At 44.6% G+C, this 44,930-nt stretch carries 32 protein-coding genes, 5 tRNA genes and 3 pseudogenes; 24 read left to right on the top strand and 16 right to left on the bottom strand.

Features of this window, described 5'->3' with window-relative positions:
* Positions 1-170: 170 nt before the first annotated feature.
* The gene (gene ilvY, locus ACED46_RS14930; RefSeq protein WP_017061966.1) at positions 171-1,061 is read right to left on the bottom strand and encodes an HTH-type transcriptional activator IlvY; all 891 of its coding nucleotides are present in this window, start codon (positions 1,059-1,061) and stop codon (positions 171-173) included.
* 146 nt (positions 1,062-1,207) lie between these two features.
* Here ilvY and ilvC point away from each other — a divergent pair, with 146 nt between their 5' ends.
* Positions 1,208-2,692: a ketol-acid reductoisomerase gene (gene ilvC / locus ACED46_RS14925; RefSeq protein ID WP_017061965.1), complete on the top strand. Its 1,485-nt coding sequence runs from the start codon at positions 1,208-1,210 to the stop codon at positions 2,690-2,692.
* A gap of 161 nt (positions 2,693-2,853) precedes the next feature.
* On the opposite strand, the gene ACED46_RS14920 is transcribed toward ilvC, so the two are convergent.
* From ACED46_RS14920 to ACED46_RS14905, 4 genes are all read right to left on the bottom strand, one after another.
* Complete coding sequence (locus tag ACED46_RS14920) at positions 2,854-3,105, bottom strand: accessory factor UbiK family protein (RefSeq protein WP_017061964.1); 252 nt, start codon at positions 3,103-3,105, stop codon at positions 2,854-2,856.
* Between the two features lie 119 nt (positions 3,106-3,224).
* Entirely contained in the window at positions 3,225-6,347 is a 3,123-nt protein-coding gene (locus ACED46_RS14915) for a multidrug efflux RND transporter permease subunit (protein ID WP_371721782.1), read from the bottom strand.
* A gap of 11 nt (positions 6,348-6,358) precedes the next feature.
* Positions 6,359-7,465 (bottom strand): efflux RND transporter periplasmic adaptor subunit, encoded by a 1,107-nt coding sequence (locus ACED46_RS14910; protein ID WP_017066594.1) that lies wholly within the window; start codon positions 7,463-7,465, stop codon positions 6,359-6,361.
* Between the two features lie 18 nt (positions 7,466-7,483).
* Entirely contained in the window at positions 7,484-8,065 is a 582-nt protein-coding gene (locus ACED46_RS14905) for a TetR/AcrR family transcriptional regulator (RefSeq protein WP_017061961.1), read from the bottom strand.
* 180 nt (positions 8,066-8,245) lie between these two features.
* Between ACED46_RS14905 and rep the strand changes: the two genes are divergently transcribed.
* Entirely contained in the window at positions 8,246-10,264 is a 2,019-nt protein-coding gene (gene rep / locus ACED46_RS14900; protein WP_017061960.1) for a DNA helicase Rep, read from the top strand.
* Between the two features lie 81 nt (positions 10,265-10,345).
* Here the strand turns inward: rep and ACED46_RS14895 are convergent, their stop codons facing one another.
* Positions 10,346-10,759, bottom strand: coding sequence for a cytochrome c5 family protein (locus ACED46_RS14895; RefSeq protein WP_017063036.1), 414 nt, complete (start codon positions 10,757-10,759; stop codon positions 10,346-10,348).
* Positions 10,760-11,057: 298 nt separating this feature from the next.
* Between ACED46_RS14895 and ACED46_RS14890 the strand changes: the two genes are divergently transcribed.
* The 11 genes from ACED46_RS14890 to ACED46_RS14840 all read left to right on the top strand — a co-directional run bounded on the left by ACED46_RS14890 (position 11,058) and on the right by ACED46_RS14840 (position 20,617).
* Positions 11,058-11,134: transfer RNA gene (locus tag ACED46_RS14890), tRNA-Arg, on the top strand.
* Positions 11,135-11,182: 48 nt separating this feature from the next.
* Positions 11,183-11,258, top strand: a tRNA-His gene (locus tag ACED46_RS14885).
* A 77-nt stretch (positions 11,259-11,335) separates the two neighbouring features.
* A tRNA-Pro gene (locus ACED46_RS14880) sits at positions 11,336-11,412 on the top strand.
* Between the two features lie 44 nt (positions 11,413-11,456).
* Positions 11,457-11,532 (top strand) — tRNA-His (locus ACED46_RS14875).
* Between the two features lie 55 nt (positions 11,533-11,587).
* Positions 11,588-11,664, top strand: a tRNA-Pro gene (locus ACED46_RS14870).
* Positions 11,665-12,554: 890 nt separating this feature from the next.
* Entirely contained in the window at positions 12,555-14,282 is a 1,728-nt protein-coding gene (locus tag ACED46_RS14865) for an ABC transporter ATP-binding protein (RefSeq protein WP_017060132.1), read from the top strand.
* 94 nt (positions 14,283-14,376) lie between these two features.
* Positions 14,377-15,930 carry an ABC transporter substrate-binding protein gene (locus ACED46_RS14860; RefSeq protein ID WP_017060133.1) on the top strand — a complete coding sequence of 518 codons (1,554 nt, stop codon included), beginning with the start codon at positions 14,377-14,379 and terminating at the stop codon, positions 15,928-15,930.
* A 178-nt stretch (positions 15,931-16,108) separates the two neighbouring features.
* Positions 16,109-17,086 carry an ABC transporter permease gene (locus ACED46_RS14855; protein ID WP_017060134.1) on the top strand — a complete coding sequence of 326 codons (978 nt, stop codon included), beginning with the start codon at positions 16,109-16,111 and terminating at the stop codon, positions 17,084-17,086.
* 2 nt (positions 17,087-17,088) lie between these two features.
* Positions 17,089-18,027, top strand: coding sequence for an ABC transporter permease (locus ACED46_RS14850; RefSeq protein WP_017060135.1), 939 nt, complete (start codon positions 17,089-17,091; stop codon positions 18,025-18,027).
* Between the two features lie 187 nt (positions 18,028-18,214).
* On the top strand, positions 18,215-19,177 hold the full coding sequence (locus ACED46_RS14845) for an SPOR domain-containing protein (RefSeq protein WP_029235875.1): 963 nt from the start codon (positions 18,215-18,217) through the stop codon (positions 19,175-19,177).
* A gap of 198 nt (positions 19,178-19,375) precedes the next feature.
* Positions 19,376-20,617 (top strand): NADH:ubiquinone reductase (Na(+)-transporting) subunit B, encoded by a 1,242-nt coding sequence (locus tag ACED46_RS14840; protein WP_371721780.1) that lies wholly within the window; start codon positions 19,376-19,378, stop codon positions 20,615-20,617.
* 92 nt (positions 20,618-20,709) lie between these two features.
* Here ACED46_RS14840 and ACED46_RS14835 read toward each other — a convergent pair whose 3' ends face one another.
* Complete coding sequence (locus ACED46_RS14835; RefSeq protein ID WP_102332574.1) at positions 20,710-20,961, bottom strand: DUF6482 family protein; 252 nt, start codon at positions 20,959-20,961, stop codon at positions 20,710-20,712.
* A 435-nt stretch (positions 20,962-21,396) separates the two neighbouring features.
* Here ACED46_RS14835 and ACED46_RS14830 point away from each other — a divergent pair, with 435 nt between their 5' ends.
* From ACED46_RS14830 to ACED46_RS14820, 3 genes are read left to right on the top strand one after another with little or no spacing between them, the layout of a single operon-like run.
* Positions 21,397-22,182, top strand: coding sequence for a TIGR04255 family protein (locus tag ACED46_RS14830; RefSeq protein ID WP_017821124.1), 786 nt, complete (start codon positions 21,397-21,399; stop codon positions 22,180-22,182).
* Entirely contained in the window at positions 22,173-22,766 is a 594-nt protein-coding gene (locus ACED46_RS14825) for a helix-turn-helix transcriptional regulator (protein ID WP_017821123.1), read from the top strand. The genes ACED46_RS14830 and ACED46_RS14825 overlap by 10 nt, the downstream gene beginning before the upstream one ends.
* 9 nt (positions 22,767-22,775) lie before the next feature.
* Positions 22,776-23,612 carry a hypothetical protein gene (locus tag ACED46_RS14820; protein WP_371721779.1) on the top strand — a complete coding sequence of 279 codons (837 nt, stop codon included), beginning with the start codon at positions 22,776-22,778 and terminating at the stop codon, positions 23,610-23,612.
* 75 nt (positions 23,613-23,687) lie between these two features.
* Here ACED46_RS14820 and ACED46_RS14815 read toward each other — a convergent pair whose 3' ends face one another.
* The 6 genes and pseudogenes from ACED46_RS14815 to ACED46_RS14790 all read right to left on the bottom strand — a co-directional run bounded on the left by ACED46_RS14815 (position 23,688) and on the right by ACED46_RS14790 (position 31,733).
* Positions 23,688-24,146 carry a hypothetical protein gene (locus ACED46_RS14815; protein ID WP_283514045.1) on the bottom strand — a complete coding sequence of 153 codons (459 nt, stop codon included), beginning with the start codon at positions 24,144-24,146 and terminating at the stop codon, positions 23,688-23,690.
* Entirely contained in the window at positions 24,143-26,188 is a 2,046-nt protein-coding gene (locus ACED46_RS14810) for a hypothetical protein (RefSeq protein ID WP_371721778.1), read from the bottom strand. The genes ACED46_RS14815 and ACED46_RS14810 overlap by 4 nt, the downstream gene beginning before the upstream one ends.
* Positions 26,188-27,932: pseudogene (locus ACED46_RS14805) on the bottom strand (hypothetical protein). The gene ACED46_RS14810 and the pseudogene ACED46_RS14805 overlap by 1 nt, the downstream one beginning before the upstream one ends.
* Positions 27,925-29,250 (bottom strand): tyrosine-type recombinase/integrase, encoded by a 1,326-nt coding sequence (locus tag ACED46_RS14800; RefSeq protein WP_371721777.1) that lies wholly within the window; start codon positions 29,248-29,250, stop codon positions 27,925-27,927. Before ACED46_RS14800 ends, ACED46_RS14805 begins: the two are co-directional and overlap by 8 nt.
* Before the next feature lie 97 nt (positions 29,251-29,347).
* Positions 29,348-30,706, bottom strand: coding sequence for a glutathione-disulfide reductase (gorA, locus tag ACED46_RS14795; RefSeq protein ID WP_371721776.1), 1,359 nt, complete (start codon positions 30,704-30,706; stop codon positions 29,348-29,350).
* 187 nt (positions 30,707-30,893) lie between these two features.
* A complete protein-coding gene (locus ACED46_RS14790; RefSeq protein ID WP_017060143.1) occupies positions 30,894-31,733 on the bottom strand; it encodes a 23S rRNA (adenine(2030)-N(6))-methyltransferase RlmJ in 840 nt (279 codons plus the stop codon).
* A gap of 280 nt (positions 31,734-32,013) precedes the next feature.
* Here ACED46_RS14790 and prlC point away from each other — a divergent pair, with 280 nt between their 5' ends.
* Positions 32,014-34,056 carry an oligopeptidase A gene (gene prlC / locus ACED46_RS14785; RefSeq protein ID WP_136977233.1) on the top strand — a complete coding sequence of 681 codons (2,043 nt, stop codon included), beginning with the start codon at positions 32,014-32,016 and terminating at the stop codon, positions 34,054-34,056.
* A gap of 91 nt (positions 34,057-34,147) precedes the next feature.
* On the opposite strand, the gene asnC is transcribed toward prlC, so the two are convergent.
* Positions 34,148-34,612: a transcriptional regulator AsnC gene (gene asnC / locus ACED46_RS14780; RefSeq protein ID WP_008218581.1), complete on the bottom strand. Its 465-nt coding sequence runs from the start codon at positions 34,610-34,612 to the stop codon at positions 34,148-34,150.
* A gap of 126 nt (positions 34,613-34,738) precedes the next feature.
* Between asnC and ACED46_RS14775 the strand changes: the two are divergent.
* From ACED46_RS14775 to ACED46_RS14765, 3 genes and pseudogenes are all read left to right on the top strand, one after another.
* Positions 34,739-37,849, top strand: a pseudogene (locus ACED46_RS14775) (EAL domain-containing protein).
* Between the two features lie 112 nt (positions 37,850-37,961).
* Positions 37,962-38,741, top strand: coding sequence for a class I SAM-dependent methyltransferase (locus tag ACED46_RS14770; protein WP_371721775.1), 780 nt, complete (start codon positions 37,962-37,964; stop codon positions 38,739-38,741).
* A 141-nt stretch (positions 38,742-38,882) separates the two neighbouring features.
* The gene (locus ACED46_RS14765; protein WP_017060147.1) at positions 38,883-39,473 is read left to right on the top strand and encodes a hypothetical protein; all 591 of its coding nucleotides are present in this window, start codon (positions 38,883-38,885) and stop codon (positions 39,471-39,473) included.
* Between the two features lie 112 nt (positions 39,474-39,585).
* Here ACED46_RS14765 and ACED46_RS14760 read toward each other — a convergent pair whose 3' ends face one another.
* Both ACED46_RS14760 and uspA read right to left on the bottom strand, forming a co-directional pair.
* Complete coding sequence (locus ACED46_RS14760; protein WP_017060148.1) at positions 39,586-40,464, bottom strand: carboxylate/amino acid/amine transporter; 879 nt, start codon at positions 40,462-40,464, stop codon at positions 39,586-39,588.
* A gap of 52 nt (positions 40,465-40,516) precedes the next feature.
* Positions 40,517-40,951, bottom strand: a complete 435-nt coding sequence (uspA, locus tag ACED46_RS14755) for a universal stress protein UspA (protein WP_004735555.1) — start codon at positions 40,949-40,951, stop codon at positions 40,517-40,519.
* Positions 40,952-41,140: 189 nt separating this feature from the next.
* On the opposite strand from uspA, the gene ftnA reads away from it, so the two are divergent.
* The 4 genes and pseudogenes from ftnA (at position 41,141) to ACED46_RS14735 (ending at position 44,913) form a co-directional block, all read left to right on the top strand.
* Positions 41,141-41,668, top strand: coding sequence for a non-heme ferritin (gene ftnA / locus ACED46_RS14750; RefSeq protein WP_017070096.1), 528 nt, complete (start codon positions 41,141-41,143; stop codon positions 41,666-41,668).
* A gap of 68 nt (positions 41,669-41,736) precedes the next feature.
* On the top strand, positions 41,737-42,060 hold the full coding sequence (gene uspB, locus ACED46_RS14745; RefSeq protein ID WP_009848060.1) for a universal stress protein UspB: 324 nt from the start codon (positions 41,737-41,739) through the stop codon (positions 42,058-42,060).
* A 249-nt stretch (positions 42,061-42,309) separates the two neighbouring features.
* Positions 42,310-43,326, top strand: a pseudogene (locus ACED46_RS14740) (NAD(P)/FAD-dependent oxidoreductase); the annotation flags it as partial.
* Positions 43,327-43,455: 129 nt separating this feature from the next.
* Positions 43,456-44,913: a hypothetical protein gene (locus ACED46_RS14735; protein ID WP_371721774.1), complete on the top strand. Its 1,458-nt coding sequence runs from the start codon at positions 43,456-43,458 to the stop codon at positions 44,911-44,913.
* Positions 44,914-44,930: the final 17 nt, after the last annotated feature.

Below are 44,930 nucleotides of genomic sequence, written 5' to 3'. Positions count from 1 at the left end.
AAACCGGCAACCGTTAATAGCGGTTCTAGGGTTCAAATCCCTATCCCTCCACCACCATTAGAAAGCCCGCTGAGAAATCAGCGGGCTTTTTTCTTATCTGCGATATACATAAATAAAAGGGGAAGGGCACTGACGTGCTCTTCCCTTTTTTGTATTTAAAACAATGACGACTAGTCCGCTAAATATTTCCCTTCTGCAACTTGCCAGAACGCTCGAATTAGAGGGTTATCTAGCTGTGCTCGCTTACAACATACGCCTAACTCAAATGGCTTGATAGGTTCTATCTTTAAGCGGCTAACTTTATCTCTTACTGGACTGTTGTTTATGACCACATCAGGTGCGATGCCAACTCCACATCCTAGTGCCACCATACTTACAATCGCCTCATGGCCAGAAACTTGCGCGTATATGTTGGGTTTTATCTTCATCTTTTTAAACCATGCATTGGCTCGTTCACGCGCTGTTCCTGCTTCTGGGATGATAAAGGGCACTTCATTCCAGTTTGGCTTATCGGATTGCAGTTGTTGGCTAAAGCTACTCACACCAGATGGAATGATGACTGACAGTGGAATATCGCTGATGGTTTCGAATTCTAACCTTGAAGGAAGGATGTCTGGCTTTGCTGAAATCGCGATATCCGCTTCATCGTTTAAGATCTTGTCGATGGATTGAGCTGGATCACCAGTAGAGAGCTTAAATTCAATATACGGATGAATAGCCCTAAATTCGGTTATGAGTTCAGGTAGGTGACTGTAGCTAGCCGTTACTGAACAAAATATACGGATCTCACCTTTAAGTTCTTGCTCTCCGCCCTTCAGGTGAAGGTTATATTGCTGCCACTCTCCCACGATGCTCAATGCTACAGGCAATAGGTGTTTTCCTGCTGGGGTAAGATCAACACTGCGGTTGTCTCTGATTAGCAGTTCTTGTCCTGTTTCCTCTTCAAGCTTTTGTATCTGACGGCTCAGCGCTGAAGGACTGACGTGCATAGCAGCAGCGGTTTTGCTGAAACTCTTGCTGTCGCATAAATGTATAAATAATTGTAGAGATTTTATGTTCATGTTCTGCGATCGTTTCCATGTTGCATTTATTGCAATAACTAATTGTGAATATATCACTTTCAGCAACGGAGTGTCTGTTTTAGTATGAAGTCATTCGATAGAGAGATATCGACCTTACGGACTTATTTTTAAAGGAGTGCCCTAGAATGGCTAACTATTTCAATACATTAAACCTTCGTGAACAACTAGACCAATTAGGTCGTTGCCGCTTTATGGATCGTGAAGAATTCGCGACAGAAGCTGAATACCTTGAAGGTAAGAAAATCGTAATTGTTGGTTGTGGTGCTCAAGGCCTAAACCAAGGTCTAAATATGCGTGATTCTGGTCTAGACGTATCTTACGCTCTACGCCAAGCGGCAATTGATGAAAAGCGTCAATCATTCAAAAATGCTGATGAAAACGGCTTTGTTGTGGGTAGCTACGAAACGCTAATCCCTCAAGCAGACCTAGTAATCAACCTTACTCCTGATAAGCAACACACAAACGTTGTTGAAACAGTAATGCCTCTAATGAAGCAAGGCGCTGCTCTTGGTTACTCTCACGGCTTCAACGTTGTGGAAGAAGGTATGCAATTACGTGCTGACCTTACTGTAGTAATGGTTGCACCTAAGTGTCCAGGCTCTGAAGTTCGCGAAGAGTACAAACGTGGCTTCGGTGTACCAACACTTATCGCTGTTCACCCAGAAAACGACCCTAAAGGCGAAGGTTGGGATATCGCTAAAGCTTGGGCTGCAGGTACTGGTGGTCATCGTGCAGGTTGCCTAGAGTCTTCTTTCGTAGCAGAAGTTAAATCTGACCTGATGGGTGAGCAAACTATCCTTTGTGGCATGCTACAAGCGGGTTCTATCGTATCTTACGAGAAGATGATTGCTGATGGCATCGAACCTGGCTACGCAGGCAAGCTTCTACAATACGGTTGGGAAACGATTACTGAAGCACTTAAGTTTGGTGGCGTAACTCACATGATGGATCGCCTATCTAACCCGGCTAAAGTTAAAGCGTTTGAGCTTTCTGAAGAGCTTAAAGACCTAATGCGTCCGCTTTACAACAAGCACATGGATGACATCATCTCTGGTCACTTCTCTAGCACAATGATGGCTGACTGGGCGAACGATGACGTGAACCTACTAGGCTGGCGTGAAGAGACAGGCGAAACTGCATTCGAAAACTACCCAGCTTCTGACGTAGAAATCTCAGAGCAAGAGTACTTCGACAACGGTATCCTAATGGTTGCTATGGTTCGTGCCGGTGTTGAGCTAGCATTCGAAGCTATGACGGCATCAGGCATCATTGATGAGTCTGCTTACTACGAATCTCTACATGAGCTTCCACTAATCGCAAACACAGTTGCTCGTAAGCGTCTTTACGAAATGAACGTTGTAATCTCTGATACTGCTGAGTACGGTAACTACCTATTCGCTAACGTAGCAACACCGCTACTACGTGAGAAGTTCATGCCTTCAGTAGCAACGGACGTCATCGGCCGTGGTCTAGGTGAGACATCTAACCAAGTTGATAACGCTAAGCTAATTGAAGTAAACGAAGCTATCCGTAACCACCCTGTAGAATACATTGGTGAAGAGCTACGTAGCTACATGAGCGACATGAAGCGTATCGCTGTTGGCGGTTAATCTTCCAGTTCATCACTGAATAAAAATAGCCCTGAACATTTGTTCGGGGCTTTTTTATGCTTGCAACTATTTTACCGGTGAAGGCTTGATAGATTGAGGAAAAAATAAAGGCTTACCCGAAGGTAAGCCTTTATTCGAACTTGAACTGATTGAAAAAATGACTATTTGTCTGAAAGCTTTGCTTCTAGTTCAGCCAGTTTTTGTTCCATTTCAGTGAGCTTCTGACGAGTGCGCAGTAGTACTTGAGTCTGAACATCAAACTCTTCACGGCTTACAACATCTAGTTTGTTTAGCTGGCCTTGGATAACTTGGCGAACTTTCTGGTCTACGTCTGAACCCAGTTCTTTTACTGGCTGAGGCATAGAGTCGTGGATCTGCTTAGCAATTTGCTCTAGTTTTTTTGGATCAAACATATCGATTAAAACTCCTGACTATTTATCACTATTCTATTTAATCACACTTGAGATGTCGCCTATCGCGTATAAAAAAAGGCCACCGAAGTAGCCTTTTTGATTGTTTTACGACTTAGCGATTACTTGTTATCTGCTAATTCTCTGTGTGCTGCTTTTGCTTCATCGACGCGAGCTAGTTTTTCTAGATCTTTGTCTTCCACAAATACAGGAAGAGGTTTGTGTTTTTCAGCTAGGTAGCTGTAAATCACTGGCAGTACAAATAGCGTAAAGATAGTACCAATCGCTAGACCAGCAACGATTACGATACCGATACTAAAGCGCTGAGCTGCACCTGCACCACTTGCGTACATCAGTGGGATTAGACCCGCGATCATCGCAGCTGTTGTCATCAGAATTGGACGAAGACGAACTTTTGCTGCTTCCATCACCGCTTCAATACGAGTCTTGTGGTGATGCAGTTGTTCTTCTTTTGCAACCTCACAGATTAATATACCGTGCTTGGTAATCAGGCCGACCAGCGTGATTAAACCTACTTGTGAGTAGATGTTCATCGTTGCCGCACCCCAAGCTAGAGCAATTAGGGCACCACAGATCGCCAGTGGTACAGATACCATGATAACCAGTGGATCTTTTAGAGATTCGAACTGAATCGCCAGTACCAAGAAGATGATTGCTAGCGCCAGACCAAAGGTTGCGTAAAGTGCGCTACCTTCTGTTACGTATTGACGAGCTTCACCCATGTAATCGTGGTTGTAGCCACTTGGTAGCTTGTTCGTTGCCGTATCTTCAAACCATGCAATCGCATCACCCATCGCCGCGCCAGGAGCTGGTACTGCACCAATCGTTGCTGAGTTCAATTGGTTGAAGTGAGGAAGAGAGCGAGGCTCTGCCACAACATCAATCGTAATTAAACTGCCCAGTGGCACCGCTTTACCATCCGCAGCACGTACATAGTAGTTATTCATCGATTCAGGGTTCAAACGGAACTTACGCTCTACTTGAGGGATAACCTCATAAGAACGACCGTTTAAGTCGATACGGTTTACGTAGCCATCAGACATCATGGTACCAAGGGTGATACCGATATCTTGCATGGTCACACCGTATGCGCCTGCTTTGTCTTTATCGATGTGTACTTTCATCGTTGCTGAGTCGTAGTTCAGATCAAGATCTGAGTAAACGAACAGCGGGTTCGATGCTACATCCGCTAAAATGTCAGTAGTGATTTGGAACAAGCTCTCAAAACTGTTTGGTGTTGTAATAACAAACTGAATTGGAAGACCTGAACCTGCACCTGGTAGTTCTGGCATTTGGAATGCAGTTACCGCCATTCCCGGAACATCTTTAACTAAACCACCAACGCGGTTTGCTACGTCTGATTGGCTCGCCTCACGCTCACTCCATGGAACCATAGATGCGATACCAAACGCTTGGTTTGCATTAGGTACACCAGTAAACACCTGTGCGTAAGCGACTTCTGGCTGATCCGACAGAATCTTGTTTACGTCGTTCATGGTATTTTGCATGAAGTCTAAGTTCGCATTCGAAGGTGCCGTACCCATTAGCATGATTACACCCTTATCTTCTGAAGGTGCTAATTCACTAGGGATGAACTTGAATAACATCGGCAAACTTGCAAATACGATGATAGCAAAGCCAATGAATACTGGACGATGCTGCATTACCGCGCCAAGCATACGCTCGTAACGGTTAGTCATACCATCCAGTACACCATGAACTTTCTGTTCAAACTTGCTTGGCTCAGCGTGAGCTTTCAGCATTTTTGAACACATCATTGGCGATAGCGTAAGTGCCACAATACCTGACACGAAAACCGAACCTGCTAGGGTTAACGCAAACTCTTTAAATAGCGAGCCTGTGATACCACCCATCATTGCGATTGGAGCATATACCGCGCCTAGTGTTAATGTCATTGCAATAACTGGCACCGCGATTTCACGAGTACCGATGATTGCAGCACGGAAAGGGGACTCCCCGAGCTTGATATGTCGGTCGACGTTTTCTAGTACTACGATCGCATCATCTACTACCAGGCCGATGGCGAGTACCATTGCCAGTAGCGTCATCAGGTTCCAAGAGAAGCCCATCGCCTGCATTACCATTGCCACACCAATCAAAGACAGTGGGATAGTAACGATAGGAATAAGAACCGCACGGAAAGAACCCAGGAACAAGGTAATTACAACCAGTACGATTAATGCTGCTTCAAGGATGGTCTTGATTACCTCTTGAATCGATTCGTTAATCGCAATTGTTGAGTCATACATTACGTTCATTGAGATGTTGCTTGGTAGGTTCTTCTCTAGCTGAGGAAGAAGCTCAAGAACATCGGCTGCAATGTTGATCGGGTTAGCACTTGGTGCCGCGTTAATCGCTGCAACAACCGCTTCCTGACCGTTCGCACTTGCACGGTACACATCGTGGCTTTTCTCTAGCGAAACCTTAGCAATGTCAGATAGACGGATTATTTCGCCTGCACCGCTTCGTACTACAAGATTCTCTAGCTCTTCAACGTTAGATACTTGGGTATCAGCACTGCCGTTGTAGAGAACGAACTCACCCGTTGCCTGACCGGTTGCCGATTGGTAGTTGTTGGCATTCAGTACCGACATCACATCGCTAGCGGTTAAATTAACTGCAGCCATTTTTGACGGGTCTAGCCATACGCGTAGTGCGTATTTCATACCACCATATAGGTCAACTTTAGATACGCCATTTACCGTAAATAGTTGCGGGTTGATTACTCGCTCTAGATAGTCGGTAATTTGGCTCGACACCAACTCATCACTGGTAAAACCAATGTAGAGTACCGCCGTTGTTGAACCGGTAGACATAGTTACGGTTGGATCTTCGGCTTCTTTAGGAAGCTGAGAACGTACCGAGTTAGTCTTGGCCAGTATGTCAGACAGCGCCGCATTCGGGTCTGTGTTCAACTTCATGTTCACGGTAATCGTCGAGCTACCGAGTACAGAAGAAGAAGTCATATAGTCGATGTTATCCGCTTGGGCCACAGCCTGCTCGAGGGGCTGGGTGATAAAGCCTTGGATAAGATCGGCACTTGCACCGTAGTAACTCGTGGTGACGGTTACTACGGTATTCGTCATTTCAGGGTATTCACGCACCTGCATTTTGAAGATTGCTTGTAAGCCAAGCAGCGCAATCAAAAAGCTGATGGATACCGCTAGAACTGGACGTTTAATAAAAACATCAGTAAAGCGCATTGTGCCTCCGGTTACAGCATAGGTGTTTCAGATGGTGGTGTGATTGCATCACTTTCCACAACCTTAACTTTGGCACCGTTACTTAGACGTACTTGGCCAGAAGTCACAACGGTATCGCCCGCTTTCACACCCTCAAGGATGTGTGCGATATCAGCAGTACGTTCACCTACTTTTACAACATGTTGAGTAACGCGTTGAACGCCGTCTTCTTCAGTTAGGATATAAACATTGTCGCCGTATAGAGTGAAAGTAATCGCTGTTTGAGGCAGAGTTACTTGGTTCTCTAATTTAGGCAGAATGATGTTAGCGCGAGCGAACATACCGCTACGAAGCTTGCCATCATTGTTTGGAATGTCTGCTTGAACTTGAATAAGACCACTTTGCACGCTTACTGCAGGTTCAATTGCGCTGATAGAGCCCTCAAATGGGATTTCAGGGTAAGCGTCAACGAAGATATCAACTGCTTGACCCACACTGATGCGAGAGATGTCAGTCTGAGAAACCGTGAAGCGTAGGCGCATAACACTGGTGTCTTCCAGGCGAACAATATCAGTACCTGATTGTAGGTATTGGCCTAGGTAAACATTGCGGATACCAACGGTACCATCGAATGGTGCGCGAATTTCGCGACGATCGATAGACGCTTTTAGACTTTCAATATCAGCTGAAAGAGAGAAGTAGTTAGCTTCTGCTTCATCGTACGCTTCTTTAGAAATAGAGCCTTTCTTGAATAGACCTTGGTAACGCTTGTATTTTGCTTTCGCAGCAGGCAAACGAGCTTCAGAACTCTTAAGGTTGGCTTTCTCTACGTCAGAATCAAGACGTACCAGTTGCTGACCACTCTTAACATCAGTACCCGATTCGAAAGAAATTTGGTCAATAACACCGCTGGTTTCGTTCGCTAGTGTCACACCTTGATTTGGTTCGATGAAGCCGATAGCTTCAATTACGGGAACCCAGTCGATCGGCTGAACTTCAGTTACCGTTACGGGAAACTCGGGTTCAGGGCGGTTGGCCATATACTCAGCAATTTTTTGTTGTTTGAACATGTTAAACCCAATAACGCTGCCGAAAAGTAGTACAGCGATGAGTAACATGAAGAAAGTCCACTTTTTCATTATGGTCAAAACTCCGATCTAGTGTTTAATTATTGCGTCCCAACTGGCTTCGATTGCAGATTCTAGTTCTGCCTCATCAAGTTGGTAAAATCCTAAAGAATGCTTGCGTGCTAGAGAAACACTAGCCGCCAAGCTCAATCCACCTAATACTTCATTGTTAAGTGGTTTAAACAATCCTTGTTCTTTCCCCTCATTAAATAGCAGCTCAACTTGGGCAAACATTTTACGTTCTAGTTCCCTGAAGTTTAGGCTATTTGTGATGGGTAGAGAGTCATACTGAACCCGATTTTTTATTGCGGCTAAATTCGTTCCTGCTAAGTTCCATATGTTCAACCACATAGTACGGTAGCGTTGTTTAATTGGATCCGAATCATTAACCCCTTGTTGAACAGCATCAGCTACTCTTTGAGTCACGAGCATTCGAACATCTTCTATCAAATGCTCTTTATCATCGAAGTAGCGATAGATAGTGCCTGCAGCCACTCCCGCTTCTTTGGCTAATTTTTGCATTGAAAGGCCTTGGAAACCGACCTCTGCAATTAGCTTTTCAGCTGCAGAAAGTATTTGCTGGCGTTTATCCCGAGGTGCATGAGTTGTCATATTTCAACCACCAATGAATGAACGTTCATTCATTATAGCCTAATAACCACACACATGTGCAACAAAGTTTTACATAATCAGCGTAAAAATCTTGTATAAGAGAACGTAGCATTCGTGCTGTTGCAGCATTATTATAGGCGCGCAATTGAATTCGCCCCTCTAGACCAAACTGAGAATCAAATGAAACTGAACCCAAGACAAGATGAAGCCGTGAAATATGTTTCGGGCCCCTGCTTAGTATTAGCGGGCGCTGGATCCGGTAAAACACGTGTTATCACCAATAAAATTGCTTATCTGGTTCAGGAATGTGGCTATAAGGCGCGTAATATTGCGGCGGTGACCTTTACTAATAAAGCGGCACGCGAGATGAAAGAGCGTGTTGGGCAAACTCTAGGTAAGGGCGAATCGAAAGGGCTGATTGTTTCGACTTTTCATACCATGGGCTTAACCATCATTCGCCGTGAATACAAAGCGCTGGGTTTGAAAGCGGGTTTCTCTCTGTTTGATGACCAAGACCAGTTAGCTTTGTTAAAAGAGTTAACAGAGAGACAGATCGATGGTGATAAGGATTTGCTACGCGCTTTAATGAGCACCATTTCGAATTGGAAAAATGACATGCTGACGCCAGATCAGGCGAAAGCACGTGCTCAAGGCGAACAAGAGCAGTTGTTTGCATTCTGTTTTGAGATGTACCAGAAACAGATGAAGGCATACAACGCACTCGATTTTGATGATCTGATCGCGATGCCTGTATTACTACTGAAAACCAATCAAGAGGTGCGTGAGCGCTGGCAGTCGCGTATCCGCTATTTACTGGTCGATGAATACCAAGATACCAACACCAGCCAATATGAGTTGGTTCGTTTACTGGTGGGAGAGCGTGGTCGCTTGACGGTAGTAGGTGACGATGACCAATCTATCTATTCATGGCGTGGTGCAAAACCGCAAAACTTGGTGTTGCTGGGTGAGGACTATCCAAATCTTCGCTTGATCAAACTCGAGCAAAACTATCGCTCAACCAGCCGAATATTACGTGCGGCGAACATCTTGATCGCCAACAACCCACACGTTTATGAAAAGTCACTATTCTCAGAGATCCCAGACGGTGAAAAGCTCAAGGTACTGAATGCTAAGAATGAAGAGCATGAAGCAGAGCGTATTACCGGCGAGATCATCGCCCACAAGTTTTTGAACCGTACTGAATACAAAGATTACGCAGTGCTTTACCGTGGTAACCACCAATCACGCTTGATTGAAAAAGCGCTGATGCAGAACCGTGTGCCTTACAAGATCTCTGGCGGTACCTCTTTCTTCGCGAGAGCCGAGATTAAAGACATCATGGCTTACCTGCGTGTGTTGGTGAACCCTGATGATGACAACGCCTTCCTACGTATTGTAAACACACCGCGCCGAGAGATTGGTCCGGTGACGCTTGAGAAGTTAGGCAGCTACGCCAATATGCGTGGCAAGAGCTTGTTTGAAGCCAGCTTTGAGATGGGCTTAGAGCAGACACTGACGGGGCGTGGTTTAGAAAATTTGCGCCGCTTCGGTGACTGGATTGTTCGTATCTCAGACAATGCCGAGCGTGGTAATACGGTTGAAGCCGTTCGTTCTTTGGTTCGTGACATCAACTACGAAGATTGGTTGTACGAAACCTCAGCGAGCCCGAAAGCCGCTGAAATGCGAATGAAGAACGTCTCTGATCTGTATAGCTGGATTGTGGCCGATCTTGAGGGTGACAACTACGATAAAGAAGAGAAAACCCTGCGCGAGGTGGTTCAACGTTTAACGCTGCGCGATATGATGGAGCGTGGTGAGGATGATGACGATGCAGATCAAGTCCAATTAATGACATTGCATGCATCGAAAGGTCTAGAGTTCCCATATGTATTCCTGATGGGTGCAGAAGAGGGCATCTTGCCGCACCAAACCAGTGTCGATGAAGGCAACGTAGAAGAAGAACGTCGTCTTATGTATGTGGGGATTACTCGAGCGCAGAAAGAGCTGACTTTTACTAAGTGTCGTGAACGTCGTCAATATGGTGAATTAATAAAGCCAACACAAAGCCGCTTCCTCGATGAGCTGCCGCACGATGATGTGGAGTGGGAAAGCGTTAAGAAGCCTCAATCCGCTGAAGAAAGAATGGAAAAAGGGCAGGCGCACATTGCGAATATTCGAGCGATGTTCAACAAGAAGTAATGCCCTACTTTAATCGCACTATATAGAAGCCAATAAAAAAGGTGACCATGAGGTCACCTTTTCTGAATCTGGCATTTTTAATTACAGACCGGCAATCATGTGCTCGATAGCATCTTTGATTTCGTCGTCTGAACAATCCATACATGAACCTTTCGCTGGCATCGCATTGAAGCCGTTGATTGCGTGGTCAGCTAGAATGTCGCGACCTTGAGCAATGCGAGGACCCCAGTCACCAGCATCACCTGTTTTAGGTGCGCCACTTACGCCAGATGCGTGACAAGCGATACAAAAGGTACCGTAAACTGCTGCGCCATCACGAGGGCCTGTTGGTTCTGCGGCTACTGGCTCGCTGCCGACTAGGTAAACTTGGCCAACTGGTTTGATGCGTTCAGCAATTGCATCGTGCTCCGCTTCGCTTAGGCCTGCAGCCATTGCGCCAGTTGAAAAGGTTAAAACTGCGATGACAACGCTTAAAATTCGACGAGACATATCCATTAAACTCACTTTACATTCCCAAGGTAAGTACATGCTTACCAATTTATAGTGTTGGAAGGGTGTTTTGGCTTTAACCAGCAAAGAGCAACTGTTAAACCAATGTAAATAATGGGTGATTATATCCCGATAAGTTGTTGCAATAAACAACAACTTATAAGCTGTGGCGGGTTGTAGTACTCAAATAAGGGGTTTATCACATATTAACTGTCGAAAAAGAGACCAAACAGAAAAAAAAGTTAAAAAAGTACTAGACGGCATTGGGTGATATACGTATTATTCCACTCCGCCGACAGGGCATGCGCCTGTAGCTCAGCTGGATAGAGCGTTGGCCTCCGGAGCCAAAGGCCGAAGGTTCGAATCCTTTCAGGCGCGCCATCCGGTCTCTTACTTCGGTAAGTGAGAAATTGGCAAAAAGAAATAATGGTGGCTATAGCTCAGTTGGTAGAGCCCTGGATTGTGATTCCGGTGGTCGCGAGTTCGAATCTCGTTAGCCACCCCATTCTTTCTTTACAAAATATCGGTAGCTTCGGCTTCCAGTGTTGATTCATTATTCCCAAGAGTCGATACAAAACTAGTCGGTGAATAGCGCAGCTTGGTAGCGCATCTGGTTTGGGACCAGAGGGTCGGGGGTTCGAATCCCTCTTCACCGACCACTATTTCAATAATCGCTTTTAAGCGGTTATATAAAAAATTAGTGGTGGCTATAGCTCAGTTGGTAGAGCCCTGGATTGTGATTCCGGTGGTCGCGAGTTCGAATCTCGTTAGCCACCCCATTAATTTTGGTAGCTTCTTTGAAGTTCCCAGTTTGAGAAATCAAACGAAACGTCTCGGTGAATAGCGCAGCTTGGTAGCGCATCTGGTTTGGGACCAGAGGGTCGGGGGTTCGAATCCCTCTTCACCGACCACCTTAAGAAGCCCTAGTCGAAAGACTAGGGCTTTTTTACATCTGAAACTTAGATAACTTGAACAGAGTGGGGTTCGCCTGATGTTCAAAGAATGTCTCTTCACTGATCACTTAAGAAGCCTCAACTAGCCGTCCGCGTCAGAAATGACGGGGCTTCTTACATCTATCTCCCCTTCTTATATAAGACAGATTCCTAACGATCTGCTTGATAATGGTGCTGCTACAGAGTTGCTTTCTTTATCAAATGTACAGTTCTATATCTAATTTTATATAAATGGAGTGCTCAATAATTCGACATATTAATGGGTTTGGTCTAAAGACTTTTATGAAAAGTGAAACCTGACCCTAAATTTGCTCACTAAGGCCTGAATTTGACAGCTTTGTACGCATTTGGTCGTTCAAAAACTCCTCTGATTTATTAGGCCTTTCGTTTGTCTGTTTTGTATTTACCAAAATAATACAGATGGTTAAATGTATGGCTAATTAACGTTTATCTGGTTGTTTTATTTGTTTAAATTAACAAAATTAGCGTTTGTTTCTATAGTGTTAATTGTTTTTTGGAATAATTATTTGTTTTTAGTGACTGGTAGTGAGATCTGCTTTGAAGCACGGCTTTAACTCTACAAGTAAGTAGTGGTAAGGAGTTTGTGAGTATTTCTTGCCGATAATATAATGTTGATTTTTCTTACTATATGCTCTTTTGGTGAATAGTTATGTGGCACTTTTGCTTGCTAAGCGTTTAATATCGACTTTTTATCCTATTTTTGTTGCTTTTCTGTGAATTATTTGCCAAATTGTCAACCGTATAAAATATCAGAACAATATTCTGGTAAGAATGGATTCAATTTTGCAGACAGGGCAGAAAGCTGCCAAAGCAGTAGAGGTCTGGTAATGTCACTTTTAGAAGTAAAAAATCTTCGTATCGAATACCCATCTCGTCATGGAGTTCACGCCGCAGTTAAATCACTTTCGTTCAACATTGAACGTGGTGAGATTGTTGGTGTTGTAGGCGAGTCTGGTGCAGGTAAATCAACAGTAGGTAATGCTGTGATCGATTTGCTGAGCCCTCCTGGCCGCATTGCTAGCGGCGAGGTATTTCTGGATGGCGAAAAAGTCTCTGGTTTATCTCCTGAACAGATGCGTTCTGTTCGCGGCTCAAAGATTGGTTTTATCTTCCAAGACCCAATGACTTCTCTTAACCCTCTATTCACAGTAGAACAGCAGTTAAAAGAGACGATTCATGCCAACATGAAGGTTTCGGATCAAGAAGCCTACCAGCGCTCATTAGACTTGATGAACCAAGTGGGTATCCCACAACCAGAAAACCGTTTAAAGCAGTACCCTCACCAATTCTCTGGCGGTATGCGTCAGCGTGTGGTTATCGCGATCGCATTGGCAGGTGAACCTGACCTAATCATCGCAGATGAACCAACAACAGCACTGGATGTTTCTATCCAAGACCAGATCTTGGGTTTGATTCGCGACCTATGTATTAAGAAGAACGTAGGTTGCATGTTGGTCACGCACGACATGGGCGTGGTATCTAACGTTACCGACCGCGTAGCCGTTATGTATCGTGGTGACTTAGTTGAGTTTGGCCCAACAGCGAAAGTTCTGGGTACTCCTGAGCACCCATATACACACAGTCTTATCTCTGCGGTTCCTCGTTCGGATCGCAAACTCGATCGTTTCCCTCTTGTTAGCTACATCGAAGAAGCACAAGAGATGGAACCATTGGATGTGAAGAACCACTGGTTAGGTCAAAGCCAAGATCACCGTGATTACACTGGCCCTCTGTTGAACGTTGAGAACGTAAACTTACGCTTTACTACCAAAGATTCTTTCTTTGAGAGCCGTCGTGAGTACGTTCAAGCATCAAACAACGTGAGCTTTGAAGTGCATGAAGGTGAGACGTTTGGTTTAGTAGGTGAATCAGGTTCAGGTAAATCAACGATTGCTCGTGTGATTGCTGGCTTGTACGCACCAAACTCAGGCAAGGTAACGTTTGAAGGCGTTGATCTTACTGGTCTGAAATCTGAAAAAGAACGTCGCCCTATGCGTCGTCAAATGCAGATGGTTTTCCAAAACCCTTACACATCAATGAACCCTCGAATGAAGATATTCGACATCATTGCTGAACCTATCCGATTCCATAAGCTTACTCGCAACGAAAATGAAACTCGTCAGATCGTGAACGACCTGCTAGAGCACGTGGGTTTAGGCAAAATGGCTGGGGTGAAGTACCCACACGAATTCTCAGGTGGTCAACGTCAGCGTATTTCTATCGCTCGCGCTTTGGCGACTCGCCCACGTCTTTTGATTTGTGATGAACCAACATCGGCACTGGACGTGTCGGTACAGGCTCAGATTCTTAACCTACTAAAAGACTTACAAGACGAGCTAAACCTAACCATGCTGTTCATCAGTCACGATCTACCGGTTATTCGCCAAATGTGTGACCGTGTTGGTGTGATGCAGATGGGGACATTATTGGAGGTTGCGCCAACGGAGCAGCTGTTCCAATCACCTCAGCATGAATACAGCAAACAACTGATTTCTTTAATGCCTGAATTTACAGGCTTAAGAGAAGAAAAAGCAGTGGCACAAGCCGCGGTATAAAAATCAGCAGGCTGGAGTTTAGCTTGCTAACAACAATAAACAGACGCAAATACAACAACTAGGGATCTGGATTCCCGCATGAAGGAGTTATGCAATGAAAACCATGAAAAGCAAATTAGCAGTAGCTTTAATGGCAGCTGGCCTAAGCTTTAGTGCAGCAGCAGCAGATATTACCGTTGGCTACGCAGCTGACCCAGTATCACTTGACCCGCACGAGCAGCTGTCTGGTGGCACACTGCAAATGTCTCACATGGTGTTTGACCCTCTAGTACGTTTCACTCAAGAGATGGATTTTGAAGGCCGCCTAGCATCTAGCTGGGAGCGTGTTGATGAAACGACTTTCCGCTTCAACCTACGTAAAGGTGTGAAATTCCACTCTGGTAACGAACTGACTGCTGATGATGTTGTGTGGACTTTTGAACGTCTACAAGCTTCTCCAGACTTTAAGTCTATCTTCACGCCATACGAAAAAATGGTAAAAGTGGATGACTACACAGTTGAGCTAGTATCAAAAGCGGCTTACCCACTAGTACTACAAACAGCAACTTACATCTTCCCAATGGACAGCAAGTTCTACTCTGGCCAAACAGCGGAAGGTAAAGACAAGTCTGAGCTAGTTAAGCACGGTAACTCGTTTGCTTCGACTAACGTTTCAGGTACTGGTCCATTTATCGTAACGCAGCGTGAGCAAGGCGTTAAAGTAACGTTCGAGCGTTTCAACGATTACTGGGACACAGAAACTGAAGGCAACGTAGACAAGCTAACACTTGTGCCAATCAAAGAAGACGCGACACGTGTTGCAGCACTTCTTTCTGGCGACGTTGATATGATTCACCCAGTAGCACCAAACGATCACAAGCGTGTTAAAAACGCTAAGAACATCGATCTAGTGACGCTACCTGGTACTCGTATCATCACGTTCCAAATGAACCAAAACAGCAACGAAGCACTTAAAGATGTTCGCGTTCGTCAGGCGATTGTTCACGCAATCAACAACGAAGGTATCGTTAAGAAGATCATGAAAGGCTTCGCAACAGCAGCTGGTCAGCAAAGCCCAACAGGCTACGCGGGTCACAACGAAGACCTAGTTCCTCGTTACGATCTGAAAAAAGCGAAAGAGCTGATGAAAGAAGCGGGCTACGAAGATGGCTTTACGCTAACTATGATGGCTCCAAACAACCGTTACGTGAACGATGCGAAAGTAGCGCAAGCGTCTGCGGCAATGCTGTCTAAGATTGGTATCAAAGTTGATCTTAAAACTATGCCTAAAGCACAGTACTGGCCTGAGTTTGACCTATGTTCAGCAGACATGATGATGATCGGCTGGCACTCAGATACAGAAGATTCAGCTAACTTCAACGAGTTCCTAACTATGACTCGTAACGAAGAGACTGGCCGTGGTCAATACAACTGTTCTGGCTACTCAAACCCAGAAATGGATGCGATCGTAGAAGCTTCTAACACTGAAACTGACCCAGTTAAGCGTGCTGAAATGCTGAAAGGCGTTGAAGCAACACTTTACAACGACGCAGCATTCGTACCGCTACACTGGCAAAGTGAAGCGTGGGGCGCGAAGTCTAACGTAGGTGCAGCAGACGTAGTAAACCCAATGGTTATGCCTTACTTCGGCGACCTAGTTGTAAAATAATCTAGCTTGCTAGAATCGAGAGCCTGAAGCTTTTCAGGCTCTCAAATTATTAAGATATAGATTTAAGTTTCGGTATTTGGTCTTCCTTCAGTCTGGCTAAATACCTTTTTTAAGACTGAATTTTGTTATCTAGTCGCGGATTTCGACTAGATAGTCATGGATAGATAAGGGGCAAGGAATGGTTACGTTTCTGGTCAAGCGCCTGTTTCAGGCACTGATAGTGATGTTTGTGATCAGTTTGGTGGCGTTTGCCATTCAGGATAACCTGGGCGACCCGTTGCGTGAGTTAGTCGGTCAATCTGTTTCAGAATCGGAGCGTCAAGCGCTGCGTGATGAACTCGGCTTAAATGATCCCTTCATTACAAAATACACTCGCTTTGTGGGCGCAGCTCTACAAGGTGATCTTGGTACTTCATATTTCTTTAAACGCCCAGCTGTGGACGTAATCTTAGATAAACTAGTCGCAACGCTTGAGCTTGTGTTCGGCGCTTCTCTGATCATTGTTTGTCTGTCGATTCCACTTGGCGTTTATTCTGCAATACACCCAAAAAGCTTCTTCACTAAACTGGTGATGGCGGGCAGTAGTATCGGCATTTCTGTGCCTGTTTTCTTAACCGCAATCATGTTGATGTATGTATTCTCTATTGAGTTAGGTTGGCTGCCGTCGTTTGGACGTGGTGAGACCGCAAACTGGTTTGGCTGGGAGTCTGGTTTCTTAACGCTCGATGGCCTTGCACACTTAGTGCTGCCGAGTATTGCTCTAGCATCTATCATGCTGCCTCTGTTCATTCGTCTAGTACGCTCTGAAATGCTAGAGGTTCTTAGCTCTGAATATATCAAGTTTGGTAAAGCAAAAGGCCTAGCGCTGAACAAGATTTACTACCAACACGCTTTGAAAAACACAATGCTGCCAGTACTAACGGTAGGCGGTGTTCAAATCGGTACTATGGTGGCTTACACCATTCTTACTGAAACTGTATTCCAGTGGCCGGGTACCGGCTTCCTATTCCTTGAAGCGATTAACCGAGTGGATACACCACTGATTACCGCATACGTTATCTTCGTTGGCCTGATCTTCGTAGTAACTAACACCATTGTTGACCTGCTATACGGCATCATTAACCCAACAGTGAACATCACAGGGAAAGGAGCATAATCATGGAACAAACAACAACAGCTCCATCTCGTTGGGAGCGATTCAAGCAGTCAGACATTCTGTACTACTTCTTACGTGACAAAGTGGCAATGGTGAGCTTCGCTATCTTTGCAGCTTTCCTTGTTATGGCATTAGCGGCACCTATTCTAGCGCCAACAGACCCGTATGACGTGACGTCTATCGACATCATGGATTCTGAGTTGCCACCATCTTGGATGGAAGACGGCGAAGAACGCTTCCTACTGGGTACTGATGAGCAGGGTCGTGACATCTTATCTACGATGCTTTACGGCTCGCGTCTGTCATTGACGATCGGTTTCCTAGCGGTAGGTCTTCAGCTGACTCTCGGTATCATCATTGGCTTGTCTGCAGGTTACTTCGGTGGTCGTATTGATAGCTTCCTGATGCGTTTTGCCGATGTTCAGCTTTCGTTCTCAACCATGATGGTTGCGATCATTGTCTCGGCCATCTTCAAGGCGAGTTTCGGTAGTGACTTCTACGCGCAATATGCGGTTGTTATGCTGGTGGTGATCATCGGTATTGCTGAATGGCCGCAGTATGCTCGTACGATTCGTGCATCGGTATTGGCAGAGAAGAAGAAAGAGTACGTAGAAGCGGCACGTGTGATGGGCTTTAGAGCGCCTCGCATCATGTTCCGCCATATTCTGCCTAACTGTTTATCACCGATTTTGGTTATCTCTACGGTACAGGTGGCAAATGCCATCATGTCAGAAGCGGCACTTTCTTTCCTCGGTTTAGGTCTTCCGGTAGACCAACCGTCACTCGGTGCCCTGATCAGTACTGGTTTTAACTACATTTTCTCAGGAGCATGGTGGATCACAGCATTCCCAGGTGTGCTTTTGGTAACATTGGTTCTCGTTATTAACCTATTAGGCGACTGGTTACGTGACGTGTTTAACCCGAAAATTTATAAAGGGTGATAGCCCGGTTTGATTTTTAGTAAAAAAAGTCACTAAATTAAGAGCCGTAAGCAATTACGGCTCTTTTTTTGCTTAATGGATCTGGAACTTAGTGTTATTGACAGTGTCAATAATAGTTAAAATGGAATTCATGTTTTATCGACATAGATTCGGTAATAATTAGCCCGCAAGGGTTTAAGTGGTGGTTATGAAATTGACAATGAATGCTGTATGTCGTGCTGTGACGAGAAATTATCGTATGGGACTTATCGCTGCATCTCTTTTGGTATCGAGCCAAGTGAATGCAGAGTCGGTTCTATGTGATGCAACTCAGGCAAGCACCAACCAATTACCACAGCTAGAGCAATCATGTCCGATCGGTAAGGGCGTGTGGGGCAGTAAAGCACCAAAACGTCATTCAGATAACGAACTGTTTTGGGTTCAATGTGGCCTGCTGAACAAGCCTTTGTCACTGAGCCGAGCAAAGCCTCTGTATGAGAAGATCTCGACCAACGTTTGGATGAAGCCGGAAGGCGGAGACTACCGTTGCTTAATCGGACCTTATTCTACCTTCTCTGATGCGAGAAAAGACCTAGCTCAGGTGCGTAAGGTTTCTGGTTACGGTGAAGCCTTTATTCGTATGGTCGATAAGTCGAAAACCTCATCACAGCCTATTGTGGCAAAACCAGCAGAGCCAAAAGCGGTGACGCACAAGGCTCCTGCAAAAGTAGAAGCTAAGCCTGCACCGAAACCTGTGGCTACTAAGCAAGTGGCGGCGGTAGCGAGCGCTGCAGCAATTCAGACGCTACCAAGCGGTAACGCGAGTTCAGACAATGATCTAGAGATCGAGATTCGCGTGAAAGCAGACATTGCGGGTAGCCAATATGCTATTCCTTACCTTCTAGATCATCAACAACAGTTCTACATGGAGCAAGGTAAGCCTTGGAGCCGCCTAGATTACGATAGCGCTGAATTGGTGTGTAATCAGGTCAACATGAAGCTGATGAGTGAGAAGCAATGGCAAAGCATCTTGAGCTCAAAGGTTATGGAAAAACAGAACTGGCCAATGCATCTCCCTTATTGGGGCGCAGATAAGAAAGGTCTGTTTACCAACGGTAACGTCAACCAGTTGAAAGGTTCTTCATTGCTTAATGTGATGTGCGTTAAGTAACGACGACCGTTACCAAACCAAATAAGCCTCAGCCATTGCTGGGGCTTTGTTGTTTATACGCCTCTCTTTTTCAACATCGGTTCGACTTTTAGACACTCGTTCTTCAAGACGAATTTGATTAAAAATCGTTAAAAATTGTTCAAATAGCGCGGCTGATGCGTAGAAAACCATAACTCAAGTAATAAGGTGATTGAGATTATGAGTTTAAAGAAACGATTAGAAGACGTGGCTCCACGCTTTGAAGCCGGAGGGAAGTACGAAAAGCTCTACCCAGTGTATGAAGCTTTCGCGACAATATTCTATACACCCGGAAACGTAAACCGCGGTATAACCCATGTTCGTGACAGCATTGACCTAAAGCGCATCATGATTCTGGTATGGCTGGCGACTTTCCCGGCAATGTTCTGGGGGATGTATAACGTCGGACACCAAAGCGTCCTCGCATTAACCTCCAGCTATCAACTTAACGAACTTGCCTCGGTTATTGAAAGCAGCTGGCGTCTGTCGTGGGCATTTGGTGATGCGCAGTCATTGGTGGCAAGTGGCTGGGAAAGTCAGATGTTGCTTGGTGCACTCTATTTCCTACCCGTTTATACCACGGTGTTTGTGGTAGGTGGCTTCTGGGAGGTTTTATTTGCCGTTGTACGAAAACATGAGGTGAATGAAGGTTTCTTTGTTAGCTCGGTACTATTCGCACTCATTCTTCCGCCAACCATCCCGCTTTGGCAAGCCGCTTTAGGTATCACCTTTGGTATCGTTGTCGCCAAAGAGCTGTTCGGTGGTACAGGACGAAACTTCTTGAACCCAGCCCTTGCAGGCCGCGCGTTTCTCTATTTCGCCTATCCAGCCAACATGTCGGGTGGGCTTGTGTGGGTTGCCGCTGACGGCTATTCAGGCGCGACACCGCTGAGTCAATGGTATGAAGGCGGCAGCACGTCACTCATCAATAACATGACTGGCGAGGCGATCACCTGGATGGATGCCTTTATCGGTAATATTCCAGGTTCGATGGGTGAGGTGTCGTCACTGCTGATCATGCTGACGGGGTTGATTTTGATTGTGATGAAGATAGCGTCTTGGCGCATTGTCGCCGGTGTGATTGTCGGCCTTGTCGTGACGTCGAGTTTACTGAACTGGATAGGGTCGGATACTAACTCGATGTTTTCGATGCCGTTTTACTGGCACTTTGTGTTGGGTGGTGTTGCCTTTGGTACCTTCTTCATGGCAACAGACCCTGTATCTGCCGCGTTTACCAATCAGAGTAAATGGGCCTATGGGATTTTGATCGGCGTGATGACGGTCGGTATTCGAGTGCTTAATCCAGCCTACCCAGAGGGCATTATGCTGGCTATCTTGTTCGCCAACCTGTTCGCTCCGCTATTCGACTTTGTAGTGAAAGAGCAGAACATTAAACGAAGACTTAAACGGACATCGCGCTAATCTAGGTGATTAAAAGTGAAAGTGACTCCCATAAGAAAGGCTTGCATTGATGCAAGCCTTTCAATTTTTATCGAGATTGATTTGAGGTTGATTTAACTCCACTTCAAATCAATCTCGAAAGGCTGTGTGCTACCACAATGCTCACCGCACATCTCGTCGTAGGCGCTGTTATGAACCAGCATTGCTGATGCTACGCCTTGGTCACTAAAATGATCGCGTGCTTGGTTTACACTCAAAAACTTCATAGGATGCTGGTGGTCATCTTTAATTAATTGCTTTTGCTCGCCAACGATTTGGTAAGCCAAGTAAATCCCGCCTTCAAATGATTCGATTAGTAGATTCATCACAAACTCCATTGCTGATCTAGATAGGTGGATATTTGTGTTACGTCGAATCGAGAACCAAGGTTCAAAGTGGGCATAAAAAAAGCAGGCACAAGGCCTGCTTCTAAAGAGAGCTCAACTAAGACGTTGATTATCTCATCGTAGCAAACTACCAACACGGGTTGTTTCTGAAATAAATCTGGAAAGGTGCATAGGAAGAGGCTTTTGAGCCTTTTCCAGAAAAATTGGCTATTGGAACGATTTTTCCAAAAATCCGAACTCAACCTTACCATTATTCCAGAGTAAATCGTCTTACTTTCCGCCTTTTGTTTTCAATAGGTACTTTTATAAGGTTGGTGGAACTATGATCAGAATCTAATGTCAGATGAAAATACGAGCAATGTGTAATTTACTGTGTAATAATTAATTTAAAGAGTCCCAGAAAGGCGTATCAACATGTCAGATTATAAGAAGTTGAACAATCATCCGTTAGAACTTGTTCTCGTAGAGGTGAGATACTCACCAATTCTAAATGTGAAGAAATACATCCCAGAACTACACGATCAACTTCGTGGAGATTTTCCGAACTTCAACACTGTAGTTGATAAAGCGGTGAACTTTAATAATGACCAAGTAGATTTTTCAAACATAGAAAGATGGCTATTTACATCCAAAGATGGTCAACGAGTTGTTGACATTGATCAGAATAGAGTCGTTTATGCAACGACTAAATACGATCGGTTTGATGGGTTTCAGGAAGATGTTCAGCAGATAGTTGAGGTCTTGAAAAATATTGTTAACCCGTCGATTTACACTAGGGTGGGTCTACGTTATTGCGATAACATTACATCGTTAGATGGGGGGGATGCTGGATTATCAGAGTTAGTCGTTCCTCAGTTGTTGTTTGATGATACATTTAGCAATATCGGTCAAAAAGGCTTTAAGCGTCAAGAATACTTAATTGCAACAGGGACAACACATCTTGTAATAAGAACCGTTCAGACAGTTACGCCTAATGTCCTGCCTGAAGATCTCGTTTCAATAGGCTTAAAAGTCAAAGCAGATGAAACCGCTAAACTGAGGCTTCTTTTAGACTTTGACCACTTCTGGCAAGATTCAAATAACCCGAAAGACTTTGAAGTTGATAATATTCTAGAAACGTTGTCTGGTTTACATGAGGCTTCGAGAGAAGCATTTTGGAATGCGACGACTCCGTACGCAAGGAATGAAATATGGTTGTAGCAGATCACGCATACGCTGATTATGACGTAAGTAAAATCAAAAATTTAGCGGTTTCTGGTCAGCATGCCGTTCAATCAGCAGCACATAGTACGTACCAGAGCCCTAACGCTACGGAGATTTTTGATCTTATTAATTATCGTTCAGGGCAGCATAAGTATTGGACCCATACTAAGACAGATTTCCACGACGTTCTTGTTGAAGTTAGTACGACAGACGTTTTGACAGTGTCGCCTCAACAGAATCTATTAGTCAAACGATTGAACGAGTTAAAAAGTAGCCTTGGATTAGCAGATGAAGAATTAGCGAGTATATTAAAAACAACTCGTAAAACACTTCATAATTGGCAGCAGGGCAATACCAAACCAAACAAAACAAAATTGTTACGGTTGGTGGATCAGCATAATCTTTTGAGCAAGTGGTTAAGCAACGGATATCCAGATATCGCCACATTGGATATTGAAGAAAAGAACCAAATCTTGCATAAGTTGCAACAAGATGAAGTTGATACTGATGACGTCTTGTACTTCGGTTCTGGTTTAATGTTGACTAGTGACTTTGACGTGATCGACGATCCCTTTGCGTAGGTAGGTGATATGAACTTTGGAAGTACTTTAGAGACCAAAGGTTGGTTGCAAGGCTGCATTATTCCAAAGGAGCAAGCTGTTGTTTTATTGGGACATGAAAATACTACGTGCATAGATGTCAATAAGGCTTGGCTAGTAGACGATAACTTTGTGCTTGTCGTTGCCTCTCAGTCTTGTGATATAGCGAGGGATGAGGTTCCTTCGGTACAGTTGCTTGTTGCGAGGGTTATTGAAGTTAGAGACCCTCAAAAAAGTTACAACGCCCATCCTAGAATTCTTGATACTCACGTAACTCAAGTTCGTGAAGATGGACTGCAAGAGCTTTCACTCAGAGTTAGCATATTGGAGAAAGTCTTTACTCCAAAAGAAAACCTGATTGATATTGACTATCTTGATGGTATCTCTTGGGGTATTCAAGAAGAGAGAAGTTATAGGAACTGGTTGGGAGAACATTATGATAGGCCCGCGTTGCCAACGTCGTTTAATGATCTTTTAAAGCGTTCTGAGAGCAAGCTAAAGAAAGCTGCGAAGCAGTCCAATGATCACCTGTATGGGATTTACATTCGCCTCAACCCAAATCGTGAGCTTTTAGAAGGTGAACGCTATGACGTACAATTATTAGGTGCACTGACTAATGATGGTGATGCTAAAACAGCTCAGGATAGAATAGAGCGTTACAAGGATATCCTTAAAGGGGCAGGTATTAATGTCACCCATGCTCTCGTTAAAGAAAAAAAACAGATTAGCATGGCTACATTGGAGGGGATGACTAGATTCCATTTGGACTATTTGTCTTATCGGAACGATACCGAGGAATTTCCTGCCGAAGTAAGCCCCGGAATCTAGATACAAGCACCACGTGCAACCATTTCTCACGCAGGTTGTGGCCCACACATTGAAGGTGGGCTACATTTGTTAAAGTTACTTGATTGGTACTACTTTACTTCGTTTCAGCTTAGCAAGCTCCTCTCGAAGCTCCGCATTTTCATATTCAAGATCATCTATACGAGCTAATGCTTGAATCAGCTTATCGTTTAGATGGTGCTGTGCTGCCGCAAACAGAGCTAACTTCTCTCGCTCTGCCTCATACTTGGCCTTGTAGTTATCCTTGATGCGCTTTTGCTCTTTGAGCTTGGTGCGCACAGTCAGGATCTCTGGTTGGACTATTTCACCTTTGCCTGTCGCAATTTCACCTTTGGTCTGTTTAACTTTTTCCACGAAATCAGGATAGTAGTAACCGCTGCCATTGCCTAAATTTGCCTCTTCCTCGACAGCTCTTACACTGAGCTTGCGATGAGTAGGGATGCGCTTGGGCTTGCCTTGTTTTATACGTTCTAGGGCAGCCTCTAATGCTAATCGTGTATTTTCGCTCTTGCTCATAAGTTAGCTACCTCCAAATCAGGTTCAAAAGGGGTAAAGGACATATCAAAGTCAGCCATGACTTTCTCTGCGGCTCTTACTTGAGTGACATAGTGGCTATGTTCACTTACCGAAATTTCTTCGCCAGATTCCATGTAAGCAACTAGACTGCGGTGCTTTTTCTGCCACCACTTAGCCTGCTGCTCGTCAATGATGCTACTTCCAGAGCCACAATCAACACAGAACTGGGGAGTGACCACACCGTCCATATCGCAGTCATAACCAGATTTGCAATAGCTGTGCATTGAACCATGCAGTGTCAATTTGCCATCCTTTACTGCTTTATAGATAACGTCCCATGAGCTATAAATGGTCGGCACATCCCCTCGCATTTTCATGATTGCTTTGCCATGAGTCCCTGATAGCGTTTCATCAGAGTGCCACTGTCTAAAGATTTTATTCGCGGTGGTTTCTGCATTGATTTCATCGAGTGCCTTTTGCACTTTCTCGTCCACTTTCAGGTCCCGTAGGCTCGCAAGTTTGCCACCATTGGTGTACCACTCGGTCATCGAGAGGTAGAGGTGCTTAAATTGTTGTTTGAGCGCAACCAAAGTACCTAGACGGTTTTTGATGCAGTAAAAAGCCAAGGTACGCCTAAACTGATGGGGTGTCATGTGCCATGGTTTTCCAACAATTACATCTTTTTTTACACGACTTGGTGAGCGAGGATTCGACTCAAGGCATTCAACGAAATCCTCTTCGGTTACAATGAAATTAAACTGATTACAAAAACGCTGTAGTCGGTGATTCCAGCCTGTAATCAATGTTGGGGGCTTGGAGCGGTATGCTTTATTTACCCAAATGGAGTCTTTGTATTTTTTATCTGGGTAAGTGGTTTCTTTGCGCCATTCTTCAGTTAATGTGGTCATTAACTCTATTGCAGTTTTGGAAGATGAGGCTGTGATCCATGTTTCTCGCTTATGACCTAACTTAAAAGTGTGAGATTGCAGCATGTGGAAATCACGCCCTTCAAAGGTATCCTTGTAATAACTTTCAGGCGTTAATTTGTCGATTTCGGAATCTCGCATACCGCTAAAACCTCCACAAACGATATAGCAAGCATTAGTTAGTTGACCCAAGTAGCGTTTAAAGTCCATTCCATTTTTTAGTCTAATACTTGGTATTTTTGGGGCTAATGGCGCGATAAGGTCTTTAATTTTATGTGGTTGGAATTCTTGAACTGCTGAAATGTATTTTCGACTGTCAATGCTACCGTCCTCACCTATGAAGGAGTAACGGTTTCCTTGTTTTATTTTTTCTTCAAGATTGCGCACCCCCTCGATATAGTTATGTTGTAGAGACTTCTCAATATCCAAAATTAATTGTCTATATGGGTGAGCATCATTGACCAGTTCTATAGCTTTTCCATAAATGGCATCACATAGACGTTCAGGTATTACAAGAGTTTGCTGTGCTTCATTGAAACTTATCCGTCTTGCTTCAGTTTTTGATTTTATTGGATTAATGCCAAGCTCAAGTTTGTGCCATGACTCATCATTTATGGCGGCATTTATTGCCACAAAAGTTGACTCGATGGTTCCTTGGGCATAGTTACTTTCTTGTAAAAAGCGTTCAAACTCACTCCATACCATAGATAAAGAAAGGCATTTTAATGACTTATGATTGTTCCTTTGTAAGAATCTATAAACCACTTTTATATTGTCAAATCGAGTTCGTACACTTGGAAATTTGATTGCTTTTTTCTGCTTTGGGCTTTTATTAAATAGCCAGCCATAACTTAGCAGTTTTAGTTCCTGTTGTAGCTCAGGGATATTTTCAAATTCTTCTGTGCTTAGGTTGTTCCTGCTCTTTTTTCGCGAGAAAGGTAGGCAATCCCAATTGTTCTGGCCAAAGGTAGCGGTAACGTCACCCTCTTGATTCTTGCAGATGACGACAGCATTAAGTTCTTCTAACCTTCTCTCATGGTAGAGAGTGACTATATCAACATCCTCGACTTTATGTTGCTGTGGGAAGTTGGGTAAGTATAGGTTTGAGGTATCCATTACTCGTCCTCGCTTTTTGATTTTGGAATTAGCCCTAAAACAGAATCGGTATCATCCCAAGCGGGATGAAAACCATCATCAGTTAACTTGGTTTCTGCTTGGCTCAAAATGAGTTTATTGATGTTTGGCAGTATTTTTTTCTCGATAAAATCCACGATATCTTCAAAGTTTTTCGGTAGTGGCTTGCATCTAAGTGAAGGTATAATGACTCTTCAATGCAAGCTTTGAATGATAGCAGACACCATATGTCAGAGACGGATTGGACTATGACTTGATCTGGACAACCAAAGCATCCTAAAAGGTCTGCACAGGCTAATTGCTCGCCTTCTTTGGCAAGCCCCTGTGATTGGGCTTTCTTGGTGTACCTTTTTGATTTTTCGCCAAACGGTGCAGTACAACTCCCGCCATTAGGAGTACGGCTTAAATCAGGAAGATTAATCTTGTTTTCTTCTTCGATGACCAGCACATCGATACTTAGATTTTCCTGCGCTTGCTGAGTGCTTACCTTGCTCTTAATCTGCTCTTCACGAATAGACATCGTATCTTGCATCATGCCGTTATTGGCCAGCTTATTTCCCTCGCTATAGTGACGCCTACGGGTGCTGGGCGTGTTGTTAAGCATGAGGTCATTAACCATTTCCCCCTGATGGTAAGCGGTTAGCTGGGATCCAGTTTCACGAAATCGGCTGATAGTAGGGCGTAAACGTCTTCCAGTTTGGTCTGTGAAGGTAAAATGCTTTTCTACCCATTTTTGTAAAAAGCCCTGTAGGGTTCTGCTGTGAAGTGATTGAGCCTTTTGAGATGCAATAGTTTGAAGTAGAGTGGAATTTTCATCTGTGCTAATTATTCGAGATGCGTTGAGTAACTTGTCGAAAAAAGTCATTGCGTATTTGGGTATTTCCAACTCATGATCGCCGATTTCAACCTGAATGGTTTTAAATGCTCGACGCTTAAAGGCGGGCATGGTGTACCATGTATCCCCCGTTGATATTGATGCATTGGCAGGCTGCTGTAGCTTAAATAAGTCAGTAGTATTGGCATAAGTGTAATAAGCCAGCAAGTATGTGGCGGCACACATCATCTTGGATATACCACCACAAAGTTGATATTTTTCACCTTGCCATTCAAAAATCATGGTTGGTGAACGCTTATGTGCGTGAATGTGCTTGTCAGGGTTTTCAATAAACTGTGAATAGGTTTGATTGAAAAGGCGCCTTAGGAAAGGGAGTAGTTGGTTTAAATCGTTACGTGTATAGGACTGAAATGATTCTCTATCACTATTATCCATGATGACCACGTTATTAAAGTATTGGTGTGGTAAATCAAGGTATCGAGTAAATAGTGAGACCATAGTCGCTCGCTTACCTTTATATGAAGACCTTTTAAGTTCGCCTAGCATGACGCGGTTTTCTAAGTGTGCCATATAAATTTCTAATGAACGTTGAGTAAAGGCTGTTCGGCTTTCTTTATCGCACCACCTAAGGTATTTAGAAGACTCAATAAAAATACCATACAGCGATTCATGACTACTTCCTTCATCACTTTTTTCATTAAATCTGTTTCTTAACTGAAAAACGAATGTTTCACGATCTGCATCTTCGAACTGGTTGCCCTGTTGTAGCTTTTTTGTGGGTGGGAAGCCTTTGAATAAAAAGCGGTTAAAGTCAGCTAAAAGTTTGGTTCTTATATCAAGCTGAATACAAAGATCAGGTCTCCAACCCGATAGATAGGTTGGCTTAGTCATCGTCACCTCCCAGCGCGTCGTGCATGATGGAATCGAGGATGCCAAACTTAACTTTGAACGCCTCTTTGCGTTTTAGAAAGCGTAAATACTTCCAAGTCGTACTTTCATCTTTATGCCCCATCCAGCCCATCAGAAGCTCCATACAGTCGGCAACGGGCAATTTAGCCTCTAGCAAGTCACTGATGCGATAGGTGCCATAGGTGGCGCGTAAATCATGGAAGCGATGGGAAAATGATGGCTCTGCCTGTTTTATTTCTGCCCTGAACTCAATCCATCGAGCTTCAATGGATTTACCCGTAGCAGGGTTGCCTTGTTGGCTAACAAAAAGTGGTTCGTGACGATCACAACGCTCTAGTATTTCAATGGTCTTCTGAGTGAAGCTGACAGCATCGCTGTGTAATTGTTCTATTTTCTCGTTAAGCCTAGTAACACGCTTAAGGCGGCGTTCTGAAATTCGATACTCATTCAACGATTGGATCAAATCCGATGAAATCTCGACAGTCCGAGTTTTTAAGAACTTGGTTTGTACGCCAGTAGAGCGGGGGCATAACAGAATTTCAAAGCGATGCTCGCTCTCAGCAAGCGGGGTTGCAGTGTCTAGCGCATCTAGAGTTAGGGTTGCCACTTCTTCAACCCGCATTCCTGTATCAATTGCAAGCAAGGCTTGTAGGCGCAACTCTTCAGATGTTTGTGGAAGGTGTTGAGTTAAAATACCAAGAGCATCACGGCTTAATGGGGATAGTGGCCTGATGTTTTTACTATCTGCATCCCTCGGAACCTTTATGCGTAAATCACTGGTCTCAACAATGAAAGTTGGGGATATGTGGGCAAGCATCCCACTGTTCTGAACAGAGACAAACTCCATTTTGAATGGGGCTTCCTTCTCATTCTTTACGCGTAGGTAACCATCATGCAGTAGCCACTTATAGTAATTGACGATTTGGTTCATACGAACACTGGCAGTGCTGTGTGCAAGCTCGCCTTGCTTTATTTGCTTGAGCAGGTGAGAGCGGTACAGGTAAGTTGGTTTGAGCCGTTTGACTGGCGGGAATTTATCCCAGCGTAGTCCCTTGTCCTCAAGAAATTGGTAATAGGCACGCAGTGCCTGTGCGCAGGGAGATAGGTCTTCTGCCTTCTTTACTGCCTTGAGATAAAACAGGTAGCTGTTGGCTTCGTGATTGAATACACCATCTTGCGAAAAGAGGGTTGGCAGCGAACCGATATTGTCATTGGAGGGGAGGCAATGGAATGTACCATTATCCAGTTTTTGTAGCTCAGTCTCTTTGAAAACATCGTTGGAGTGTACAAGGTATGTCATAAATCATCCTGAAAAATATCACCGTCCATGTATACAGTATGGACAGTGATTGATCATTTTCCAGATTTGTTTATGTGTGCAAGATGCTTTTCCTACACTAACCCCTCATGGTAACAAACTCTTCGCTGCCCGTTGGGTGAATCGCCACAACAGAGTCGAAGTCTGCTTTGGTTGCGCCCATCTTCATTGCAACGCCGAAGCCTTGAATCATCTCATCAACCGTGAAACCGATGCCGTGTAGGCCGACTACTGTCTCTTCTTCGCCAGCACATACTAGCTTCATCTTACAAGGTTGACGGTGCTTGGTTACTGCTGTGTACATCGCAGTGAAGCCCGATGTGTAAACCTTGATGTTGTCTTTGCCGTATTGCTCTTCAGCTTCTTGAGTCGTTAGACCAATAGTGCCGATAGGTGGGTGGCTGAATACAACAGTAGGCACTAGCTTGTAGTCCATTTTTGCGTTTGTTTGACCGTTAAATAGACGCTCAGAAAGCTGACGACCGGCTTTAACAGCAACAGGTGTTAGCTCGATACCGCCTTCCATGATGTCGCCAACACAGTAGATGCCAGGAACATTAGTTGCTTGGAACTCGTCTACTTTGATGTAGCCACGGTCGTTAGTTGCAACGCCAGTTGATGCTAGGTTGATAGCGTCAGTTGCTGGGTGGCGACCGATAGCCCAGATTAGGTGGTCAACGTTTTGAGTGTTGCCGTTCTCTAGGTGTAGAGTCAGTGTGCCATCCGCTTCTTTCACAACTTCTTTAGGCACTGAGTGCGTGTGAAGTGTTGGACCTTCTGCTTCCATTACTTCTACTAGCGTTTCGATGATCATTGGATCGAAGCTACGTAGTGGAGATTCTTTACGACAGAACAAGTGTGTTTCTGTGCCTAGTGCGCTTAGTACACCTGCGATCTCAACTGCGATGTAGCCAGCACCGATAACCGCAACGCGTTTTGGTTGCTCCATTAGGTCGAAGAAGCCATTTGAGTCGATGCCGTATTCTGCACCTGGGATGTTTGGAATTGTTGGACGACCACCTACCGCGATCAGGATGTGATCTGCTGTGTAGTGTTCACCGTTCACTTCAACTGTCTTTTCATCAACGAACTTAGCAAAGCCTTTGATTACGTTTACTTTGTTGTTACCTAGTACGCGGTCGTAAGATTGGTGGATACGACCAATGTACGCTTGGCGGTTTTCAATCAGCTTGCTCCAGTTAAAGCTTTTTACTTCAACGTCGAAGCCGTAGTCCTCAGAGTATAGGTTGATTGCTTCAGCGACTTGAGCGCCGTGCCACATTACCTTTTTAGGAACACAACCAACGTTTACACAAGTACCACCAAGGTCTTGAGCTTCGATAAGTGCAACTTTTGCACCGTGCATAGCTGCGCGGTTAGCCGATGCGATGCCGCCTGAACCGCCACCGATACAGATGTAATCAAAATGAGTCGCCATTACTTTCTCCATTTATTGAAGGTTGTAGTCACAGTGAGAGCACTGGATACCTACGTCCTATAGATTCTTAAATTGTCTAATTATTATATTGAGGGCAGATCGGTTGAACTCAATCTCCCTGTTTAAAATTTATTCGTCCACATCACAGTCTGTTGAAGATTCTTCAGTCTATGATGTGGACTCGAGATTACTCGGGTACGATCCACTCTACTTTGAAGTGACCAGTCGCTGGCGCAATTGCTTCCTTCAAGAATGGAAGAATCTCTTTCATTTGGCTTTCTAGCTTCCAAGGCGGGTTAATCACGATCATGCCTGATGCCGTCATGCCACGCTCGTTGGTGTCTGGTGATACGCCAAGTTCGATTTGTAGAATCTTGTTGATGCCTAAGCCTTCGAGACCTTCGATCATATCTTCGATATCACAGCGATTTACTACCGGGTACCAAATTGCGTAGATACCGGTTGCCCAGCGCTTGTGGCTTTGAGCGATTGCAGTCACGACATCACGGTACTCTTTTGCCAGCTCGTAAGGCGGGTCGATCAGTACTAAACCACGACGTTCTTTTGGTGGCAGGCTGCCCTTTAAGCGCTTAAAACCATCTTCTTTGTAGATAGATACCTGACGATCACGGTGGAACTCTTGCTCAAGCAGCGGGTGATCGGCTGGGTGAAGCTCAGTCAGTACCATGCGGTCTTGGTCACGCAGGTGTGCACGTGCAACACGTGGAGAACCCGGGTAGTAACGCAGTTTCTCGCCATTATTGAGAATGGAAATAGACTCAAGGTAGCTTTGAATGTCTTCAGGAAGGTCTGTTTGCTCCCACACACGAGCAATACCTTGCTTGTATTCACCGGTTTTTTCAGACCATTCATGCGTTAAGTCGTAACGACCTACACCAGAGTGAGTGTCATGATAAACAAAAGGCTTATCCTTCTGTTTCAAAGAATTAAGAATAAGGCTCTGTACGATATGCTTTACTACGTCGGCATGGTTACCTGCGTGGAAGCTGTGGCGATAACTTAACAAATTAAACTCTCGTAACACTCTCGATTTAGAGTGTGGTTAGTGTAGGTGGGGTTAATCAGACCATTATAACCCTCAATGGACCATAAATTCTCGAACAATTCAGGAACAGTCGTTCGCAATATGTGGTTAGTTATTGGTTCTACTATTGAAATTTGCCTTATTGGGCACTATTTAATAACTATTCGCAGGTGATTTTTTTAGGGCGAACCTGAGCCTGATGACTGTAAGACGACCTCATTACAAAAAAGACGAAAGTCTCTAAAGCCAAAGGAATGTTTATATGTCTAATCCGCTATTAACCTTCACGGACTTACCTCCGTTTTCACAGATCAAGCCAGAGCACGTAAAGCCTGCAGTTGAGCAAGTGATTGAAGCGTGTCGCAACAAGATAGAACAAGTACTTGAAGGTAATACTTCACCAAGCTGGGACAACCTAGTTGCTCCAATTGAAGAAGTGGATGATCGTTTAGGTCGCATTTGGTCACCTGTAAGCCATATGAACTCTGTCGTGAACAGTGACGAACTGCGTGAAGCGTATGAGAGCTGCTTACCTGTGCTATCTGAATACGGCACTTGGGTTGGCCAACACAAAGGCTTGTTCGAAGCGTATAAAGCGATCAAGGCGAGTGAAGCATTCTCTGCACTGAACCGAGCTCAACAAAAAACTATTACCGACGCACTGCGCGACTTTGAATTGTCGGGCATTGGCTTACCTGCAGATGAACAGCATCGTTACGGCGAGATCAGCAAGCGCCAGTCTGAGCTAGGCTCTCAATTCTCAAATAATGTGCTTGATGCAACCATGGGTTGGAGCAAGCAGATCACAGACGTCGCTGAACTGGCGGGTATGCCTGAATCGGCACTGGCGGCAGCTCAAGCGGCGGCCGAATCTAAAGAGCAAGAAGGCTACCTACTGACTTTAGATATCCCATCATACCTACCTGTGATGACCTACTGTGATAACCAAGAACTGCGTAAAGAGCTTTATGAAGCGTACGTAACGCGCGCTTCAGATCGCGGTCCAAACGCAGGTAAGTGGGACAACACTGAGATCATCACCGAGCAACTTAAGCTGCGCCACGAGATCGCGCGCATGCTTGGTTTCAGTACTTACAGCGAGAAATCACTGTCGACCAAGATGGCTGAGACGCCAGATCAGGTTCTTGGCTTCCTGAACGACCTAGCAGTAAAAGCAAAACCACAAGGTGAGCGTGAAGTTGAAGAGCTGCGTCAGTTTGCAGAGAAAGAGTTTGGTGTTTCTGAGCTAAACCTATGGGACATCGCTTACTACAGCGAAAAGCAGAAGCAGAACCTGTTCGAGATCTCTGATGAAGAGCTTCGCCCATACTTCCCTGAATCGAATGTGGTTTCAGGCCTGTTTGAGGTGCTTAACCGTGTGTTTGGTATGTCGGTAACAGAGCGTGAAGGTGTCGACACATGGCATGAGTCAGTGCGTTTCTTTGATATCTTTGATGCGACTGGAACACTGCGTGGTAGCTTCTACCTAGATTTATACGCACGTGAGCACAAACGTGGCGGCGCTTGGATGGATGACTGTCGTGGTCGTCGTATTACTGAATCTGGCGAGCTACAAACGCCCGTCGCTTACCTAACGTGTAACTTCAACAAGCCAGTTGGTGATAAGCCAGCACTGTTTACTCATGATGAAGTCGTGACTCTGTTCCACGAGTTTGGCCACGGTATCCACCACATGCTGACGCAAGTAGAAGCGGGCGCAGTTGCGGGTATCAATGGCGTGCCTTGGGATGCGGTTGAATTACCAAGTCAGTTCCTAGAAAACTGGTGTTGGGAAGAAGAAGCGCTGTCGTTCATCTCTGGTCACTTCGAAACGGGTGAAGCGCTACCAAAAGAGATGCTAGAGAAGATGCTAGCGGCGAAGAACTTCCAATCTGCGATGTTTATCCTACGTCAGCTAGAGCTTGGTTTGTTCGATTTCACGCTACACACAGAATACGACCCTGAAGTGGGTGCTCGCGTACTAGAAACGCTAGCGGATGTTAAGTCTAAGGTGTCGGTACTGCCAAGCCTAGATTGGAACCGTTTCTCACACAGCTTTGGTCATATCTTTGCTGGTGGTTACAGCGCGGGCTACTACAGCTACCTGTGGGCAGAAGTGCTATCGGCAGATGCGTTCTCAGCATTTGAAGAAGAGGGTATCTTCAACACTGAAACGGGTAATCGCTTCCTGAACAACATCCTTGAAATGGGTGGCAGTGAAGAGCCAATGGAGCTGTTCAAACGCTTCCGTGGTCGTGAGCCACAAATCGACGCAATGCTGCGCCACGCGGGAATCAACGCATAATCACGGTAACTATCTAGTTTATTGCGAAAAGAGCCTCTAGTTAGAGGCTCTTTTTTTGTCTGTGCGTTATGCCAAGCAAGGCGAATCAATGTTATGGATTCACATTGCGGTTGATAGGGTTCTGCAATGAAATCAGTGTCTCTGTCGACTGAACTTCATCGATCGCTTGCAGCTTATCGATCAATACAAACTGCAGCTCTTCTATCGACTTACACATCAGCTTTACAAAGATATTGTAAGCACCAGTGGTGTAGTACGCCTCAACCACTTCGTCTAAGGCATTCAGCTTAGCGATCGCCGAGTGGTAATCTTTGGCAGCATTAAGGTTGATGCCAATAAAGCAACACACGTCGTAACCCAGTTTTTTGGTGTTTACCACAACTTCCGTTCGCTCGATAATGTCTGCCGATCTCATCTTTTCGATGCGAACGTGAATCGTCGCAGGGCTGACATCGAACTGCTTTGCCATTTCAGCGTAAGGAGTTCGTGCATCTTCCATCAAGGTTTTGAGAATGGCACGGTCTAGATCATCTAGACGAGCTGTGGTTGTGGACATGCATAATCCTTAGGTTGAATGAAAAACATACCGGCTTGAGTACACATCATAGCCAAGGGTGATAATATTAGCAGTAACTATAGGGTTAGGGTGAATTCAGTGCGATTTTCGTTATTTTTTATTGTGATGTGTTGGAGTGTTTTTGCTTCAGCTCAGGCAAAAGATGTGTTGGTTATTCACTCTTATCATCAAGGCTTTTTCTGGACAGATGATTTCCATAAAGGACTATCTGATGAGCTCGATCGCGATGGGTTATCTTACCGGGTTGTTTATCTCGATACCAAGCGAACTCAAAACGCTGAATACTTAGAGCGAATTTATCAGCTATACCGCACTAAGCTGTCGCATGAAGAGTTTGCCGCTGTAGTCGTCAGTGATAATAACGCCCTCAATCTGATGAAACGCTTAGCGCCCGAACTCAATGGCACGCCCGTTATTTTTGGTGGCATCAACAATTTTTCTCCGCAAATGATTGAAGGCTTGCACGCAACCGGTATCACTGAAGATATTGATATGGCGAGCAATATTGAGCTGATCAATCGACTTCAATCGACGGTTAAAAAAGTTTACGTGGTTACCGATCACTCGGTAACGGGTGAAGCTATTCGCGCTCAAGTGGATTTATTTCTACAAAAACGCCCTGAGTTTTCTGGGATGGTGGAGCAATATACGCCTGATTCTTATCAAGAACTGATGACGTTCGCGCAACGCGCTGATCTAACTAAAAGCTTGTTGTTCTGGGCCTACTACCGCGACATCAATGGTCGGGTCAGCAGCAAAGAAGACTGGCGTCAGCTCAACAAAAAAACTCAGATGCCATTGTATATTGTGCATGATTTAGGACTTGGGTTTGGTGCGATTGGTGGCGTGATCCACAGTGGAGAAACGCAAGGTCGAGACACGGGGCGCGTGCTGAACAATCCTAAGGCTCCATTGCCATTGGTGGTTGCTGGCGCGCCAGAAATCAAACTCGATTACCAACAGATCTCACGTTAGGATTTGGGTGCAGAGAATGAAGCCTCAGTAACCTTCCTCAATAAGCCGAAGTCATTCTTAATGCGCTATCGCGATGAAATTCGCACCATCGGTTTAATGTTCTTGAGCATGTCGTGTGTTATCGCGGTGTTGGTGTATTACCTTAACCGTCTGAAGAAGAGCGAACGTGCAAGTCGCCAAAGCCAACGACTGTTGGAGTCGATATTTGATCAGAGCCTGCAATTTATGGGCATCATTGATAAGGGTGGCGTGCTGCTGTCGAGTAACAGCAAGTTACATGAGCTGCTTTATAATCAAGGCTATAAACTGGGAACGCCGCTGCAACAACACCAACATTGGGAAAGTTCTGCGCGAGAAGTGCTAGCCGAATATTTCATCGCAAAAAGTGAGCACCCAGCCTTACGATTTGAAGCCGAGGTGTGGTGTCGAGATCGCGGTGCGATGGTGTTGGATATTTCATTGAAGCCGATGCCGGGCAGTGAAGACGAAGACATTCAGTTTCTCTTTGAGGCGCGCGACGTGACCTCACGTAAGCTTGCTGAGAATAAGCTGTTCCAACGTGAAGCAAACTTGAAGCTGTATTACGACAAACAGCCGGTGATGATGATTACGCTCGATGGCAATAATCGCATTCAACAAGTGAACCAGTTTGCCGAAGAGCTTTTGGGATACCCTCTCGATCAGTTGTTGGGCCATCGCCCTAGAGAATTCTATGTTGATGAGAACGCGATGATTCCTCGTCATATCTTGCTGCAACCTCAGCATAAGATTCGTGGTGTGTGGCGTCGTGATATCGAATATCGCCATGCCGACGGCAGCAAGAGCTGGATTCGTGAAAATATCCGCCCGTTGGTGGAGTCTGATCAGCTGTTGATTGTGGGTGAAGACATCACCGAAACGCACGAGCTTTCTGAAAAGCTAGAGTATCAGGCTCGCTATGACCTACTGACTGACACCTTTAACCGCAACCACTTTGAGCAAGAGCTGCAAAAGGCGCTGAAAGAGGTTGAGAGCCACATGCGAACTCACGCAATGTTGTTCCTAGATTTGGATCAGCTGAAAGTGCTGAACGATACCGCAGGACATGAAGCGGGTGATGCTGCGATCTTGTTTAGCGCCAAACTGCTAGAAGACGTACTGCCTTACAATGCGGTGTTAGCGCGAATGGGTGGTGATGAGTTTGCTGTGCTGATGAAAGACTGTACTGAACGAGATGCGGTGAATGTGTGTCGCAGTATTATCTCGATGATGAGTGAGAATCCATTCTTGTGGGATGATATTCGACTCAACCTGACGTGCTCTATCGGTATTCGATTGATCGACCATACAGCAGCTTCACCACAGATGGTGCACGCTCAGGCGGATGCAGCTTGTCATGCCGCTAAAGAAGAAGGTCGCAATCGCTATCATCTTTACCATCAAGATGATGAAGACCTGCGTCGTCGCCATCTTGAGATGGAGTGCGTTAACCTAGTGCATGAGGCCTTGGCTAACGATCGCTTAGAGTTGTTTGCGCAGCGAATTCTTGGCCTAGATGAAGACAGCGATAAAATGCACTTTGAAATCTTGGTCCGCATCAAGAACATCCAAGGGGAATACATCTCCCCGGGGATCTTCATGCCAGCCTCAGAGCGTTATAACATCGCGCATTTGATTGACCGCCAAGTCGTCAGTCAAACCTTGGGTTGGTTGGAGCAACGCCCTGAGGTTATTGAGGAACTGGGGATGTGTTCAATCAATCTTTCCGGTCACTCGATGGGTAACCGTGAGTTTGTCGAATTTTTGATAGATAGCCTGAGCGATTCATCGATACCGTGTCATAAGATTTGTTTAGAGATCACCGAAACAGCGGCCATGAGTAACATGAAGCAGGCGATCAAGTTCTTCACTCGAATCAAAGAGCTTGGCTGCATGATTGCATTGGATGATTTTGGCTCAGGGCTATCGTCATTTGGCTATCTGAAAAAGCTGCCTGTCGATATTGTGAAGATCGATGGCTTGTTTGTACGTGATATTGATGTGAATGAGATGGACCATGTGATGGTTCGCTCGATCAATGATCTTGCCAAGCAGATGGGCAAGCACACCGTGGCTGAGTTCGTTGAAAATACCCAGATAATCGACAAGCTTATCGAACTGGGTGTGAACTACGCGCAGGGCTACATCATAGGGCGACCTAAGCCACTCGCAGAGCTTGTTGAAGAGTTAAGACAAGAGCGAGAGACAGAGCCATTGGTTTAGGTAAGCCGACTTTAGCTGGGAATACTTTTCACCGCTAATATGTATTGTTGAGGCAATCAGGTAAACTGGTTGCCTCTTTTGTTTTGAATACTACTGTCTGTTGGAGACGACCTTGCAACTACAACTGATTTGCGAAGATGCTACCCAAATCGATCATTTGAATGACTTAGCGACCCGCTGGAACTTATCTCATGATGAAAGCAGCGATTTTGCTTTGGTACTGACTAGTGAGCGACTTGAGCTACGTAAAGTCGATGAGCCCAAGCTTGGCGCTATCTTTGTTGATTTAGTGGGAGGCGCAGTTGGTCACCGACGTAAGTTTGGCGGTGGTAAAGGTCAGGCGATTGCCAAAGCAGCTGGTTTAAACAAAGGCGCAACGCCAACTATTCTTGATGGTACTGCAGGCTTAGGGCGCGATGCGTTTGTGTTGGCTTCTCTAGGTTGTAAGGTGCAAATGGTCGAGCGTCACCCCGTTGTGGCCGCACTGCTTGATGATGGCTTGCAGCGAGCGCAACAAGACCCAGACATCGGTGGTTGGGTAAGTGAGCGTATGAAGCTGATTCACGCATCCAGTCACGATGCGTTGGATAAGCTCAGCAACGATCCTGACTTCGAACAGCCAGACGTGGTGTACCTCGACCCAATGTACCCATACCCAGAGAACAAAAAGAAATCGGCTCTGGTCAAAAAAGAGATGCGCGTATTCCAATCTTTGGTGGGTGCCGATCTGGATGCTGATGGCCTATTTGAGCCAGCGATGAAGTTGGCATCGAAGCGAGTTGTGGTTAAAAGACCGGATTACGCAGCTTGGTTAGACGAGCAAAAACCGAGCATGGCGATCGAAACCAAAAAGAACCGTTTTGACGTCTATGTGAAAGCATCAATGACTTAATTGAAGCATCAATAACTTAGATACACGCTAAGAAAATTTCCCGTCATAAATACGATAAATTGCCATTTAACACTTGCGATAGTCGCGTTACAGATGTATATCTAACTAAGAATCATTATTATTCTTAGCTGGAGTTGAAGCATGGCTAAACGCTTTTGTAAGTTAAACCGTCGAGATATCACCGAACACTTGGGCGAGATCCACAGCTTGGTGACTGAACCTAAGTTCGTGTGTCGTTCTTGCGCGCGTTCTTCGGCGGATCAAGCGAATCTATGCAAACCCACCGCAATTCCACCTCTTGGTTGTCAAAACAAACCCGTTGAAGAGAAAGTCGCATGCGGCCTGCTAGCGGAAACATTACCTGCACCAGAACTGTCGCTTGCGGAAATCAACGAGGCAATTGAACCGAGCGTACAAATGTTCGATCCAGCCGCCGCTGATATGGCCCCTGAGCTTGCCAAAAAAGAAGCCGCACAGAAAAAAGCCAAGCTGAAAAAACTGATGGCGAAGGCGAGCGGTGATGAGAAAGCTGAACTCAAACAAGCGAAGAAAGCGGCTAAGAAACAAGAGAAGTACAATAAGAAACTGGCGAAGATGATTAAGAAGCAGCAAAAGCTGTTTAAGAAAAGTCAGAAGCTGGAAAGTGAATTGGAACGAATCAACCTACAACTTGATGATGTTGCCTTCACTGAAACCAAGACTCAGGTAGTGAGCCACAATCAAATTCACTGAAGTTGATTTGAATGGTTTATTGCTACAGCGATGATTTAAAAAGAGCGACCTTAGGTCGCTCTTTTGCTTTTTGGGGTTATCCGAGCTGACTCATGTAGCTCGTTCAAATCAGCTAAGCGTTGCTTGCGGATCTTGCTACGCGCTTCTTCACCCACGTCTCATTGACGAATAAAGAGAATAAGATAACGGCGCCACCAATAGACAAGCGAACCAAATCGACATCTCTGTTCCAAATCAGGATATTCACCACCAGACCAGCAGGAACCAAGGCATTGTTCATCACTGCCAGCGCGCCAGCATTCACCATGCACGCGCCTTTATTCCACATAAAGTAACCCAGCCCCGACGCAATCAAGCCAAGGTAGATCAGGATTCCCCATTGAAGTGTGGTGGTGGGCAGTTTCTCTGGGTTGCCTAGTAGCATGAAAGCCACTGACGCGACACATAGCGCCCCTAAGTAGAAGTAACCAAATACGGTTCGCTGAGGCAACTCGGTCGATTCCTTCTCCATCACCACCTTGTAGCCCACCTGACCAATAGCAAAGCACAGGTTCGCGCCTTGCACGACGAGGAAGCCGACTAAAAAGTTTTCGTTAATACCTGCGAACTTAATGAATACCGCGCCCAATACCGCAATTGCCGCTGTCACTAGGTACCACGGAGAGAATTGCCCTTTGAGAAAGTCATAAATAAGCGTGACGTAAATTGGGGTAAAGACAGTAAACAAAAGGACTTCAGGAACGGATAGCAGTAAGAAAGACTGATAGTAGAAGCAGTACATCAGGCCAAGCTGGATGCCACCAATTGCCATCAATTTAGCGATCAGCTTACGCGATACGCCGCGAAACTTTAGGAAAGGAAGAAATACGACGCCAGCAAGGGCAACACGCATTAAAACAGAGAACCAAGAATCAACCTGACCCGCAAGGTAAACGCCGATCAGGCTAAAGGAGAAGGCCCATAGGAGGGTAACACCAGCTAAATAGCTCATAGTAAAACTTCGTTAATAAGATATGAGCTGTATGTTACCTAACCTTAAATCATTAGTCTTCTGAATCTCTTAGAGGCACGACCAGCATATCAACCGGAGAGGCGTTGATCAGTTGTCGTGTTGAAGAAAGTAGCTTGCTCCAGAAATCTTGATGGTGACCACAAACCACTAAATCAACATTAAACTCGTTGATGGTGTCACACAGCTCATGACTCAAATCGCCACTGCCCACTAAGGTATGGGTGATTGGGTATTGAGCATGCTCAGCAAAATTTTGCAGCTGAACTCGAGATGCTTCCATCGCGTTATGTTGGGTTTCTGCCATGTTGATATCAATCAGGCCGGTATACAGCTCCGCGTAGTTAATATCGATATGGATAAAAGAGACTTTGGCTTCCAATGGCTTAGCCAATGCTACCGCTTTATCCACAATTAATTTGCTGTCTTCTGATAAATCGACCGCGACCAAAATATGTTTGTAACTCATATCGCTACCTCCTTTATTCATTGTCTGATTTAAGATTAGCACTATGCGATGGCTTTTTTTGCTGAAGTGATCTCATATCCACTGTCTTGCGTAATGACAGCTCGAAATATTGGTTAACTAATGGCCTGCGAGATATTCATTAAATAGTGATATAGTAGAGAAAATTGAGGATGTAATTAGGAGTCTTAAATGCTGTCAAAAACTATGGTTGAGCAACTGAATGATCAAATTAACCTAGAATTTTTCTCATCCAATCTATACTTACAAATGAGTGCTTGGTGTGAAGACAAAGGATTTGAAGGTGCAGCAGAGTTTCTGCGTGTTCATGCAGTAGAAGAAATGGAACATATGCAGCGTCTTTTCACTTACGTAAGCGAAACAGGTGCAATGCCAATTCTGGGTTCGATTGAAGCACCGAAACACGAATTCGAAAGCCTTGGTGCAGTGTTCCGTGAAACTTATGAACATGAGCAGATGATTACTGAAAAGATCAACAAACTGGCTCACGTTGCTTTCAGCACACAAGACTACTCAACCTTTAACTTCCTGCAATGGTACGTTGCAGAGCAACACGAAGAAGAGAAGTTGTTTAAAGGTGTATTGGATAAGCTAGAGCTTGTTGGTGAAGACGGTAAAGCACTGTTTTTTATTGATAAAGACCTAGCGCAATTGGCAAAAGATGGTTCATCTTCAATTATGGAAGCTCCTGCCGTTTAGGTAGTACGGGAAAGACACTGATTATCTTTTTCTTTTGAGTTTTCTTATGAAGATGTAGGGAGGAAAGGATGATCAGCGGCGACACTATTCTATTTGCACTAATGGTTGTGACTTGCGTGAACTGGGCGCGTTATTTTACTGCGCTAAGAACGCTCATTTATATTATGCGAGAAGCGCATCCTCTACTTTATCAACAAGTAGACGGAGGCGGTTTTTTCACAACCCATGGCAATATGACCAAACAGGTTCGCCTGTTCAGTTACATCAAAAGCAAAGAGTATCACCATCATCATGACGAAGTTTTTACTTCGAAGTGCGATCGCGTAAGACAGTTATTCATACTCTCTTCCGCTCTGCTAGGTGTAACCTTGCTGTCTTCTTTCATCGTCTGAGTTTTTAGTACGTGTGAAGTAGAGCTTAGGTTCTGGTGTGAAGCTTCGGTTGTTGGTTCGCTAAGTTAAGTAGTGGTTTTGCTGCTGTCTGCTAATTGTACAATTGAACATCAATTGCAAAGTTTAAAATTGCCGCTAAAATAGCGAGCAATTAGTAAGGATGTGCTGTTTATGCACATCCTTTTTTATTGATGGCATTTCGAGAACAGGGCGTACTCGAGGTGCAAAAGTGAAGAAAGCAGAACCCCAATGAGTGAAAAGTTTGATGTAATCGTAATTGGTGCGGGCGCCGCGGGCTTAATGTGTGCTGCGGAAGCGGGTAAACGCGGCCGACGAGTGCTGGTGGTTGATCATGCAAAGAAACCAGGCAGAAAAATTTTAATCTCAGGTGGCGGTCGTTGTAACTTCACTAACTATGATGTTTCAGCCAACAACTTCCTGTGTAACAACCCTCACTTCGTGAAGTCAGCTTTATCTCAATACACCAACTGGGATTTTATCTCGATGGTGAGCAAGTACGGTATTGAGTTCGAAGAGCGTGATCACGGCCAGTTGTTCTGTGTGAATGACCACACAGCAAAAGACATCGTGAGCATGTTGCTTGAAGAGTGTAAGCAAGCGAAAGTTGAACAGCGCTACCGTTGTGATGTTCACTCCATCGAAAAAACAGACGCTGGCTTTAAGATGCACCTTAATACCGACGAAGTTGAGTGTGACTCACTTGTCGTGGCGACGGGCGGTTTATCGATGCCGAAACTAGGCGCGACGCCATTTGGCTATAAGATTGCCGAGCAGTTTGGTTTGTCTGTGATGCCGACTACTGCGGGTTTGGTGCCATTTACTCTGCATAAAGAAGACAAAGAAGCCTTTGCTGAGCTTTCAGGAATCGCGATTCCTGCCGAGATCACCGCGCAAGACGGCACCTTATTCAAAGAAGCGTTGCTGTTTACCCACCGCGGCTTATCTGGTCCTTCGGTATTGCAAATTTCTTCGTTCTGGAAAGCGGGTCAATCGGTTTCGATTAATCTAGTACCAGAAGTGGACGTTGCTGAACTACTTGAAAACTCTCGAGAGAAACACCCAAATCAGAGCCTGAAAAACACCTTAGCGAAAGCATTACCAAAGCGTTTTGTAGAAGTACTGATTGACCGCAAAGAGCTTGAAGACAAGCCGCTCAAGCAGTTCAATGAAAAACAGCTGAATGACATTGTAGAGCATTTAGAGAACTGGAAAATTGCGCCAAACGGCACGGAAGGTTACCGAACAAAACTATTCCTAACACACTAAGTTGTCAAAATCGGAGTTAATACTTAATTTAAGCATATGTTCTATAATGACATTGCTTGATTTTTAAGTGTTTATTTTTGATTAAAATAATGACAATTAGGTGGGTTCATGAAATATCATGTCCAAAACGGTAAACCAGGCTTTAACTATACTTGCGATCGTGGAATCGATCGATTCATTGAGCTTTCAACTTATCACCTTCAGCTTAAAGATAGAGATGTCTTATCTGAGCTAATGATTCTTTATTGTCAAGGCAAGAGATCTGCATCTTATGTGTCTTGGATTAAACGTATCAACAGTACACTCTATGCAACATTCGAATATATATGCATAGACTGCCTACCAACTAATGCCACAGAGTGGCGCGAATTAGTGAAGCAAGCGTATGCTAAGACACTAGTATCCTCAAACAACAAGGCGTTATCTACTCGTGTTGATGAGTGGAATAAGAACCTCAAACCTTTCTTAGTGTTCTTGAAGGATCGAGACGTTATACCTCCCCACGTGATTATCCCTAGAATGAAAAAGACAGGTGAACTTACTAAGAAAAGTAGCTTTAAGGCTGTGATGATCGGTGAAAAAAAAGCGACTGAAGTTAAAGTTGATGACACCATTAACAATGTCTTAGTTCCAATTTCTCTTTCTAGAAGTGATGTCGAATACCTTGATGAAATACAGTTTGATTTGAAGCGTTCAAGGAATGCATTGCATGATTGCCTACTAAAATATTGGCAAGCTATTAAATTACATTATGACTTTGCTCAGTCTTTGATGGAAGAATTCCCTAAAAAGCACCCCCAATTATTGGCTCGTTATATAAATAGTGACCTCTATGACTTTTCCTATGACCGGAATGACTTAGGAAAAGATGGAAAACCAAAACCTCCGCGTAGAAGACATATAGCCAATCCAACGTCATTATTTGGTTCAATGCTATTCATGTATGTAGTTGGTTCGGAATGTAATGGCATTTTTAAGCTACAAGACTTACCCAAAGCTAAATTACCCAGCTCATTATCAGATCAGGCATTCACCAGCGATGCGGTTAGATGCTTACCTAAGTTAGGTTTTGAATCTACTGATAATATCGATATTTCACATCGTTTTGATTGGTGTTTTGGTTACATTCGTAATGCTGATATTGGTTGTTTGATTGCACTCTTGATGATGCTAAACCCCAAATTTACCTACATATCATTGTTGCAAGCTAAGGTTAAATATACAGATAATAAACCTTTATTGGAGCTTGATGATTTAGGGATGTCGTTCTCTATTACTAAAGCTCGCGCGTCAGATATGAAAAAAGAAAACCTTGATGACGTTAGCTTAGAGATCATTGAATTTCTTCATGAAATCCGTAAAAAACACCTGCATTTAATAAAAAATAAGAAACAAGAAAATTTCCTATTTTTGGCTTACTCCCGAAAGAGTAAAGGACTAGTTAATCCTGACTCTTGTAAGGTGGATAAAATCATAACAGGATCCGAATCTAAACGCTCAATTGAGCTAGGTCATAAGCAGATACACTCCCTATCTGGCAGGGTAGATGTCACTGTTAAAATTTAACCAGTTTGGGCGATAAA

Origin of the sequence: Vibrio sp. 1S139, assembly GCF_041439475.1 — a bacterium.
Lineage (GTDB): Bacteria > Pseudomonadota > Gammaproteobacteria > Enterobacterales > Vibrionaceae > Vibrio > Vibrio crassostreae_C.
This window is presented reverse-complemented; position numbering and strand designations above follow the sequence as displayed.

Excerpts from the sequence above, each read along its gene's own strand:
- ilvY (WP_017061966.1), bottom strand. The coding sequence starts at position 1,061 with ATGAACATAAAATCTCTACAATTATTTATACATTTATGCGACAGCAAG.
- ACED46_RS14830 (WP_017821124.1), top strand. The coding sequence starts at position 21,397 with ATGTCAGATTATAAGAAGTTGAACAATCATCCGTTAGAACTTGTTCTC.
- gorA (WP_371721776.1), bottom strand. The coding sequence starts at position 30,706 with ATGGCGACTCATTTTGATTACATCTGTATCGGTGGCGGTTCAGGCGGC.
- ACED46_RS14810 (WP_371721778.1), bottom strand. The coding sequence starts at position 26,188 with ATGGATACCTCAAACCTATACTTACCCAACTTCCCACAGCAACATAAA.
- ACED46_RS14895 (WP_017063036.1), bottom strand. The coding sequence starts at position 10,759 with ATGGATATGTCTCGTCGAATTTTAAGCGTTGTCATCGCAGTTTTAACC.
- ilvC (WP_017061965.1), top strand. The coding sequence starts at position 1,208 with ATGGCTAACTATTTCAATACATTAAACCTTCGTGAACAACTAGACCAA.
- ACED46_RS14735 (WP_371721774.1), top strand. The coding sequence starts at position 43,456 with ATGAAATATCATGTCCAAAACGGTAAACCAGGCTTTAACTATACTTGC.
- ACED46_RS14840 (WP_371721780.1), top strand. The coding sequence starts at position 19,376 with ATGAGTTTAAAGAAACGATTAGAAGACGTGGCTCCACGCTTTGAAGCC.
- ACED46_RS14920 (WP_017061964.1), bottom strand. The coding sequence starts at position 3,105 with ATGTTTGATCCAAAAAAACTAGAGCAAATTGCTAAGCAGATCCACGAC.
- ACED46_RS14855 (WP_017060134.1), top strand. The coding sequence starts at position 16,109 with ATGGTTACGTTTCTGGTCAAGCGCCTGTTTCAGGCACTGATAGTGATG.
- ACED46_RS14800 (WP_371721777.1), bottom strand. The coding sequence starts at position 29,250 with ATGACATACCTTGTACACTCCAACGATGTTTTCAAAGAGACTGAGCTA.
- ACED46_RS14860 (WP_017060133.1), top strand. The coding sequence starts at position 14,377 with ATGAAAACCATGAAAAGCAAATTAGCAGTAGCTTTAATGGCAGCTGGC.
- ACED46_RS14905 (WP_017061961.1), bottom strand. The coding sequence starts at position 8,065 with ATGACAACTCATGCACCTCGGGATAAACGCCAGCAAATACTTTCTGCA.
- ACED46_RS14910 (WP_017066594.1), bottom strand. The coding sequence starts at position 7,465 with ATGAAAAAGTGGACTTTCTTCATGTTACTCATCGCTGTACTACTTTTC.
- ACED46_RS14915 (WP_371721782.1), bottom strand. The coding sequence starts at position 6,347 with ATGCGCTTTACTGATGTTTTTATTAAACGTCCAGTTCTAGCGGTATCC.
- ACED46_RS14825 (WP_017821123.1), top strand. The coding sequence starts at position 22,173 with ATGGTTGTAGCAGATCACGCATACGCTGATTATGACGTAAGTAAAATC.
- ACED46_RS14820 (WP_371721779.1), top strand. The coding sequence starts at position 22,776 with ATGAACTTTGGAAGTACTTTAGAGACCAAAGGTTGGTTGCAAGGCTGC.
- prlC (WP_136977233.1), top strand. The coding sequence starts at position 32,014 with ATGTCTAATCCGCTATTAACCTTCACGGACTTACCTCCGTTTTCACAG.
- ACED46_RS14865 (WP_017060132.1), top strand. The coding sequence starts at position 12,555 with ATGTCACTTTTAGAAGTAAAAAATCTTCGTATCGAATACCCATCTCGT.
- ACED46_RS14835 (WP_102332574.1), bottom strand. The coding sequence starts at position 20,961 with ATGAATCTACTAATCGAATCATTTGAAGGCGGGATTTACTTGGCTTAC.
- asnC (WP_008218581.1), bottom strand. The coding sequence starts at position 34,612 with ATGTCCACAACCACAGCTCGTCTAGATGATCTAGACCGTGCCATTCTC.
- ACED46_RS14815 (WP_283514045.1), bottom strand. The coding sequence starts at position 24,146 with ATGAGCAAGAGCGAAAATACACGATTAGCATTAGAGGCTGCCCTAGAA.
- ACED46_RS14765 (WP_017060147.1), top strand. The coding sequence starts at position 38,883 with ATGGCTAAACGCTTTTGTAAGTTAAACCGTCGAGATATCACCGAACAC.
- ACED46_RS14760 (WP_017060148.1), bottom strand. The coding sequence starts at position 40,464 with ATGAGCTATTTAGCTGGTGTTACCCTCCTATGGGCCTTCTCCTTTAGC.
- rep (WP_017061960.1), top strand. The coding sequence starts at position 8,246 with ATGAAACTGAACCCAAGACAAGATGAAGCCGTGAAATATGTTTCGGGC.
- ACED46_RS14850 (WP_017060135.1), top strand. The coding sequence starts at position 17,089 with ATGGAACAAACAACAACAGCTCCATCTCGTTGGGAGCGATTCAAGCAG.
- uspA (WP_004735555.1), bottom strand. The coding sequence starts at position 40,951 with ATGAGTTACAAACATATTTTGGTCGCGGTCGATTTATCAGAAGACAGC.
- ACED46_RS14845 (WP_029235875.1), top strand. The coding sequence starts at position 18,215 with ATGAAATTGACAATGAATGCTGTATGTCGTGCTGTGACGAGAAATTAT.
- ftnA (WP_017070096.1), top strand. The coding sequence starts at position 41,141 with ATGCTGTCAAAAACTATGGTTGAGCAACTGAATGATCAAATTAACCTA.
- uspB (WP_009848060.1), top strand. The coding sequence starts at position 41,737 with ATGATCAGCGGCGACACTATTCTATTTGCACTAATGGTTGTGACTTGC.